Annotated in this window: 51 protein-coding genes (1 of these 51 cut by a window edge); 33 read left to right on the forward strand and 18 right to left on the reverse strand. The window is 59.2% G+C overall.

Annotation, left to right across the window (positions count from 1 at the left end; genetic code table 11):
- Together lysA and HBN68_RS02415 are read right to left on the reverse strand one after the other, a co-directional pair.
- Positions 1-1,060, reverse strand: partial view of a diaminopimelate decarboxylase gene (gene lysA, locus HBN68_RS02410; protein WP_094991857.1) — the 5' portion only. 188 nt of this gene lie to the left of the window's left edge; only the first 1,060 of its 1,248 coding nucleotides appear in the window; it begins with the start codon at positions 1,058-1,060; its stop codon lies off the left edge, out of view.
- A 12-nt stretch (positions 1,061-1,072) separates the two neighbouring features.
- Positions 1,073-1,219 carry a lipoprotein gene (locus HBN68_RS02415; protein ID WP_094991858.1) on the reverse strand — a complete coding sequence of 49 codons (147 nt, stop codon included), beginning with the start codon at positions 1,217-1,219 and terminating at the stop codon, positions 1,073-1,075.
- Between the two features lie 203 nt (positions 1,220-1,422).
- Here HBN68_RS02415 and cyaY point away from each other — a divergent pair, with 203 nt between their 5' ends.
- From cyaY to rnk, 3 genes are all read left to right on the forward strand, one after another.
- Positions 1,423-1,755: an iron donor protein CyaY gene (gene cyaY / locus HBN68_RS02420; RefSeq protein ID WP_094991859.1), complete on the forward strand. Its 333-nt coding sequence runs from the start codon at positions 1,423-1,425 to the stop codon at positions 1,753-1,755.
- A gap of 2 nt (positions 1,756-1,757) precedes the next feature.
- Positions 1,758-1,967: a DUF1289 domain-containing protein gene (locus HBN68_RS02425; protein WP_094991860.1), complete on the forward strand. Its 210-nt coding sequence runs from the start codon at positions 1,758-1,760 to the stop codon at positions 1,965-1,967.
- A gap of 159 nt (positions 1,968-2,126) precedes the next feature.
- Positions 2,127-2,546, forward strand: a complete 420-nt coding sequence (rnk, locus tag HBN68_RS02430) for a nucleoside diphosphate kinase regulator (protein WP_094991861.1) — start codon at positions 2,127-2,129, stop codon at positions 2,544-2,546.
- Positions 2,547-2,549: 3 nt separating this feature from the next.
- Here the strand turns inward: rnk and HBN68_RS02435 are convergent, their stop codons facing one another.
- Both HBN68_RS02435 and HBN68_RS02440 read right to left on the reverse strand, forming a co-directional pair.
- Positions 2,550-5,399 (reverse strand): class I adenylate cyclase, encoded by a 2,850-nt coding sequence (locus HBN68_RS02435; protein WP_169962421.1) that lies wholly within the window; start codon positions 5,397-5,399, stop codon positions 2,550-2,552.
- 185 nt (positions 5,400-5,584) lie between these two features.
- Entirely contained in the window at positions 5,585-5,854 is a 270-nt protein-coding gene (locus HBN68_RS02440) for a TIGR02647 family protein (protein ID WP_094991863.1), read from the reverse strand.
- 384 nt (positions 5,855-6,238) lie between these two features.
- Here HBN68_RS02440 and oscA point away from each other — a divergent pair, with 384 nt between their 5' ends.
- The 8 genes from oscA to HBN68_RS02480 all read left to right on the forward strand — a co-directional run bounded on the left by oscA (position 6,239) and on the right by HBN68_RS02480 (position 12,649).
- Positions 6,239-6,421 carry a sulfur starvation response protein OscA gene (oscA, locus tag HBN68_RS02445; RefSeq protein WP_047278876.1) on the forward strand — a complete coding sequence of 61 codons (183 nt, stop codon included), beginning with the start codon at positions 6,239-6,241 and terminating at the stop codon, positions 6,419-6,421.
- 68 nt (positions 6,422-6,489) lie between these two features.
- Positions 6,490-7,500, forward strand: coding sequence for a sulfate ABC transporter substrate-binding protein (locus HBN68_RS02450; protein ID WP_094991864.1), 1,011 nt, complete (start codon positions 6,490-6,492; stop codon positions 7,498-7,500).
- 91 nt (positions 7,501-7,591) lie between these two features.
- A complete protein-coding gene (gene cysT / locus HBN68_RS02455; RefSeq protein ID WP_094991865.1) occupies positions 7,592-8,410 on the forward strand; it encodes a sulfate ABC transporter permease subunit CysT in 819 nt (272 codons plus the stop codon).
- A gap of 13 nt (positions 8,411-8,423) precedes the next feature.
- Entirely contained in the window at positions 8,424-9,296 is an 873-nt protein-coding gene (cysW, locus tag HBN68_RS02460; RefSeq protein ID WP_094991866.1) for a sulfate ABC transporter permease subunit CysW, read from the forward strand.
- A 3-nt stretch (positions 9,297-9,299) separates the two neighbouring features.
- A complete protein-coding gene (locus HBN68_RS02465) occupies positions 9,300-10,289 on the forward strand; it encodes a sulfate ABC transporter ATP-binding protein (protein WP_094991867.1) in 990 nt (329 codons plus the stop codon).
- A gap of 200 nt (positions 10,290-10,489) precedes the next feature.
- Complete coding sequence (locus HBN68_RS02470) at positions 10,490-11,122, forward strand: CDP-alcohol phosphatidyltransferase family protein (protein WP_169962423.1); 633 nt, start codon at positions 10,490-10,492, stop codon at positions 11,120-11,122.
- On the forward strand, positions 11,109-11,708 hold the full coding sequence (locus HBN68_RS02475; RefSeq protein WP_169962426.1) for a lysophospholipid acyltransferase family protein: 600 nt from the start codon (positions 11,109-11,111) through the stop codon (positions 11,706-11,708). Before HBN68_RS02470 ends, HBN68_RS02475 begins: the two co-directional genes overlap by 14 nt.
- Entirely contained in the window at positions 11,705-12,649 is a 945-nt protein-coding gene (locus tag HBN68_RS02480; protein WP_094991870.1) for a phosphatidate cytidylyltransferase, read from the forward strand. The genes HBN68_RS02475 and HBN68_RS02480 overlap by 4 nt, the downstream gene beginning before the upstream one ends.
- Positions 12,650-12,704: 55 nt before the next feature.
- On the opposite strand, the gene HBN68_RS02485 is transcribed toward HBN68_RS02480, so the two are convergent.
- Positions 12,705-12,983 (reverse strand): YheV family putative zinc ribbon protein, encoded by a 279-nt coding sequence (locus tag HBN68_RS02485; RefSeq protein ID WP_094991871.1) that lies wholly within the window; start codon positions 12,981-12,983, stop codon positions 12,705-12,707.
- On the reverse strand, positions 12,980-15,031 hold the full coding sequence (gene prlC, locus HBN68_RS02490; protein ID WP_094991888.1) for an oligopeptidase A: 2,052 nt from the start codon (positions 15,029-15,031) through the stop codon (positions 12,980-12,982). Before prlC ends, HBN68_RS02485 begins: the two co-directional genes overlap by 4 nt.
- A 102-nt stretch (positions 15,032-15,133) precedes the next feature.
- On the opposite strand from prlC, the gene HBN68_RS02495 reads away from it, so the two are divergent.
- Together HBN68_RS02495 and HBN68_RS02500 are read left to right on the forward strand one after the other, a co-directional pair.
- Entirely contained in the window at positions 15,134-15,682 is a 549-nt protein-coding gene (locus HBN68_RS02495) for a gamma carbonic anhydrase family protein (protein WP_169962430.1), read from the forward strand.
- Positions 15,683-15,714: 32 nt separating this feature from the next.
- Positions 15,715-16,359: an HAD family hydrolase gene (locus tag HBN68_RS02500; RefSeq protein WP_169962433.1), complete on the forward strand. Its 645-nt coding sequence runs from the start codon at positions 15,715-15,717 to the stop codon at positions 16,357-16,359.
- Positions 16,360-16,419: 60 nt separating this feature from the next.
- Here HBN68_RS02500 and HBN68_RS02505 read toward each other — a convergent pair whose 3' ends face one another.
- Entirely contained in the window at positions 16,420-16,899 is a 480-nt protein-coding gene (locus HBN68_RS02505; protein WP_094991874.1) for an Mpo1-like protein, read from the reverse strand.
- Between the two features lie 236 nt (positions 16,900-17,135).
- Between HBN68_RS02505 and HBN68_RS02510 the strand changes: the two genes are divergently transcribed.
- The 7 genes from HBN68_RS02510 (at position 17,136) to HBN68_RS02540 (ending at position 26,294) form a co-directional block, all read left to right on the forward strand.
- Complete coding sequence (locus tag HBN68_RS02510) at positions 17,136-17,717, forward strand: alpha/beta hydrolase (RefSeq protein WP_169962435.1); 582 nt, start codon at positions 17,136-17,138, stop codon at positions 17,715-17,717.
- 50 nt (positions 17,718-17,767) lie between these two features.
- Positions 17,768-18,661, forward strand: a complete 894-nt coding sequence (locus tag HBN68_RS02515; protein ID WP_169962437.1) for a sigma 54-interacting transcriptional regulator — start codon at positions 17,768-17,770, stop codon at positions 18,659-18,661.
- A 142-nt stretch (positions 18,662-18,803) separates the two neighbouring features.
- Entirely contained in the window at positions 18,804-19,586 is a 783-nt protein-coding gene (locus tag HBN68_RS02520) for a MetQ/NlpA family ABC transporter substrate-binding protein (RefSeq protein WP_169962439.1), read from the forward strand.
- 111 nt (positions 19,587-19,697) lie between these two features.
- A complete protein-coding gene (locus tag HBN68_RS02525; RefSeq protein WP_169962563.1) occupies positions 19,698-20,843 on the forward strand; it encodes an RHS repeat-associated core domain-containing protein in 1,146 nt (381 codons plus the stop codon).
- A 236-nt stretch (positions 20,844-21,079) separates the two neighbouring features.
- Positions 21,080-22,171, forward strand: coding sequence for an efflux RND transporter periplasmic adaptor subunit (locus HBN68_RS02530; RefSeq protein ID WP_169962441.1), 1,092 nt, complete (start codon positions 21,080-21,082; stop codon positions 22,169-22,171).
- Positions 22,168-23,235 carry an efflux RND transporter periplasmic adaptor subunit gene (locus HBN68_RS02535; RefSeq protein ID WP_169962443.1) on the forward strand — a complete coding sequence of 356 codons (1,068 nt, stop codon included), beginning with the start codon at positions 22,168-22,170 and terminating at the stop codon, positions 23,233-23,235. Before HBN68_RS02530 ends, HBN68_RS02535 begins: the two co-directional genes overlap by 4 nt.
- Positions 23,232-26,294, forward strand: coding sequence for an efflux RND transporter permease subunit (locus HBN68_RS02540; RefSeq protein WP_169962445.1), 3,063 nt, complete (start codon positions 23,232-23,234; stop codon positions 26,292-26,294). The genes HBN68_RS02535 and HBN68_RS02540 overlap by 4 nt, the downstream gene beginning before the upstream one ends.
- Before the next feature lie 103 nt (positions 26,295-26,397).
- On the opposite strand, the gene HBN68_RS02545 is transcribed toward HBN68_RS02540, so the two are convergent.
- The 5 genes from HBN68_RS02545 to hemF form a co-directional block, all read right to left on the reverse strand.
- Positions 26,398-26,655 (reverse strand): hypothetical protein, encoded by a 258-nt coding sequence (locus HBN68_RS02545; protein WP_169962447.1) that lies wholly within the window; start codon positions 26,653-26,655, stop codon positions 26,398-26,400.
- 385 nt (positions 26,656-27,040) lie between these two features.
- Complete coding sequence (betT, locus tag HBN68_RS02550; RefSeq protein ID WP_094994927.1) at positions 27,041-29,041, reverse strand: choline transporter BetT; 2,001 nt, start codon at positions 29,039-29,041, stop codon at positions 27,041-27,043.
- A gap of 321 nt (positions 29,042-29,362) precedes the next feature.
- Positions 29,363-29,689 carry a DOPA 4,5-dioxygenase family protein gene (locus HBN68_RS02555; RefSeq protein WP_094994928.1) on the reverse strand — a complete coding sequence of 109 codons (327 nt, stop codon included), beginning with the start codon at positions 29,687-29,689 and terminating at the stop codon, positions 29,363-29,365.
- A gap of 38 nt (positions 29,690-29,727) precedes the next feature.
- The gene (aroE, locus tag HBN68_RS02560) at positions 29,728-30,549 is read right to left on the reverse strand and encodes a shikimate dehydrogenase (RefSeq protein ID WP_094994929.1); all 822 of its coding nucleotides are present in this window, start codon (positions 30,547-30,549) and stop codon (positions 29,728-29,730) included.
- 22 nt (positions 30,550-30,571) lie between these two features.
- The gene (gene hemF / locus HBN68_RS02565; RefSeq protein ID WP_169962449.1) at positions 30,572-31,486 is read right to left on the reverse strand and encodes an oxygen-dependent coproporphyrinogen oxidase; all 915 of its coding nucleotides are present in this window, start codon (positions 31,484-31,486) and stop codon (positions 30,572-30,574) included.
- Positions 31,487-31,647: 161 nt separating this feature from the next.
- Here hemF and HBN68_RS02570 point away from each other — a divergent pair, with 161 nt between their 5' ends.
- On the forward strand, positions 31,648-32,625 hold the full coding sequence (locus HBN68_RS02570; RefSeq protein ID WP_094994931.1) for an NADPH:quinone reductase: 978 nt from the start codon (positions 31,648-31,650) through the stop codon (positions 32,623-32,625).
- A gap of 63 nt (positions 32,626-32,688) precedes the next feature.
- Here the strand turns inward: HBN68_RS02570 and HBN68_RS02575 are convergent, their stop codons facing one another.
- Both HBN68_RS02575 and dprA read right to left on the reverse strand, forming a co-directional pair.
- Positions 32,689-33,246, reverse strand: coding sequence for a Sua5/YciO/YrdC/YwlC family protein (locus tag HBN68_RS02575; protein ID WP_094994932.1), 558 nt, complete (start codon positions 33,244-33,246; stop codon positions 32,689-32,691).
- A 36-nt stretch (positions 33,247-33,282) separates the two neighbouring features.
- Positions 33,283-34,389: a DNA-processing protein DprA gene (gene dprA, locus HBN68_RS02580; RefSeq protein ID WP_169962452.1), complete on the reverse strand. Its 1,107-nt coding sequence runs from the start codon at positions 34,387-34,389 to the stop codon at positions 33,283-33,285.
- Between the two features lie 567 nt (positions 34,390-34,956).
- Here dprA and def point away from each other — a divergent pair.
- From def to HBN68_RS02605, 5 genes are all read left to right on the forward strand, one after another.
- Positions 34,957-35,463 (forward strand): peptide deformylase, encoded by a 507-nt coding sequence (gene def / locus HBN68_RS02585; protein WP_094994934.1) that lies wholly within the window; start codon positions 34,957-34,959, stop codon positions 35,461-35,463.
- Between the two features lie 173 nt (positions 35,464-35,636).
- On the forward strand, positions 35,637-36,602 hold the full coding sequence (fmt, locus tag HBN68_RS02590; protein ID WP_169962454.1) for a methionyl-tRNA formyltransferase: 966 nt from the start codon (positions 35,637-35,639) through the stop codon (positions 36,600-36,602).
- Positions 36,599-37,909 carry a 16S rRNA (cytosine(967)-C(5))-methyltransferase RsmB gene (rsmB, locus tag HBN68_RS02595; protein ID WP_169962456.1) on the forward strand — a complete coding sequence of 437 codons (1,311 nt, stop codon included), beginning with the start codon at positions 36,599-36,601 and terminating at the stop codon, positions 37,907-37,909. Before fmt ends, rsmB begins: the two co-directional genes overlap by 4 nt.
- Positions 37,910-37,930: 21 nt before the next feature.
- Entirely contained in the window at positions 37,931-39,307 is a 1,377-nt protein-coding gene (gene trkA / locus HBN68_RS02600; RefSeq protein WP_047278959.1) for a Trk system potassium transporter TrkA, read from the forward strand.
- A gap of 12 nt (positions 39,308-39,319) precedes the next feature.
- Positions 39,320-39,625, forward strand: coding sequence for a tetratricopeptide repeat protein (locus tag HBN68_RS02605; RefSeq protein WP_094994937.1), 306 nt, complete (start codon positions 39,320-39,322; stop codon positions 39,623-39,625).
- A gap of 49 nt (positions 39,626-39,674) precedes the next feature.
- On the opposite strand, the gene HBN68_RS02610 is transcribed toward HBN68_RS02605, so the two are convergent.
- Together HBN68_RS02610 and HBN68_RS02615 are read right to left on the reverse strand one after the other, a co-directional pair.
- Complete coding sequence (locus HBN68_RS02610) at positions 39,675-40,562, reverse strand: lysophospholipid acyltransferase (RefSeq protein WP_094994938.1); 888 nt, start codon at positions 40,560-40,562, stop codon at positions 39,675-39,677.
- Positions 40,563-40,653: 91 nt separating this feature from the next.
- Positions 40,654-41,211 (reverse strand): DNA-3-methyladenine glycosylase I, encoded by a 558-nt coding sequence (locus tag HBN68_RS02615; protein ID WP_094994939.1) that lies wholly within the window; start codon positions 41,209-41,211, stop codon positions 40,654-40,656.
- An 81-nt stretch (positions 41,212-41,292) separates the two neighbouring features.
- Here HBN68_RS02615 and glyQ point away from each other — a divergent pair, with 81 nt between their 5' ends.
- The 4 genes from glyQ to HBN68_RS02635 all read left to right on the forward strand — a co-directional run bounded on the left by glyQ (position 41,293) and on the right by HBN68_RS02635 (position 45,689).
- Positions 41,293-42,246 (forward strand): glycine--tRNA ligase subunit alpha, encoded by a 954-nt coding sequence (gene glyQ, locus HBN68_RS02620; RefSeq protein ID WP_003437964.1) that lies wholly within the window; start codon positions 41,293-41,295, stop codon positions 42,244-42,246.
- Positions 42,243-44,297 carry a glycine--tRNA ligase subunit beta gene (gene glyS, locus HBN68_RS02625; protein ID WP_094994940.1) on the forward strand — a complete coding sequence of 685 codons (2,055 nt, stop codon included), beginning with the start codon at positions 42,243-42,245 and terminating at the stop codon, positions 44,295-44,297. Before glyQ ends, glyS begins: the two co-directional genes overlap by 4 nt.
- A 4-nt stretch (positions 44,298-44,301) precedes the next feature.
- A complete protein-coding gene (gmhB, locus tag HBN68_RS02630) occupies positions 44,302-44,841 on the forward strand; it encodes a D-glycero-beta-D-manno-heptose 1,7-bisphosphate 7-phosphatase (protein ID WP_169962565.1) in 540 nt (179 codons plus the stop codon).
- A gap of 77 nt (positions 44,842-44,918) precedes the next feature.
- Positions 44,919-45,689, forward strand: coding sequence for a lysophospholipid acyltransferase family protein (locus HBN68_RS02635; protein ID WP_169962458.1), 771 nt, complete (start codon positions 44,919-44,921; stop codon positions 45,687-45,689).
- 211 nt (positions 45,690-45,900) lie between these two features.
- On the opposite strand, the gene HBN68_RS02640 is transcribed toward HBN68_RS02635, so the two are convergent.
- Positions 45,901-47,523 (reverse strand): MFS transporter, encoded by a 1,623-nt coding sequence (locus tag HBN68_RS02640; protein WP_169962460.1) that lies wholly within the window; start codon positions 47,521-47,523, stop codon positions 45,901-45,903.
- 90 nt (positions 47,524-47,613) lie between these two features.
- Complete coding sequence (locus HBN68_RS02645) at positions 47,614-49,275, reverse strand: GMC family oxidoreductase N-terminal domain-containing protein (protein WP_169962462.1); 1,662 nt, start codon at positions 49,273-49,275, stop codon at positions 47,614-47,616.
- Positions 49,276-49,412: 137 nt separating this feature from the next.
- On the opposite strand from HBN68_RS02645, the gene HBN68_RS02650 reads away from it, so the two are divergent.
- From HBN68_RS02650 to HBN68_RS02660, 3 genes are all read left to right on the forward strand, one after another.
- Entirely contained in the window at positions 49,413-50,300 is an 888-nt protein-coding gene (locus HBN68_RS02650) for a LysR family transcriptional regulator (protein WP_169962464.1), read from the forward strand.
- Positions 50,301-50,468: 168 nt separating this feature from the next.
- Positions 50,469-53,438 (forward strand): autotransporter serine protease, encoded by a 2,970-nt coding sequence (locus tag HBN68_RS02655; protein ID WP_169962466.1) that lies wholly within the window; start codon positions 50,469-50,471, stop codon positions 53,436-53,438.
- A 143-nt stretch (positions 53,439-53,581) separates the two neighbouring features.
- Positions 53,582-56,617 (forward strand): autotransporter serine protease, encoded by a 3,036-nt coding sequence (locus HBN68_RS02660; RefSeq protein ID WP_262373404.1) that lies wholly within the window; start codon positions 53,582-53,584, stop codon positions 56,615-56,617.
- The last annotated feature ends 532 nt before the right edge of the window (positions 56,618-57,149 follow it).

Here is a 57,149-nt window from a genome sequence, read left to right on the forward strand (position 1 = left end):
ACTGGCGATCTTTGGCCAGGAAGTCACCGGTTTCACAGATCGGGCCCACGATGTCATAGGCGCGGGTTTCAGTGTCACGCGGGCGCACCGCAGTCACGTCCATCCAGGCCTGATACAGGGCAGGTCGGATCAAGTCGTTCATCGCCGCATCAACGATGGCGAAGTCTTTGTGCTCGGTGTGCTTGAGGTACTCGACCTGTGTCAGCAGCACCCCCGCGTTGGCCACAATGAAACGGCCCGGCTCGAACACCAGTGCCAGGTCACGGCCTTCGATACGCTCGCGCACCGCCTTGATGTAATCCGCCGCCAAGGGTGGCTCTTCATCGCGGTAACGCACGCCAAGGCCACCGCCGAGATCAATGTGGCGCAAATAAATGCCGCAGTCGCCCAAACGGTCAACCAGCCCCAGCAAACGGTCGAGCGCGTCGATAAACGGCTCAAGGGTGGTCAGTTGCGAACCGATGTGGCAATCAACGCCGACCACTTCGAGGTTCGGCAACTGCGCGGCGCGGATGTACACATCCTCTGCGTCCGCAATGGCGATACCGAACTTGTTCTCTTTAAGGCCCGTGGAAATGTACGGGTGAGTGCCTGCATCCACATCCGGGTTAACGCGCAGCGAGATCGGCGCACGCACGCCCATCTCGGCAGCCACGACTTGCAAGCGCTCCAGTTCGTCGGTGGACTCGACGTTGAAGCAATGCACACCCACTTCCAGTGCGCGGCGCATGTCATCGCGGGTCTTGCCGACACCGGAAAACACGATTTTGTCAGCCGAACCGCCTGCGGCCAGTACACGCTCCAACTCACCACGGGACACGATGTCAAAACCGGCGCCTATACGCGCCAGGACATTGAGTACACCCAGGTTGGAGTTGGCTTTAACCGCAAAACACACCAGATGCGGCATGCCGCTCAATGCGTCGGCAAACGCGTTGTATTGCGCTTCGATGTGGGCCCGGGAATACACATAGGTCGGCGTACCAAAACGCTCGGCAATGGCCGTCAGCGCAACACCTTCAGCGAATAACTCGCCGGCCCGGTAGTTAAAAGCGTCCATGGTGTTCCCTTATCAGTGCTTGTGCGATTGCGACGACTTCGCTTGGTCTTCAGGGGATTTGCTGTCATCGGGCAGATACAGCGGACCTTTTTGACCACAGGCAGAAACAAGGCAAGCGACCGCGACGAGCGCAGCAATGGAAGAGATCAGGCGCTTCATGGCGAAATCCTTTGAAAAGCATTAATTGCGCCCGAGTATACCGAGCACCTACCGGCTTGCCTATGCAGCAGAGCGGTCGCGCAAAAGCGCCTGTCTGAATAATCAGTAGTACGCAGGCGACGGGGCGGTTGGGGTTTGCAATCGGTCTGGAGCGCCCGTATCTTGCGAGCTCCGAGCATGACTAGACATTACGAGGTTCCACCATGAGTTTGACTGAAGCCCGTTTCCACGATCTGGTCGATGCAACCCAGCAAAACCTGGAAGACGTTTTTGACGAGAGCGGTCTGGACATGGACCTGGAGAATTCGGCCGGTGTACTGACAGCCAAGTTTGAAGGGGGCCAGCAGCTTATCTTCAGCCGCCAGGAGCCTTTGCGACAGCTTTGGCTCGCTGCACGGGAGGGCGGTTTCCACTTCGATTACGATGAGCAAGAGTCACGCTGGAAGTGCGACAGCTCTGACGAGTTACTGAGTGAAATGGTCCAGCGCCTGACGCAGGTATACACCGGCGCTGAGCTGGATTTTGACGAGATTTAACTGTGACTGCCCCTGCTAAACCTGCAAAACCGCTGTACAGCAACGTCAGCCCGGCCGTGCCATCGCCCTGCATCAGCACGTGCCGGCTGGATGAACACAAAGTGTGTCTGGGCTGCTTTCGGCATGTCGAAGACATCCGCGAGTGGCGTTCAGCAGACGACCAGCGGCGCCGGGTGATTTGCGAACAGGCACGTCTGCGGCGCGCCCTGTAATCACGGCCACAGGCTGCAACGGCATCGGCCGTTGGCTTGTGTATTTATTTTGCTGTGGTAGTGTCCGGGTTCGCCTCGCACTAACGAGGTTGGTCAAAACCCCGCCATTTTCTGGCGGGGTTTTGCTTTTTCGTGCAGAAAAAAGGAGTCTGCCAGGTCATGACCACTTCACCCCAACCCTCCATCATCCTCACCCGCCTGGACGTCCAGCGTCTGGAAGCATTGATTGATAACCTCGACGATTCGTTGCCAGGCGTCGTCGCGCTGCAAGAAGAACTTGATCGTGCCGAATCCGTTGTAGGCCATACCGAAGTGCCTGCAGGCGTTGTCACCATGAATTCGCGTGTGCACTGCCGCGAGCAGGGCAGCGGCAAGGATTACCACCTGACACTGGTTTACCCCAAAGACGCGAATGCAGACGAAGGTAAAATTTCGATCCTTGCACCCGTCGGCAGTGCCTTGCTGGGCCTGCAAGTCGGCCAGCACATCAACTGGCCAGCACCCGGCGGCAAAACCCTCAAGCTGGAGCTGCTGGAAGTTGAATACCAGCCTGAAGCCGCTGGCAATTACGACCTTTAAGCCTCAGACCTGCGCCAGCGCCTCGTTGAGCGCCTGCTCCAGATTCGCCTTGTAGCGCAGGCATAGATGGCTCGGGCTGTGGCTTTCGCCCAACAGCCCCGATAAATCCAGATCAGTGATGTAACAGCGGTAGCGCTCGGTTTCACGGCGCTGCCCGACAATTTCCCGTGCCACCGCTGCGTACAACTGATCGCCATGGTCCATCTGGCTGAACTCGCGCTGGTTGCAGAATAGCGTCACCCACTGCCCACCATGCGCGCCTTTGCCGATCACCGCTTGCACCTCGTAGTAAGGCGTCATCGCTGCGCTGACGGGAATGCGCCGCGCTTCGACGCTGCGCGCGCGCCCTTTGCCCGACGGCAATAGCTGGTAATACAACACGTCCAGTGGCGGGGCAGGGCTCTCGTCTTCCAACGGCTGGCACGCCTCACGCCGAAACAACGACGCCTGTAAAAAACGCTGCAAGGGCACCAGCAGACTCATTTCGTCATGAAACGCAACGGTCTGCTGCCACAGCACATTGCACTCGTCGAGCACACTGAGCTCGGCCTCACCGTCATTCAGTCGGTAGAAGACTTGAATCGCCCCCGGCTTGCCCTTGGGCAGTATCAACCCGAGGTCGTCCTCACCCAAGGCCATCGGGTCCAGGTGCACCGGCCGATACGTCGCCAGACGCTGGCTCAAATAGCCGGCCAATGCGTTGCGGTCGGCCAGCGCCACGTGGCGTACGTGTTCTTTGGCCAGTTCCAGCACATGTAAACGTTGCTCCACTTGCACCACATACCGCAGCGCTTGCCCGCTGGCACGTAGGGCCTGTGCCGTATTGAAAATCCCTTCCACCCGATTTGCGATGAACTGCGCCCTGTTGTGACACAAGCAGCGCACGCGCAACTGCGGGGCTGCACGCCCGGCCGGTTGTGCATTGAGGTAATCCGCCAGGCATTCAAACAGCGCGTGTTCGCCGTCGAAGCGGCTGACGATGACTTCGTTCCAACTGTTGAGCGTGACTTGGTCCAGGGTCAGCACAAGGTTTTCGCGCACCCCGGCATAACTCAGTGAATCCGTGCGCTCAGTGGTCATCAGGATATTCATTTCACGGTGATGCTTGAGCGGGTCAATCCCGACGTTGACCACAATCAGCACCTGCGACGGCACACTGGGTCGCAACAGTTGCGTTTCGTCCACCGCCCCCAGCGGCAAAGGGATCAGTTGTTGCAAACACCCCAGCAGGTTGAACAGTTCGTACTCGCTGACATCCGTACTGCCAGGGTTGAGGGCCAGACGGGTACCGCTGTCGATGACCCCGTTGCGATGGCACCACGCCAGCAACTCCAGCAGCGCAGGGCTGCGCTTGATGACCGGCGTATGCTCCCACTCGTGAACCGCGAGGTTGCCGCGATAGATCCCCCAATGAAACTCGCCGGGCTCTTTCTTGTTCGGGGAATGCACCAGTGTCAGCAGCTCTTGTGCCAGATTGGGCGCAATGCCAGGGTTGATGTGGTCGACTTTGCCGGCCTTGCGCTCAAACGCGGCGTACAGCCGTCGTCCCAGCACATTCAAGTCGCGTTTGTTGGTCAGCCCGGCGGCTTGCTCATCGCGGGCAAACTGGCTCAAAAAGCGGTAGCTGTAATTGAGCTCATGCACCAACGCCCGGCGTTCATGGACCGCCTGTTCGGCCTTCCATGCCGGGCGACTGTCGAGCCAGGCCAACTGCCGCTCATCCCAACCCCATTCCCGCGCCAGACGCTCCAGCAACTGGCGCTGCCATTGCGTGCCACGTTGCGCGAGGTTGCCAGTCAACTTGCGGTTAACTTTCAGGTACAAACTGCGGCGCACCAACTCCAGCCGCTCAACATCACCCCGCGCCTTGAGGTACTGCTCAATGCGCCGGTACACCACCACATACGGGTCGAGTTCATCAAGGTCCAACTGATGGGCATAGACCGCCTGCTTGAAGCGCAGGCTCAGGCACTGCACCTTTGGGTGCTCACTGGCATACACCTCGATCAACAGCAGTTTGAGCACCGACTTGTAGGGCGACTCAATCCCTTTGAATAACTGCCATAACCCGGCTCCCACGAACTCGCCGGGCGGGATATGTGCCAGATGCCCCAGGTCGATGGTTTCGTCAGCCCGAATGAAGCGCTTGGAAAGCAGCGTGTGGGTAAATTCGGCGTAGTTGGCTTCCTCATTGGCCGGCACCCACCACCACATCGGGGTACGGCCTGCGAGCCAAATGGCGGTGCGATAAAACTCATCCAGCAATAAGTAATGCTGCGTCGTACCACAATCGTCCGTGCTCAGCCGGGCATCGCGTTCGCCCAGGGCAAAGCGTTGCGCATCAATCAGAAAAAAATGTGCGTCGGCCCCTAAACCGGCCGCCCAGGTTTCCAGCACCTGACATTTCTTGCGCAGCTCTTCAAGGGCCGGTTCGCTCAGGTTCGGGGCATGGCAAATCCACACATCCATGTCGCTCTGATCCGTCTGGGCTAACGTTCCCAGGCTACCCATCAGAAACAAACCATGAATCGGCGACTGTGCGCCGGGCGTTCGCGTCTTATAAGAAAAGGAGCGCGTCAGGCGCTGGGCTTCGGTCAGGGCAGACGCGTCGGGCTCATACCCCGCGACGCCGGCTGGCGTACTCCCGGACACATAACCGGGTAATAACGGGTGATTCACATGAAAAAACAATGACAGCAGGCTCAGCACCGTTTGCTGACGCGGGGTCAAGCCCTCCATTGCCCGCAGCAGGCGCGCACGATTGACGTGAAGAAACCGCTCACGCAATTGTGTGAGTGTCTGTCGATCAATACCTTCATTCAGATCTATCTGAATGGCCTGGGTGCGCGTCATATCAAACTCAAACCGGCTCGCTAGGCGAGAAAGAGAAGGGAGGCAACGTAGGAGGGAGTCTACAGCGAGACCATGAAAAGGCTTAGGGCGAAAGCGCTTTTGACGTCAGATTTTTTGCGGGGAGAAGAAGGAGAGCCCGCGGAATCCCTTATTCAACCAAGAGATTCCGAGGGCGATCAGTGGCGTCAGGCAAGTTCTGCCAACTTCACAGCCACCAGGGGTTTGGTGGTCAAAATCGACAGTGTCGTTTGCACGTGCTCAACAGCATCACGGCCCAGGCTGGTGAGGTAGCCCCCGTCCGGTTGGGTGATGAGGTCTTTTTCATGGAGCCGCTTGGCGGCAGCGATAAGCTTTTTGTCAGCTTCTTGATGGACTTTAAGCCCTTCTTGAGTGCTGTTCAGATCGAACAGTGCAAGGACTTCCAGTTCGGCAACCAACTCAGGGGTAAACGACATAAGGACTCCAGACTATGCAGGAAAAGACGACAACGACCCTAAGGTGAGCCTGGTTGGCCTGACTGTCCAGTAACAGTTCTCGCCGGACCCGAGCCATTTGCCGCACCTGCCCCGCATGGTGCACGGGCGAGGCAGTTGGAGTGTAGACCGCGAATAACAAAGTGCAGGCCTGTATGGCCGGGCGGTCTGAAAACACCTGTTCACGCCAACTTCACGCGCCATCGCTCCCTGCATGGCAAGGCAGCGATGACCGCGCTCGTTGTAAATCGTATTTCAGTTATATAAACATTCTTAAATAGTATTTTTAAGAATAATCGCGCCTCACTACTATTGCCCCACGCCGACACGAACCCATCGGCACCTCATTTTTTCAGGAGCAACACCATGAGCGCATCTCTGCGTAGCGTTGACGGCCAGGACGAAGCCACCATTCTGCGGGAAATCCAGAGCGCGCTACGTGACCTGCGCTTCGGTGCCGTGGAAATCACTGTGCACAACGCCCAAGTGGTTCAGATCGAACGCAAAGAGAAGTTCCGCCTGCAGAACCCGGGCCAAAAAAATAGCTGAATACCCCACGCGCCCTGTCTGGGGCGCCTATAAAAATTAAAAATACACGCTGCTCTGGAGCCACACCTATGACCCTACGCCGTTACGCTTTGGCCGCGCTGGCCAGTGCCATTTTTGCTGGCTCCGCCGTGGCCAAAGACTACGAGTTGTTGAACGTTTCTTACGATCCAACCCGTGAGCTGTATCAGGATTACAACGCAGAGTTCACCCAGTTCTGGAAACAAAGCCACCCCGACGACAAGGTCAAAATTCAGCAGTCACACGGGGGCTCGGGCAAACAGGCGCGTGGTGTGATCGATGGCTTGCGCGCGGATGTCGTGACCCTGGCACTGGCCGGTGACATCGACGAAATCGCCAAGTTGGGTAAAACCCTCCCTGAAAACTGGCAAACCCGCCTTCCGGACGCCAGCACCCCGTACACCTCGACCATCGTGTTCCTGGTGCGCAAGGGCAACCCGAAAGGCATCAAGGACTGGAACGACCTGACCAAAGATGGCGTGTCGGTGATTACACCGAACCCGAAAACCAGCGGCGGCGCACGCTGGAACTTCCTCGCTGCCTACGCCTACGGCCTTAAGGCTAACGGCGGCGATGAAACCAAAGCCAAAGAGTACGTACAAAATCTGTTCAAGCACGTGCCTGTACTGGATACCGGCGCACGGGGCTCAACCATCACTTTCGTCAACAACGGTCAGGGAGACGTGCTGCTGGCGTGGGAAAACGAAGCGTTTTTGGCACTCAAAGAAGATGGCGGGGCGGACAAGTTCGACATCGTCGTACCTTCGCTCTCGATTCTGGCTGAGCCACCGGTTGCCGTAGTCGACAAAAATGCCGATAAAAAGGGCAACGCAGAGATCGCCAAAGCGTACCTCGAACACCTGTACAGCCCGGCCGGTCAGGAAATTGCGGCTAAGAATTTCTACCGTCCTCGGGATGAGAAAGTCGCAGCCAAATACGCACAGCAGTTTCCGAAGCTGGACCTTGTGACTATCGACAAAGACTTCGGCGGCTGGAAGACTGCCCAACCGAAATTCTTCAATGACGGTGGCGTGTTCGACCAGATCTACCAGGCGCAATAACCTGTGGGGCGTGCCTTTCAGGCATCGCTTAAAGCTAGAACATTAAGCCCGCAATCGGTTTGCGGGCTTCGTGCGTTAAACAAGGACTTTTATGTCGCGTCGTATCTCCCCCGTCATACCCGGCTTCGGGCTGACACTGGGCTACACCTTGGTGTATCTCAGCCTGATTGTGCTCATTCCTCTGGCCGCCATGTTCGTGCATGCCGCGCAACTGACCTGGGACCAGTTTTGGGCCATCGTCACCGCCCCTCGCGTATTGGCCGCGCTCAAATTGAGCTTCGGCACCGCTTTTGTTGCGGCACTGATCAACGGCATCATCGGCACCGTGCTGGCCTGGGTGCTGGTGCGCTACACCTTCCCGGGGCGCAAGGTCATCGATGCCATGATCGACCTGCCCTTTGCACTGCCGACGGCAGTCGCCGGTATCGCACTGACCGCGCTGTATGCCCCGAACGGCTGGATTGGCCAGTTCGCCACTGACATGGGCTTCAAAATCGCCTACACCCCGATGGGTATCACGCTGGCGCTGACCTTCGTCACGCTGCCATTTGTGGTGCGCACCGTACAGCCGGTGCTGGCCGATATTCCGCGTGAAATCGAAGAAGCCGCTGCCTGCCTGGGCGCCAAACCGCTGCAAGTGTTTCGCCATATTTTGGTGCCCGCGCTATTGCCCGCGTGGCTCACGGGTTTCGCGCTGGCCTTCGCCCGCGGCGTCGGCGAGTACGGCTCGGTGATTTTCATCGCCGGCAATATGCCGATGAAAACCGAAATTTTGCCGCTGTTGATCATGGTCAAACTCGACCAATACGACTACACCGGCGCCACGGCCATTGGCGTGATGATGCTGGTGGTTTCCTTCATTTTGCTGCTGCTGATCAACCTGATTCAGCGCCGCATCGAAACCCCTTGAAGGAGGCGTCACCATGTCCAACACACCTATGAACGCAGCCTCCGTCGCCAACGATGCTCGCCGTGGCAGCCCGCTCTCGCGCCGGGTACTGATTGCCTTTGGCTGGTTATTCTTCGTCGTATTCCTGCTGCTCCCGTTGCTGATTGTGGTCTCGCAGGGCCTGAAGCTCGGTTTCGGCGCGTTCTTCGATGCCATTCTTGAACCTGATGCCCTGTCGGCCCTGAAACTGACCATCATCGCCGTTGTAATCTCGGTGCCGCTCAACGTGGTCTTCGGCGTCAGCGCGGCATGGTGCGTGAGCAAATACAGCTTTCGCGGCAAAAGCATCCTCGTGACACTGATCGACCTGCCGTTCTCGGTATCGCCGGTGATCGCCGGTCTGGTCTACGTGCTGATGTTCGGCGCACAGGGCTTCTTCGGTGAGTGGCTGCAAGACCACGACATTCAGATCGTTTTCGCACTGCCGGGCATCGTGCTGGCGACCATCTTCGTCACCGTGCCCTTCGTGGCACGCGAGCTGATCCCGCTGATGCAAGAGCAGGGCACCCAGGAAGAAGAGGCCGCACGCCTGCTGGGGGCCAACGGCTGGCAAATGTTCTGGCACGTCACAGTGCCGAATATCAAATGGGGCCTGATCTACGGCGTGGTGCTGTGTACCGCGCGGGCGATGGGCGAATTCGGTGCAGTGTCCGTGGTATCCGGGCACATTCGCGGGGTGACCAACACCCTGCCGCTGCACGTCGAGATCCTCTACAACGAATACAACCACGTTGCCGCCTTCGCTGTGGCCACCCTGTTGCTGATCCTGGCGCTCTTCATCCTGCTGCTCAAGCAGTGGAGCGAATCCCGTATTAACCGCCTGCGCGCCAGCGCCGCAGAGGAATAAAGCATGTCGATCGAAGTTCGTAATGTCAGCAAAAACTTCAACGCCTTCAAGGCGCTGGATCGCATCAATCTGGACATCCAGAGTGGCGAGCTCGTGGCCTTGCTGGGGCCGTCGGGCTGCGGCAAAACCACGTTGCTGCGCATCATTGCAGGCCTGGAGACCCCGGACGAAGGCAACATCGTGTTCCACGGCGAAGACGTCTCGGGCCATGACGTGCGTGATCGCAACGTCGGGTTTGTGTTCCAGCATTACGCGCTGTTCCGCCACATGACGGTGTTTGACAACGTCGCGTTCGGCCTGCGCATGAAACCGAAAAAGGAACGCCCGAGCGAAAGCCGGATTGCCGAAAAAGTCCACGAGCTGCTGAACATGGTGCAACTGGACTGGTTATCGGACCGTTACCCGGAGCAACTGTCAGGCGGCCAGCGCCAGCGTATCGCCCTGGCCCGCGCACTGGCGGTCGAACCTAAAGTGCTGTTGCTGGACGAGCCTTTCGGCGCCCTCGATGCCAAGGTGCGTAAAGAGCTGCGCCGCTGGTTGGCGCGCTTGCACGAAGACATCAACTTGACGTCGGTGTTCGTGACCCACGACCAGGAAGAAGCGATGGAAGTCGCGGACCGCATTGTGGTCATGAACAAAGGCGTGATCGAACAGATCGGTTCCCCGGGCGAGGTATACGAAAACCCGGCCAGCGACTTCGTGTATCACTTCTTGGGCGACTCCAACCGCCTGCACATTGGCGAAGACCAGCACGTCTTGTTCCGCCCGCACGAAGTGTCGTTATCACGCCATGAAATTGAAGAACACCATGCCGCTCAGGTGCGCGATATCCGTCCGCTGGGCGCGACCACCCGCGTGACATTGAAGGTTGAGGGTCAAAGCGAGCTGATCGAGGTGGAAGTGGTCAAAGACCATGACAGCCTGACCGGTCTGGCCCGTGGCGAGACGTTGTTCTTCAAGCCGAAGGTGTGGCAGAAACACAGCAGCCTGTAACCGCCAAACGGTTCACCCAAAGCCTGACGTCTTTCGATGCTCAGGCTTTTTTTATGCCTGGGAACACACCCCTTCCGTACCTGAGCCCTACAAAACAAACGGCTACTTCACTCGTAAGTTACTGATCTGGTCGGACATAAAAATCCGTCTTATGCACATAGAGTCCGACTTTTCTCTCACGACAAGTTGCAAGGATTCGCATGAAGGAAAACCGCAGACCCATCAAGGCCCGCTCTTCCAGGTGGGCGACGGGCATCACCTATGCCTTGCTCAAAAGAACTATTTCCCCCAATCAGATTTCAGTGGCCAGTGTGGTCTTTGCGTTGGCCGGTGCCGGCATATTGATAGCGGACAATGGCGTCATTGGATCAATCATGTGCGCCTTCGCTATTCAACTGCGTCTGTTGTGCAATCTATTGGATGGCATGGTGGCAATAGAAGGCGGGAAAAAATCCGACCTTGGCAGTCTCTACAACGAATTTCCGGATCGCGTGGCCGATAGTCTGCTCATCGTTGGGCTTGGTTATGCGATTGGTTATCCGGACCTTGGATGGTTTGGCGCCTTGGCGGCAGCCCTGACCGCCTACGTAAGGGTTTTTGGCGGCTCGATTGGCCTCGTTCAGTGTTTTGCAGGCCCCATGGCCAAACAGCACCGAATGGCGCTGATGACAGTAGCCCTTTTGCTCAATGCGATTGAAACGCCAGCTTATGGCACTCACCACGCGTTATTGACCGCGCTGATCATCATCGTTGTCGGCTCGCTTATCACCTGTGGGACACGAACGCTCGCAATCGCCAGACAGCTCAAGGAAAACGCCCATGTGGATCAGTAATGCTCTGATTTCAGTGCTTCGGGTCCTGATCGGGGTAAACGCCCGCTGGCAGAGCCCTCCAGACCTTACCCGCCAGCGCATTTATTTCGCCAATCACACCAGCCATATGGACACACTCGCCATCATTGCGGCGCTTCCACGCGAGGCTCGCTTTAACGTGAAGCCCGTAGCAGCAGCCGACTACTGGGGCAAGAACGCATTTCTTTCGTATGTCTCAAAAAAAGGACTGAATGCGGTTTTGATCGAGCGTAAGCCAGGCGCGGATAAACCCGCACTGGAACCTATTTACGACGTACTGCGAGCGGGGCACTCCATCATTTTTTTCCCGGAGGGCACACGCGCCTGCCAGGCCCTGCCGGGCGACTTCAAATCGGGTCTGTTCCGGTTGAGCGAAGCATTCCCTGATGTCGACCTGGTGCCCATTTATTTGGAAAACCTTCATCGATCCATGCCTAAAGGCAAGCATTTCCCGCTGCCCATTATCTGCACGATCCGGATCGGCAATCCGCTGGAAAAAATCGCTGGCGAAGAGAAGCAGCCATTCCTTGAGCGGGCGCGCGAAGCCATCGTGAGGTTATCCAAATGACGTTTGAAACCAAGTTTCTGTGGTTCTTTGCCGGGCTTGCCAGTCTGCTGGCCATTGCCTCAATCATCAGTCATGTACTGGCCAAGCGAGCCACCACAGAAAGTGGCATCGCAACGATCGAAAACCTGAATCAACGTGTGAATGCGTGGTGGGGGATGGTGATCGTTTTCTTTACTTCATACCTGCTGGGCGGCAATGCAACCGTCATCCTTTTCGCCTTTATTTCTCTGTTTGCACTCAGAGAATTCATCACGCTGGCACCCACCAAAAGAGGCGACCATAACGCACTGTTTATCGCCTTTTTCATCCTTGTGCCGCTGCAATATGTGCTGATCGCGACCCACTGGTACTCGATGTTTACGCTGCTGATCCCTGTGTATGCCTTTCTACTCTTGCCCGCGATTGCGGTATTGAGTCAGGACACAGGGGGATTTCTGGAGCGCACGGCGAAAATCCAGTGGGGGGTGATGATCTGTATTTTCTGCATTAGCCACGCTCCCGCTCTGCTGATGCTGGAGCTGGAGGGATTCCAGGGACAGAACGCTCTGCTGCTGTTCTATATGGTCTTTGTTGTGCAGATGAGTGATGTCCTGCAGTACGTGTTTGGAAAGCTCTTCGGCAAACATAAAGTCGCCCCCCTGGTAAGCCCCTCAAAAACCGTTGAGGGCCTGGTGGGCGGCGGTCTGGCGGCGACCCTTATTGGCGGGGGGATGTTTTGGATGACGCCCTTCAGTTTCTGGCAATCACTGCTGATGGCGTTTGTGATCGTTGTGATGGGTTTTGTGGGAGGGCTGGTGATGTCAGCAATCAAGCGCAGCCTGAGTGCCAAAGATTGGGGCACGCTCATCAAAGGGCACGGCGGAATGCTCGACAGGATGGACTCGGTTTGCTTCGCGGCACCGATCTTCTTTCACCTGACGCGCTACTTCTTCACGGCCTAACAGCCGCCCTGTGGTCGCCCCGCATTAGCTTTTGGCGACCACAGGGCTTGGGGTGTTAAGGCTTTTTCAGCTTCGGATTGGGAAAGAACTGCACCGCCTGCACCTTGGGGTCAGGCGCTTTATTCAACGCCGATGTATTAACCCGCGTTCCCAGCTCCTTGGGTACCGACAGGCCCTGTTCATTCAATGTGTCCGAATAACCGCAGGCCACGCATTCACGGTGCGGCACGTCGTTTTCATTCCACATCATCAATTTGTCAGGCTCGCTGCACGCCGGGCATACAGCCCCGGCGATAAAGCGTTTTTTGGTTTTGATCACGGGTGCATCGCTCATGCTGCCGAGTCCTCGGTCAGGCCGCTGTGACGCAACAGCGCGTCAATCGATGGCTCACGGCCACGGAAATCCTTGAACAGCTCCATCGGCGCTTTGGAACCACCGCGGGCCAGAATCGCCTGACGGAACGCCTTGCCGGTGTGCGGGTTGAACACGCCTTCTTCTTCAAAACGCGAGAACGCGTCCGCCGACAGCACTTCCGCCCACTTGTAGCTGTAGTAACCCGCGGCATAACCGCCTGCGAAGATGTGTGCAAAGCTGTTCGGAAAGCGGTTGTACGCCGGTGGACGCATAACCGAGACCTCGTCACGGATGCCATCGAGCACTTGTGCCACGCTGCGGCCGTCACCGTGGGTGGCGTGCAATTCAAAGTCAAACAGCGAGAACTCCAGCTGGCGAACCATCATCAGCCCGGACTGGAAATTCTTGGCGGCGAGCATTTTCTGCAGCAGGTCTTGCGGCAAGGCTTCGCCGGTTTCGTAGTGGCCGGAAATCAGGGCCAGGCCCTCAGGCTCCCAGCACCAGTTTTCCATGAACTGACTGGGCAGCTCGACCGCATCCCATGCCACGCCATTGATACCGGACACGCCGGAGTGTTCGATCTCGGTCAGCATGTGGTGCAAACCGTGACCGAATTCATGGAAGAGGGTGGTCACTTCGTCGTGCGTCAGCAGGGCAGGCTTGCCCGCCACTGCCGGGGTGAAGTTGCACACCAGGTTCGCCACCGGGCTTTGCAATACACCTGCTGCCGTGCGACGACGGTCGCGGGCGCCGTCCATCCACGCACCACCACGCTTGTTGGCGCGGGCGTACAAGTCAAAGAAGAAACGTCCGACATGCTGGCCGTTTTCCTTGATTTCAAACAGCCGAACGTCCGGGTGCCAAGTGTCGAAGCCTTTGAGCTCAACGATCTCGATGCCGTACAGGGTATGCACGATGTCAAACAGGCCCTTGAGCACTTTGTCGATCGGGAAATACGCGCGCAAGGTTTCCTGGGACACGCTGTAGCGCTGCTCGCGCAGCTTCTCACCGAAGAACCCGGTGTCCCAGCTTTTCAATTGTGGGCAACCTTGCTCGGCGGCGTAGGCTTGCAGTTGCTCCAGGTCACGCGCGGCAAACGGCTTGCTGCGCTTGGCCAGATCACGCAGGAAGGTCAGTACCTGGTCCGGCGTCTCGGCCATTTTGGTGGCCAGGCTCAGCTCGGCAAAACTGCCGAAGCCCAACAACTGCGCCAGCTCCTGGCGCAGGTCGAGGATTTCTTCCATCACCGGGCCGTTATCGAACGTACCGGCATTCGGGCCTTGATCCGACGCACGGGTGCAGTACGCCGCGTAGACTTCTTCGCGCAGCGCGCGGTCTTCGGCGTACGTCATGATCGGGTAATAGCTCGGGAATTCGAGCGTAATCAGCCAGCCGTCCAGCCCTTTGGCTTGAGCAGCTGCGGCCATTTGCGCCTTGGCCGACTCGGTCAGGCCCGCCAGAGCGGCTTCGTCCGTGATGTGCTTGGTCCAGGCTTGCGTGGCGTCCAGCAGTTGGTTGGAGAATGTGCTGCCCAGCTCGGACAGCTTGCTCTGCACCTCCGCATAGCGCTTTTGCTTGTCGAGCGGCAGGTCGATACCCGACAGACGGAAGTCGCGCAGCGAATGCTCCAGAATGGTCAGTTGCGCCTGATCGAACGTTGCCACTTGCGGGCTATGCGCGAGGGCTTCGAACGCTTGGAACAGTGCGCGGTTCTGACCCATTTCAGTCGAATACGCACTCAAGGCTGGCAAGCATGCCTCGTAAGCAGCACGCAGCTCAGCGCTGTTGCACACGGCATTTAAATGGCTGACCGGGCTCCAGGCTGCGCCCAGTCGGTCGTTCAGCTCATCCATGGCCAGCACCAGACCTTCCCAAGTTGGGTTACGGCCCTGTTCTTGAAGAATTTTTTCGATGCCGGCGCGGTTGTCAGCGAGGATCTGCTCGATGGCCGGCTGCACGTGCTCAGGACGGATCGCCGAGAACGGCGGCAGGTCGTAGGGCTGCAATAGAGGGTTGTTCTCGCTCACGTTAAGCACCTTGGCTGGAAGAAACATTGGGCCATCTTAATTACAATCGCCGCAGACCGCAGCCCTGTGACGCCCTATTACTGCTAAAGAAGGAAGCTATTTGTGTCCATCCGTCCGTTCCAGCAGCACACCCCCGCATTGGGCGAACGCGCCTTCGTTGACCGTTCAGCCGTTGTGATCGGCGATGTCGAGATCGGCGCCGACAGCTCCGTCTGGCCATTGACCGTGATTCGCGGCGACATGCACCGCATCCGTATTGGCGCGCGCACCAGCGTGCAGGACGGTTGCGTGCTGCACATCACACACGCCGGGCCGTTCAACCCCGAGGGTTACCCGTTGCTGATCGGGGACGACGTAACCATCGCGCACAAAGTCATGCTGCATGGCTGTACCGTGGGCAGCCGCGTGTTAATCGGCATGGGCAGCATCGTGATGGACGGAGCTGTCATTGAAGACGATGTAATCGTTGGCGCAGGCAGCCTGGTGCCGCCCGGCAAGCGCCTGGCCAGCGGGTTCCTGTACGTTGGCAGCCCGGTCAGGCCAGTGCGCGCGCTGAACGACAAGGAAAAGGCCTTCTTCACATACAGCGCTGGCAACTACGTCAAACTCAAGGACCAACACTTGGCCGAAGGCTACCACCAGCCCGTTTGAGCCTCTCCACGATCACGGCTTAGGAGCCCTGCATGCATTACCAAAACGTATTGTTTGACCTCGACGGCACGTTGACCGACCCGCGTGAGGGTATTACGCGCTCGATTCAGTACGGCCTGAGCAAAATGGGCATCGACGAACCTGACGTGCGCACGCTGGAACACTTCATTGGCCCGCCCTTGCTGCAAGCGTTCATGGCCACGTATGGCTTTGACGAGGCCAAGGCCTGGGAAGCCATGGGTTATTACCGCGAGCGGTTTGCCGTGACCGGGCTGTACGAAAACCACGTATTCGAAGGGGTGACGCCGCTGCTTGAAGAGCTGGTCAGTCAAGGTCGACAGCTGTTTATCGCCACCTCCAAGCCACAGGTGTACGCCCGCGAAATCGCCCGGCACTTTGTCTTCGCCCGGCACTTCAAGGTGATTTACGGCAGCGAGCTGGACGGCACACGCACTAATAAAGTCGAGCTGATCCGCCACTTGATGAGCGAGCAAGGGCTCGACCCGGCGCAGACCTTGATGATCGGCGACCGCAAGCATGACCTGATCGGCGCCCGCGACAACGGCCTGGATGCCGCCGCGGTGGGGTATGGGTTCGGCAGTTTCGAAGAGCTGAGCGCGTTCGCGCCCACCTACCACTTTCAAACCCTGGCGCAACTGCATCAGGCGTTCAGATAAGCCCCGCAACGGGGTCGTCGCTGCCGTAAAGGCGCGGGTGCCAAACACCCGCTCAATGCGTCAGCGACTGCTTCGTTCGATCGCCTGCTGCAAATCCTTGCGCCAGCCCAGCAAAAAACCCAGCTCCACCACCACAAACAGCGGCCCGACGATCAGCCCGGTCACGTCATCGATGAACGCCGGTTTTCGACCTTCGTAGTAATGCCCCACAAACTGAATGACCCACCCCAGCACAAACAACCCGACGCCCCAGCCCAGCCACAGCCCCGTGCTCAGGGCCGCCAGCGCATACCCGAGCCACACGGCCAACCCCAGCAATAGCGTCATCAACAGCCCGAGCCGTAACTCAAGTCGCAGATAAAACACCGCGCTGGCCACCATCAACACCAACGCGGGCGAAATTGCGGCCCACTGCGGGCGTGACAACAGCGTCGCCACCGCAATCACGATCAGCGGAATACCGACGAAGTGGGTCAGGATATTTCGCGCATCGCGGTGATACGCCGCGTACTGGCTCAGGTGCTCGACGAGGGTTTTCATGGCGCAGCCTTTGGGATTAACGATGACCCCCAGTGTAGGCACCCCGTGACACCCACGCAGACGGCCAAAAGTACTTAATTACGGCCAGTGACGGGGTGAATTACGGCTCAGTGTCGCGAGTGAGGGCCCTTGTTAAGTTCTTTTAGTTATTAATAAATAGCTTCTTATTCCTTAGCGAATCTAAAAGCCATCCCTATACTGACCCGGTAACACACCCAAGCAGGAGGCGCACACCCATGGGCAACGAGTCGATTCGCTACTTGATAGTGCCGGGCTGGCAAGGTTCGGCCGACGATCATTGGCAAACCCACTGGCAGAACAGCCTGCCCAACGGTGCACGTGTGGAACAGGCTGATTGGCTGACGCCACGTCGCGAAGACTGGATCGCCGCACTGGCCGAAGCGATTGCCGCTGATAACACACCGGTGATTCTGATTGCTCACAGCCTGGGGTGCATCACCGTGGCGCATTGGGCCGAACGGGCACCTGCCAGTCTGTTAAGCCAAGTACGGGGCGCGCTGCTGGTGGCGCCGGCCGATGTCGAACGCCCTGCCTGTGCGCCCGCCCTGCGTAACTTTGCACCGATTCCGGCACAGCGTTTGCCGTTCCCGAGCCAGATCGTCAGTTCTGATAACGACCCGGCCGTGAGCGCCTCCAGGGCGATGGAGTTTGCCCGCCAATGGGGCGCGGAGATCGGAATCATCAGCGGCGCCGGACACATCAACGTCAAGTCCGGGCATCAGCGCTGGGAGCAAGGTTTCGCTTTTTTGTATCGCCTGCAAACCCGCATAGAGCACGACGCCCTGCGCCGCGCATGATTTTTCTGTAACGCCCGCGCCCACCCTCCGGCGGCGGGCGGGAGCCTGCCATGAGCCTGCATGAAACTTTCGGTCAGCCACTGCTGACGTTTCCTGACGCTGAAAAAAGCCCACTGAGCATTCGCGCCAAGGCGCTGGTGTTTGTCGACCCGCGCTCACGCCAATTGCGCAGCGACCTCGAACTGTTGGCGCCTCGTTCACTGCCAGTACTGATCCGTGGCGAGACCGGCACCGGCAAGGAACTGCTGGCCCGCCACATTCATCGCGCCAGCGACCGTACGGGGTTATTTGTGTCGGTAAACTGCGGCGCGATCAGCCCCACCTATGCCGACGCTGAGCTGTTTGGCTACGCAGCCGGAGCCCACAGCAGTTCTGCCAGCAGCCGGGCGGGGTGGTTCGGGTCGGCCAACGGCGGCACGTTGTACCTGGACGAGATCGGGGATTTGCCGCTGGCGATTCAAATCAAATTACTGGCCGCGCTGGAAAACCACGAAGTCACCCGCGTGGGTGCCCATCAGCCCAACCCGGTGGATGTGCGGCTGGTGGCGGCCACCAGCATTGACCTGGCGCAGGCGATCGCGGCGGGCAAGTTCCATGAACGGCTGTATCACTATTTGAGCGAAGGGCGACTGGACTTGCCGGCCTTGCGCGAACGCCCGGGGGATATTTTGTCGCTGGCTGAATACTTTTTGGGGGTCTACAGCCAGCGTCTGAGCCTGCCCGTGCCTTTTATCAGCGACAGCGCGCAACAGGTACTCGAACGCCACAGTTGGCCCGGCAACACCCGCGAGCTGGAGAACGTGATCCATTTTGCGTTGCTGGTGAGCACGGGCGATGAGATCCAGCCCGAGCATTTGAACCTGCCGGATGCGCTGAGTCAGATCGAATTGTTCATCAGAGGCGCGACCGAGCAAGAGCTGGCAGCGCTCAAAGCCTTGTTGTAGGGCCTGATAACGCCTTTAAATAACTAATAGGTATAAGCCAGCGATTAAAAATTATTATTAGGGAATAAAGAATCTCGGTATTGTCAGCTCCGTCATCCAAATCAAGCCGTCATTCGAACGGCCACGTACGTAGGGGCATTGCATGAAAAAGGTTCTGTTGTTTACCGCATTGGCGGCTGCTTTGACGGCAGGCCTGGCGCAGGCTGGCGAGAAACTGGTGGTCGCTGCGACCCCCGTTCCCCACGCCGAAATCCTTGAGCTGATCAAACCGGCCCTCGCCAAAGAAGGCGTGGACCTGGACATCAAAGTCTTCACCGACTACGTGCAACCCAACGTGCAGGTCGATCAAAAGCGTCTCGACGCCAACTATTTCCAGACCCTGCCGTACTTAGAGAGCTTCAACAAAGGCAAAGGCACTCACCTTGAAACCGTGATCGGCGTTCACGTTGAACCGTTTGGGGGTTACTCGAAGAAAGTTAAATCGCTGGCCGAACTCAAAGACGGTGCAACCATCGCGATCCCCAACGAAGGCAGCAACAGCGGCCGTGCGTTGATCCTGTTGCAGAAGGCCGGTTTGATCGAACTCAAAGACCCTACAAATGCCGTCTCGACACCCAAGGACATCGCCAAAAACCCGCACAATTTCAAGTTCAAAGAGCTTGAATCCGCCATGCTGCCCCGCGTGCTGGATCAGGTCGATCTGGACATGATCAACACCAACTACGCACTGGAAGCAGGCTTGAACCCGGCTAAAGATGCCTTGGTGATTGAAGGGGCTGACTCGCCCTACGTGAACTACCTGGTTGCCCGCCCGGACAACAAGAACAGCGAAGCTATCCAGAAACTGGCCAAAGCCCTGACCAGCCCTGAGGTCAAAGCGTTCATTGAGAAGAAATACAACGGTGCCGTGCTGCCAGCGTTTTAACCCGTGCAGCGTCACCCCAAACGCCGACGGCTTGCACAGCGTCGGCGTTTTTCATTGCGCGTTACATCACCTAGCAGAGTTGCTAGGTAGGCAGCGTACCGTTTGACGGTGATGCTTGCTGCAACTCAGGCAAAGAAGCGCTCGGTCATGCCCCGCACACACTACGGCTACGACCCGCTGGATCGCTTGACCACCCACCAACTTGACTCAGCGCCACCTGCGCAGCGCTTTTATAACCGTGAACGCTTGAGTACACAGCTGCAGGGCGATCAACGCCAGTCGGTCTTTCAGTTCCAGAACCAACTCCTGGCAACCCGCAGAGCTGCCGACGCACAGCTTCTGGTGACTGACCAGCAACGCAGCGTGTTACTCGAACTCAGTGCTGGCGAAAAGGGTGCTTTGGCGTATAGCCCTTATGGGCATCAGACGGCTCAACCTGGGCAGCAAAGCCTGTTGGCTTTTAACGGAGAACTTCCTGACCCTTCAACCGGACACTATCTGCTAGGCAATGGCCATCGGGCCTACAACACCGTGCTCATGCGCTTCAACAGTCCGGACCGGTTAAGCCCGTTTAGTGCAGGAGGGATCAACGCCTATGCCTATTGCAAAGGGGACCCGGTGAATCGGGTAGACCCCAGCGGGCGGTTAGCCCTGGACAATATTCTTTCTATCGCACTCTCAATACTCGGCGTGGCTAGCGGCATCAATGGGGCCATACCCGGTGTCGGGTTTTGGAGCGCACTCAAAAACCTGAAAAAAAATACAATCTCGGTCGCTGCCGTGGCGAGAGTCGTCGGAACAACAGTGGGAATAACAGCCAGTGTCGTCGGCGTGGGCCGGCAGGTGGCAGCATCCAAGGACGAGGGGGATGACGGTAACGCACTGCTTTGGTCAATGCTGGGCCTCTCGGCACTGGGTTTAGCAGGAGGCGTGGGTGCTAACGTGTTCGGCTGGAGAGCGATGCGCAAACAGGCCAGACAGGCGAGAGCCAATAGTGCGTTTATTGAAACCTACGACTTTTTTAGAAGCCTCCCACAGGGCTCAAGAACCCAATCGCCCGTGGCTAACCGCGCTACGCCTGCCTCGTCAGCAAGCGTCTCAAGATCGTCTTCATCGGCAGGGGCTCCTGAGCCTTCAGCACCGCCTCTAGAGGTTTCTCATGAATCCTTTAACAATCAGGCAAGACAAATTTATGTGCTGAAAGAGCTGACCAAAATCCAGGCGAAAGCCGGAGATATAAGACGAAGCTCCTTTTAATCTGCGCACAGCCCCAAGCCGTCCCGCCCCCCTTCGAACGACCCACCCCATCGCCTGCTCCCTTTGAGGGATAACGCGCTAATTGACCAACGCCTGTGGCTTTCATATGGGCGACTTCTTACAAAGAAACAGACATGATTACCTGTCGCCGCACATAGAGTCCGACAGACACTGAACCCTGTTCTACGCTGTCAGTCGTATCGTCAGCTAAATCAGCATCACGCAAAGGAGCCTGCATGGCTGGTCCTCGAAGTATGGGTATGTTGGGCGTCAGCCTGGTGGTATTGCTGACCGCGTGCGGTAAAGAAGCCCCCAAAGCGCCTCTGTCGCCACGGGTGTATGTACAGCAGGTGAGCACGCGCGAATTTGCGCCCCCGATTCAACTCAGCGGAGACATTCAGGCGCGGGTCGAGACCCAGCTTTCTTTCCGCGTGGGCGGCAAAATTATCGAGCGTAGCGTAGACGTCGGCGATCATATTAAGGCCCACCAAGTGCTGGCGCGCCTGGACCCCAAAGATTTGAAAATCCAGGTCGCCACGGCGCAGGCCAGCGTGAATGCCCAGCAGGCGCAAGTGGTGCAAACCCGCGCCGCGTTTATCCGTCAGCAAAAACTGCTGCCAAAGGGCTATACCAGCCAAAGCGAATACGATGCCGCCAACGCCGCACAACTCAGCGCGCAAAGTGCACTGACCGCTGCTCAGGCGCAGTTGGCCAACGCCCGCGAACAGTTGAGTTACAGCAACCTCGAAGCCGAAGCACCGGGTGTCATTACGGCGCGACAGGCCGAAGTGGGGCAGGTGGTGCAAGCCACCATGCCGATTTTCACATTGGCCCGCGACGGCGCCCGGGATGCAGTGTTCAACGTTTACGAGTCCCTGTTCATCGAACCGCCCAAGGACCCGACCGTTCAGGTCACGCTGCTCAGCAATCCGCAGATCAAGGTCAAAGGCCAGATTCGGGAAATCACCCCCACCGTGGCGGCGCAAAGCGGCACCCTGCAAATCAAGGTACAGCTCGATGAACTGCCCAAGGGCATGGATTTAGGCTCGATCGTCAGCGTCAACCTGACCCCGCCGCCCAGCCGCAGCATCGAACTGCCCTGGTCGGCACTGACCAAAGACGTCAGCGAACCCGCTGTGTGGCTGGTGGACGACAACAACAGCGTGCGCCTGCAACGGGTGAAAGTCGGGCGTTATCTGACCGGCAGCGTCATCATCAACGAAGGCCTCAAGGACGGAGAGAACGTCGTGGTCGCAGGCGGCCAATTGTTGCACCCCGGCATGCAGGTCGAGATTGCCCCCGTCCCGGCCGGAGGTATTGAGCTATGAAGCCCTTCTGGATCGTGCCATTGGCCGCCGCCCTGCTGGTCGGTTGCTCCGAAGAGAAAGCCCCGGAACCGGTTCGCCCTGCGCTGTACGTGGTGGCTGAGCCTCAGCTGACAGAACACTTCGGCCGCTTCGCCGGCAATATCGAAGCGCGTTACGAAAGCACCTTGGGCTTTCGCGTGCCGGGGCGCATTGTGCGGCGTTATTACGACGTCGGCGCCGTGGTGAAACAGGGCGATATTCTGGCCAACCTCGACCCGACCGATCAGCAAAACCAACTGCGCGCCGCGCAAGGCGATCTGGCCAAAGCGCGGGCGCAGCTCATCAACGCACAAGCCAATGCCCGTCGTCAGCAAGAGCTGTTCAACCGCGGTGTCGGCGCCCAGGCGCAACTTGATACTGCCCAGGCTGACCTGAAAACCACGGCGGCTTCGATGCAACAGGCCGTGGCGGCGGTCAACCAGGCGCAAGACCAGCTCAGTTATTGCAACCTGCGCGCCGACCATGACGCCGTCATCACCGACTGGAAAGCCGAAGCTGGCCAAGTGGTCAGCATCGGTGAAGAGGTCGTCACGCTGGCCCGCCCCGAAATCAAGGAAGCCGTGATTGACCTGCCGGGGCCATTGGCCGAGGCGTTGCCCAAAGGCATCGAATTCCAAGTGGCGGGGCAGCTTGATCCCAACGTGAAAACCACCGCCCATGTGCGGGAAATCGCCCCGCAGGCCGACAGCGCCACCCGCACCCGGCGTACCCGCCTGACGCTGGACCAGACGCCGCCCGCGTTTCGCCTGGGCAGCTCGGTCAGCGTGACCGTCAGCAGTCCGATTGCCGAGCATTTCGAGCTGCCCGTCACCGCCCTGCAAGAAACCGACGGCAAAACCCGCGTGTGGATCATCGACACGCCCTCGCACACTGTCAGCCCGCATGAAGTCACCGTGCTGCGCCGTAACGCGCACACGGCGCTGTTGAGCGGCGGCCTCAAGAGCGGCGACAAAGTGGTCATTGCCGGGGTGAACAGCCTCACGCCCGGACAGAACGTCAGACTGGATAAGGAAAGCTCGCAATGAATGGGAAGTTCAACCTGTCCGAGTGGGCCCTGAAGCATCAGTCGTTTGTCTGGTATTTGATGTTCGTCGCGGTCCTTGCCGGGATCTTTTCGTACATGAACCTGGGGCGCGCCGAAGACCCCAGCTTCGCCATCAAGACCATGGTGATTCAGACTCGCTGGCCGGGCGCCACGGTCGATGAAACCATGCTGCAGGTCACGGACCGGATCGAGAAAAAACTCGAGGAACTCGACTCGCTGGACTACGTGCAAAGCTACACCCGCCCCGGTGAGTCCACGGTGTTCGTGTTCCTCAAGGACACCACCGAGGCCAAGGCGATTCCGCAGATCTGGTACCAGGTGCGCAAGAAAATCGACGACATTCGCGGCGACTTCCCCCAAGGCATTCAAGGCCCGGGGTTCGACGACGAGTTCGGTGATGTGTACGGCACCATTTACGCCTTTACCGGCGACGGTTTCACCATGCGCCAACTGCGCGATTACGTGGAGCATGTGCGCACCGGGATTCGCGACGTGCCCAATCGCGGCAAGGTGATGACCATTGGCGAGCAGGATGAGACGTTTTACCTGAATTTCTCGACCCGCAAACTCGCTGCGCTGGGGCTGGATCAGCAGCAGGTGCTGCAAAGCCTGCAAGCACAAAACGCCGTGACCCCCGCCGGGGTGATCGAAGCGGGGCCGGAGCGCATGTCGGTGCGCACCTCCGGGCAATTCCACACCACTGAAGACCTCGAAGCCGTCAACCTGCGGGTCAATGACCGGTTCTATCGCCTGGCAGACATTGCCGAAATCACCCGGGGTTATGTTGACCCTGCTTCACCGATGTTCCACTACAACGGTAAACCGGCCATCGGCCTGGCCATCGCCATGAACGATGGCGGCAACATTCAGGCGTTCGGGCAGGAACTGCAACAACGCATCGACGACCTGACAGCCGAACTGCCGCTGGGGGTGGACGTGCACATGGTGTCGGACCAGGCCCAAGTGGTTGAAGTGGCCGTGGGCGGCTTCACCAGTGCGCTGTTCGAAGCGGTGATTATCGTGCTGGGGGTGAGTTTTATCAGCCTCGGCCTGCGCGCCGGACTGGTGGTGGCCATCTCGATCCCGCTGGTGCTGGCGCTGGTGTTTGTGTTCATGGAGTTCACCGGCATCGCCATGCAGCGGGTGTCGCTGGGTGCGCTGATCATCGCCCTCGGCCTGCTGGTGGATGACGCCATGATTACCGTGGAGGTCATGATTACGCGGCTCGAAATGGGGGAAAGCAAGGAGCAAGCGGCCACGTTTGCCTACCACTCCACGGCTTTCCCGATGCTCACCGGCACGTTGGTGACGGTCGCCGGTTTCGTGCCTATCGGGCTCAACAACAGCTCGGCCGGGGAGTACACCTTCACCCTGTTCGCGGTGATAGCCGTCGCGATGCTGGTCTCGTGGGTGGTGGCCGTGTTGTTCGCGCCGGTGCTGGGCGTGCATATCCTCAGCGCCAAGGTCAAACCCAAGCCCGAGAAGCCAGGGCGTCTGGCCCATGCGTTTGATACGGGCCTGCTGTGGTGCATGCGCCATCGGTGGCTCACCATTGGCGCGACTGTGCTGATGTTCGTGCTGTCGGTGTTCGGCCTGGGCCTGGTGCAAAACCAGTTCTTCCCGTCGTCAGACCGACCTGAAATTCTGGTGGACCTGAACCTGCCGCAAAACGCCTCCATCGCTGAAACCCTCAAGGTCACTCAGCGCTTTGAGGACACCCTCAAGGGCGACCCGGACATCGTGCGCTGGAGCAGTTACATCGGCGAGGGTGCGATCCGTTTCTACCTGCCGCTGGACCAGCAACTGCAAAACCCGTTTTTTGCCCAACTGGTGATCGTCAGCACCGGGCTTGAGAGCCGCGATGCGCTGATGGCTCGCCTGGAGAAACGCTTGCGCGACGACTTTGTGGGCGTCGGCACGTTCGTGCACACCCTTGAGCTGGGGCCGCCGGTGGGTCAGCCGCTGCAATACCGCGTCAGTGGCCCGAACATCGATCAGGTGCGCAAACACGCGATTGATCTGGCCACGGTGCTCGATGCCAACTCGAACGTTGGTGAAATCAACTTCAACTGGAACGAACCCGGCAAAGTCCTGCGCATCGACATTGCTCAGGACAAAGCCCGCCAGTACGGCCTCTCGTCCGAAGACGTGGCCCGCGTGATGAACAGCATCGTCAGCGGCGCGGCGGTCAGTCAGGTCAAAGACGACATTTACCTGATCAACATTGTCGGCCGGGCGGTGGGCACCGAGCGGGACTCCCCGGAAACCCTGCTCAACCTGCAAATCACCACCCCGAGCGGCACCTCCATTCCATTGCTGGCCTTTGCCTCCGTGCGGTATGAACTGGAGCAACCGCTGATCTGGAGCCGCGACCGCATCCCGACCCTGACCCTCAAGGCGTCGGTGCGCGGCAGCATGCAACCGACCGACCTGGTGGCGGACCTCAAGCCGGCTATCGACAAATTTGCGGCAGAGTTGCCCCGTGGCTACACGCTGCAAACCGGTGGCACAGTGGAGCAAAGCGCCAAGGCGCAAGGCCCGATCGCGCACGTGGTGCCGTTGATGCTGTTTTTGATGGCGACCTTTTTGATGATCCAGTTGCAGAGCGTGCAGAAGATGTTTCTGGTGGCCAGTGTCGCGCCACTGGGGCTGATCGGCGTGGTGCTGGCGCTGGTGCCGACCGGAACGCCTATGGGCTTTGTGGCGATCCTGGGGATTCTGGCGCTGGTGGGCATCATTATTCGTAACTCGGTGATTCTGGTGACGCAGATCGACCAGTTCGAGCGCGACGGCTACGACCCGTGGCACGCCGTGGTGCAAGCGACTGAACACCGTCGTCGGCCGATCTTGCTGACTGCTGCGGCCGCCAGCTTGGGCATGATCCCGATTGCCCGCGAAGTGTTCTGGGGGCCGATGGCCTACGCCATGATTGGCGGCATCATCTCTGCCACCTTGCTGACCTTGCTGTTCCTGCCCGCGCTGTACGTGGCCTGGTACAAAATCAAGGAGTCGAAGGAACCCAGCCCGGTCGCCAAATAATCGAGGCAGGGGGCGTATGCGGGAGGGCTAAAGAGAGGCCCGCCTGCAAAAGCCCCTCATCCCAACCCTCTCCCGCCGGGAGAGGGTGCGTGAGCGCGGGCTTTCAGTCCGACCGCAACACCACGACCCCCAGCACATCGCAGCCTTCCTGCAACAACAGTGCAGTCGCCTCACACACCGCGTTCAATTCCTGCTGGGCACTGCTGGCGGCGCTTAAGTGGGACAAACTGCGTAACAAATTCTTGGCCGCCTGAAAGCGCTGCTCGGCACAACAGAGCAGGGCAGACACAGAGGCGCGGGTATCAATCAGAAGAACGTCGGAGCCGACAGGGTTGTCGGTTTGCGGAAGGTAATGCGGCATTTTTCAAACTCCTGAAGAGAAGGAGCCACTTCAATCAGCTTGCACGCAGAAAGAGGGTGGCAGCTGTGCGCGGGTGTGCAAGACCGGTTACCTACCCACCCGGCAGACCCTGAGGTCTCCCGCGCACAACCGCCATAACGCAGGTGCAGGCGCGGAGCCTAGCAAGCGAAATGGAAAGTTGGAATCGGTAGGGACAGGCTTGCACACCTGATCGCTGAAAATTCAGCGACGGCGCGGACTATAGGCAGCCCGTAACGGCCATCACAATGGGGGCAAACACGAGCAAGCCTGATCCCACAACAGTCAGGGAAAGGTCCGTAGAACCGGCCGAGGTCAAGCGCGGCCCCAACCACAAGCCCGCCCATTGCGGGCGGGCTTGTCTCGATCAACGCACCAGGTGCAAGAACTGCATATGGCGCTCGTACTGGTCGAGGATGTCGTTGATGATTTGCTCTTTGGTGTAGCCGGTCAGGTCGTAGTCCTGACTGCCTTCACTCAAGTGCACTTCGGCCCGGTAGTAACGGCGGTTACGCAGCTCTTTGGGGCCCATGCCGCCACGGGCGAACGATGGGGTGAAGTAGCCGCGCATCTGCACCTGGTACACGAACGGGTGTTCGTCACCGTGGCCGATTTCCAGGCTCACGTTGTCGTTGGCCGGGTCAGGCTGGGTGACGACGTTAAGCCCTTTCTCAAGGAACACGGCGCTTACTTCTTCAATCGCTGGCCGCACCGTGGTGTCCATAAAGCGGTACACCTCGTCGCGTGACGGGAAGTGCACGGCCTGGCTCAAGCGCTGACGCCAGCCGCCACGCCCGCGGCGCGAAGCCGAGACCGGTGCCAGCGAGTGCATTTGCGCGATCTTCTTCTGCGACTCCAGATAGAACGCCTTGTGCAGGCCCCACATCATCAGCAACAGAATCAACGAGAACGGCAACGAGGTCAGCACCACTGCCGATTTCAGCGCATCGATGCTGCCGGAGAACAACAGCGCACTGGTGACCAGCGCGGTCATCGCCCCCCAGAACACGCGCAGCCATTTCGGGCCGTCTTCATCAGGGTTGCCGCCACGGGCCGAGAGGGTGGACAGCACCACCGTGCCGGAGTCGGCCGAGGTCACGAAGAACACAAAACTGATGAACACCGTCACGGCGATCACGGTTTTGCTCCACGGGTAGGTTTCCAGCAGCAGGTACAGGGTGCGCGACGGGTCGTCGATGGCCGACTGGCCAAGGGCAACCATGCCATGGTTGAGCACTTGGTCGATGGCGCTGTTGCCGAAGATCGACATCCAGGCCAGGGTGAAGCCCAGCGGGATCAGCAGCACGCCAAACACGAACTCACGGATGGTCCGGCCACGGGAGATACGCGCAATGAACAGGCCCACAAACGGCGACCATGCGATCCACCAGGCCCAATAGAAGACGGTCCAGCCACCCAGCCAGTCGCTTGGCTTGTCGTAGGCGTACACGTCGAAACTCTTGGTCGGCAGCGAGCCGAGGTAGTCACCGATGTTTTGCACCAGGGTGTTGAGCAAATGCTGGGTCGGCCCGGCAAATAGCACAAACAGCAGCAGCGCGCAGGCCAGCAGCATGTTGATATCGGACATCACCCGCACGCCTTTATCGACGCCGGCAATTGCCACCAAAATGGCAGCGCCCATCATCAGCGTGATCAGGCCCACCTGCACCCATTGGGTGTGCGGCATGCCGAACAGGTAGTCGAGGCCAGAATTGAGGTGCAACACCCCAAAGCCCATATCAGCGCCCAAACCGAACACCGTGGCGATGATGCCGAAACCATCCACGGCATACCCGATCGGGCCATTGATGCGCTTGCCGATCAGCGGGTAAAGCGCCGAGCGCAGCGCCAGCGGCAGGTTGTGGCGGTACGCAAAGTACGCCAGTGCCATACCGACAAAGGCAAACACACCCCAGCCGTGCAGGCCCCAGTGCAAGAACAGCAACTGCATACCCTGACGCGCCGCCTCGGCGTTACCGGCAGGGCCTTGCGGCGGGTTGAGCATGTGCGTCAGGGGTTCGGACACGCAGAAGAAAAATAGCGTGATGCTGATCCCGGCGGCAAAGAGCATGCCCGCCCAGGACAGGTAACTGAACTCAGGTTCGTCGTGGTCGGCACCGAGCTTGATCTTGCCGTAGCCGGACAAGGCGGTGACGACCACGAAGATCAGATACAGGGTCATCGCTAGCATGTAGTACCAGCCGACCGTATTGGCCGCCCAGTTTTGTGCTGCCAGCAGCCATTCACCGGCCGCTGCGGGCATGGCAATCACCACCACCCCAAAGATCAGAATAAAGATCGCCGCGAAGTAAAAAACCGGCGGGTTCATGCGAATGGAAGACGTCTCAGACGTCAGGGGTACACTCATTGGATGTGCACCTTATAGAGGTAAAACGAGAGCAAAAAGAGCGGATTCGGCAAAGGTAAGCCTCCTGTTGTGAGCGGGCAGCGGACCACCGTTTTAAGTTGAACACGTATTCAAGTTAAACATGGATGGCCTTTTAGAACTAATCGCTGCCCACGGCTTCACGTCTAATACGTTAGCGCATGGCAAGGTATGACACATGGCCATGATCAACGTTCAGCCGTTGTCACAAGGGGCTTTCAGCGCGAAGAGGGCACTGATGAAAAAGAGGGATTTTCAGCGATGAAAAAAATTCAGAAAAAATTCTTCCCCCCGCGCATTTGATCAAAAAACAGACAAATCCAGCGGCCGAATCGCCCCCATCCAGATCGCATGTTCGGTGTGGTCCAGCAGGTCGTCTCCCGTCTCAGGGTGCAGAAACACCACCAGCCCATTGCGATGCAGCGCCAGCCACGGCAAGACCACGCCGATCAACTCCGGGCCGAATGCCAACTGGCAGCTCCAGTCGGGGTGCGGGCCGACCGGTTTTTCGTGGACGCGGCCCATGTGCAGCTTGAAAAGACGCGTGGCTTCTTCGGCAAGTGCACGCGCCTGGTCGAGGGTCGTGGCGTCAAAATAGAGGTGGGCGTGGTAGCCCTTGATGCGTTGCATGAGTGCCTCTTGAAGACGATGCCAAGGGTGGGGGCGCTTTACAGCGCCAGCAACCTGCGCAATTGAGCCAGTGCGGGGGCGGTGTCGGGGCGCACGCCGCGCCATACAAAGAAGGCTTCTGCCGCCTGTTCGGCCAGCATCCCTAACCCGTCCATGACTTGGCCTGCACCCTGTTCGACGGCCCACGCGCAAAACGGCGTCGGCTCTTTGCCATACATCATGTCGTAGCACAGGGTGTTGCCCGGCTCGATCAGGCTGCTGGCAATGGGCGGGACTTCACCGGCCAGGCTGGCCGATGTCGCGTTGATGATCAAATCCACCGGTTCGCGCAACCAGTCAAACCCACTGGCCGCCACGGGGCCAAGGTCGCTGAACAGTTCGGCCAGCCCTTCGGCTTTCTCGACCGTGCGGTTGGCGATGGTCACTGAGGCCGGGCCTTGCGCCAGAATCGGCTCCAGTGCGCCACGCACCGCGCCACCGGCGCCGAGGATGAGGATGCGTTTGCCCTTGAGGCTGAAACCCGCATTGACCGTCAAATCACGCACCAGCCCGGCGCCGTCGGTGTTATCGCCCAGCAAACTGCCATCAGCCAGTTTGCTCAGGGTGTTCACCGCGCCGGCTCGTTGCGCACGGGCACTCAGTTGGCTGGCCAGTTGGTAAGCCTGCTCCTTGAAGGGCACGGTCACATTCGCCCCGCGACCTTCTTTGAAGAACGCGGTGGCGCAGCCCTGAAAATCATCCAGCGGCGCCAGCAGGGTGTCGTACTGCATGGCCTGCCCAGTTTGCTCGGCAAACAAGCGGTGCAACACCGGCGATTTGCTATGGGCAATCGGGTTACCAAAAACGACGTAACGGTCCATCAGGCAAATTCCTCAGGCAATGTCAGGCGTTGGCCAGCCAGTCTCGGTCTTGCAGGAAGTAGTCGGTCAGGCGCGCTTCTGGGCTGCCGGGCTCGGCTTTCCAGTCGTAGCCCCAGCGCACCTGCGGCGGCAATGACATCAGGATCGACTCGGTACGGCCACCGGACTGCAAGCCGAACAAGGTGCCACGATCGTAGACCAGATTGAACTCGACGTAGCGGCCACGGCGAAACTCTTGAAACTCGCGCTGCTGCGCTGTGTATTCATCCGCCTTGCGGCGCTGAACGATCGGCAGGTAGGCGTCGATGTACGCGTCGCCGATGGCACGAATGAAGGCGAAACAGGTGTCGAAATCCCATTCGTTCAGGTCATCAAAAAACAGACCGCCAATGCCACGCGGCTCGTTGCGGTGCTTGATGTGGAAATAGGTGTCGCACCAGGCTTTGTAACGCGGGTACACCTCAGCGCCAAACGGCGCGCAGGCCTGTTCGGCAATGCGGTGCCAGTGCACGCAGTCTTCTTCGACGGCGTAGTAGGGCGTGAGGTCGAAACCGCCACCAAACCACCACACCGGCTCTTCCCCTTCTTTTTCAGCGATGAAAAAGCGCACGTTGGCGTGGGAAGTCGGCACATGCGGGTTGTGCGGGTGGATCACCAGCGACACGCCCAGCGCCTCAAAACCGCGGCCCGCCAGTTCAGGGCGATGCGCGCTGGCGGACGGCGGCAAACCGCTGCCGAAGACGTGGGAAAAGTTGACGCCGCCTTTTTCGATCACGTGGCCGTTTTCGATCACGCGTGTACGACCGCCGCCACCTGCCGGACGCTGCCAGGCGTCTTCAACGAAGCGCGTGCCGCCGTCTTCGGTTTCCAGAGCGTTGCAAATACGGTCTTGAAGGTCGAGCAGATAGGCTTTCACAGCCTCGGTGCGGGTAGTCATGACATCACCTTGAATAGGTCAAAGCTACGCGGCACTTCGTCAGAGCGGGGCCGGCGGCAAAGGGCCGCTAGCATAACACCGCGTCCCGCCTCCTCGCAGTTGACGAAGATCACGCTTAAGCGTTGGATGTAGCCTTCGTGAACCCAGCGAGGACAGTGCAGATGGCTAAACGTATTCAGTTTCGGGCCCACGGCGGCCCTGAAGTGCTTGAGTTTGTTGACTACTCCCCCGCCGAGCCGGGCCCGCAGCAGGTGCGGGTGCGCAATGAGGCCATCGGTCTTAATTTCATCGACACCTATTACCGCGGCGGTTTGTACCCGCTGCCCGAGCTGCCATCCGGGCTGGGCAACGAAGGGGCAGGGGTGGTGGATGCCATCGGCAGCGACGTACGCAACGTTAACGTTGGCGACCGCGTAGCCTACGGCACCGGCCCGCTGGGGGCTTACAGCGAGTTGCACGTATTACCCGCCGCAAATGTGGTGAAGCTGCCCGACGACATTTCGTGCGAAGAGGCCGCCGCCGTAATGCTGAAAGGCCTGACGGTGCAGTACTTGTTGCGTCAGACCTATGAACTCAAGGGTGGCGAAACCATTCTGTTCCACGCGGCAGCCGGTGGCGTGGGTTCGATTGCCTGCCAATGGGCCAAGGCGCTGGGCGTACAGCTGATCGGCACGGTCAGTTCTCCGAAAAAAGCGGCATTGGCCAAAAAGCTGGGTGCGTGGGCAACCATCGACTACAGCCACGAAGATGTGGCCCAACGCGTGCTGGAACTGACCGACGGTAAGAAATGCCCCGTGGTCTATGACGGTGTCGGTAAAGATACCTGGCTGACGTCCCTGGACTGCCTGTCGCTGCGTGGCTTGATGGTCAGCTTCGGTAACGCGTCGGGTGCCGTGACGGGGGTGAATTTGGGGATTTTGTCGCAGAAGGGCTCGTTGTATGTGACCCGGCCAACACTGGCGTCCTACGCCAATACCCCTGAAAACCTGCAGAAAATGGCGGACGAGCTGTTCGACATGATCCGCAGCGACAATATTGTGGTGGACATCAGCCAGCGCTTTGCCTTGAAGGATGCCGCTCAGGCACAAACCGAACTCTCAGCGCGCCGCACAACCGGCTCGACCATTCTGGTGCCTTGAGTTCAAACAACCGATTGCCGCTGCCGAAGGCCTCGCAGCCTGCGACAGCGGCCCCGATTTGAATCAGGCCGGGCGAACCACGTTGCCGGTCGCCAGATCGCGAATCAGGCTCGGATTCTTACGCCCGCCCAGGTTGCCACCCAACACATGGTCAATTTGCCCACGGAAGTACTGCTCCACCTTCAGTCGCGTGCGCGCAGCCGGCAAACCCGCCGGGTTGGCTGACGTCGATACGACAGGCCCTACCAATGAACACAGTTCGCGCACCAGCGGGTGATCGCTCACGCGCAACGCCACGGTGTCGTGCACGCCAGTGATCCACTCGGGCAACAAGCCCTGATGCGGCACCAGCCAGGTGTTCGGCCCCGGCCAGGTGCTGGCCATGCGGTCGAGCCAGTCCTGTGGGAAGTCTTCAAACAGGAAGTCGAACTGATGAATATTGTCGGCAACCAAAATCAGGCCTTTATCCACAGGCCTCGACTTGATGGCCAGCAGCCGTTCTACCGCGTCCTCATCCCATGGGTCGCAACCCAAACCCCAGACAGCTTCGGTGGGATAGGCAATCACCGCGCCCGCGCGAATGGCGGTTGCGGCTTGCTGTACGCGCCAGGTGCTGATCATTGAATGTCTCCAGATATGTGCTGTGCGCAAGTGTACTTAGCTGGCGCGAGCAAACCAACGTCCACCCTCCAGGACGACGCGGCCTTCAAGCTCCAGTTCGGTCAGGGCGGCGAGCAGTGCAGGCAACGCCCAGCCGCTGGCACTGGCCAGTCCTTCGCTGGTGTAAGGCGAAGCCTGCAACAATTGCACAAGCGGATGACAACTTGGCGTAAACAATTCACCGGTTGGCACCGCCATTGAGCGCCAGCCGCGTAACCCTTCCAGAATGTGCTCGACGGTTTCCACCAGCGTAGCCCCGTCGCGGATCAATTGATGACAGCCCCGAGCGCCAGGATGGTGGATGGAACCGGGCATGGCGTACACCTCTCGTCCCTGCTCGGCGGCAAGACGCGCAGTAATCAGCGAGCCACTGGCCACACTGGCTTCAACGACCAATACGCCCAGGGATAGACCGCTGATAATGCGATTGCGCCGGGGGAAGTTGCTGGCGTGTGGCCCGGCGTCCAGCGGGAACTCTGAAACAACGGCACTGCCGCTCGCAATCATGGCGTCGGCCAGAGCACGATGGCGCTGTGGATAAAGTTTTTGCAACCCGGTGCCGAGCACCCCCACCGTCTGACCGCCGATGTCCAGCGCGGCTTGATGTGCGGCGCCATCAATCCCCAGCGCCAGACCACTGGTAATGACAAATCCGGCGCCTGCCAAGGCGCGCGAAAACGCGCTGGCGGTGTCCAGTCCCGGCCGCGAAGCGCGTCGGCTGCCGACCATTGCCAACTGGGGTTTTTCCAGAATCGACGGCTCACCTGCCACGAATAACAGGGGCGGCGCGTCGCTGAGTTCAGCCAGTAACGCCGGGTAATCGGGCTGGTCGTGGAGCAGCACGTGCTGGTTGCAGCCCTCAAGCCAGCGCAATGCAGCGCTTGCGCCGTCGCGCACCTCAACACTGCGCCGGGCTTGTGCGCAGACCGACGGCAAGCCCAACGCCCGCCACGCACTGGCAGGCGCACTCAGCGCCGAGCTGGCTGAGCCAAAGGCATTGAACAGGGTGTAATAACGACGAGGTCCTACTTCGGGCAAGCGATGCAGGCGCAAACGCGCTTCCAGCTCGGCCGGGGAAATACGCGAACATTCAGACAGCGACATAGGATCATCCTTGATCTGTTTCAGCAGCGTTACGAAGTCAACAACCTGTGGATAACTCTGTTAACAAGTTGTTTGGGAAATTCACCCACCGGGGTGGCGGGGTGTGTCGATACCCTTGAAATACAGGGCGCATCCCCCACCTTAGTAGAACGATTCAGCCAGACACCGAAGAGGCAAAAGGCCACTTTGCAGAATCGCATTAGAAGTGGGCAATACACCTCAGGCCCTGCAAGCATCCGACTCACAATCAACGCAGGCGGGGCCTGAGTTTCAGGACCAGAAGGCAGCTGTAAAACCAGGCCACGGGTGTCATATCCGCTGACAAACGAGCCCTCACCAGTCGGTTTCAAAGTGCTACAAGCGCCAGACCGCAAGGCGTACGTACCCTGCAGCCCGGCAGCTAGTCGTTTCATCCGCGGGTGAATCCCTTTATTATGTGCGCTCGCGTGAAACGCCTGAGCCCGAGCGGGTTCTCTCTGAAAGAGACGTTTTGCACAGGTTGCCCGAGTCCTCAGGACCCACCTGACAACCGTTATTAATCTTTCATACAGTGCAGCAATTACGCCTATGGCCATCTTGAACATCCTCGAATTCCCAGACTCGCGACTACGCACCATCGCCAAGCCCGTGGAGGTTGTGGACGACGAAGTGCGTCAGTTGATCGACGACATGTTTGAAACCATGTACGAAGCGCCCGGCATCGGCCTGGCAGCGACCCAGGTCAACGTCCACAAGCGCATCGTGGTCATGGACCTGAGCGAAGACCGCAGCGCACCGATGGTCTTCATCAACCCGGCGTTCGAAACCCTGACTGACGAGATGGACCAGTACCAGGAAGGTTGCCTGTCAGTGCCGGGTTTCTATGAAAACGTAGATCGCCCGCAACGCGTCAAAATCAACGCGCTGGACCGTGATGGCAAACCGTTCGAAATGATTGCCGAGGGTTTGCTGGCCGTGTGCATCCAGCACGAGTGCGATCACCTCAACGGCAAGCTGTTCGTCGATTACCTGTCTAATCTCAAGCGTGACCGGATCAAGAAGAAGCTGGAAAAACTGCACCGCCAGAACGCTTGACCGGCCCTGCGGCTGCCGCCCACGCACGCGCCTGAGATCCCGCGCGAGGCGGCTGTGTTCCGAGGCAACACCGGTATGCCTGAAGCCCCCGCCGCCGGGGGCTGGCACGGCAGCGGATACCGGTAGTTCCCGGGATTATTCCCGCGCATTCCCCCATTCCAAGTGAGTAATCCATGACTGAGCCACTGCGCATCGTCTTTGCTGGCACCCCAGAATTCGCCGCTGAACACCTCAAGGCACTGCTCGACAGCCCTTACGAGATCGTTGCGGTTTACACCCAACCGGACCGTCCGGCCGGGCGCGGGCAAAAGCTGATGCCAAGCCCGGTCAAGCAACTCGCGCAGGAACACTCTATTGCTGTCATGCAGCCGCCCACTTTGCGTGCGCCTGACGCCCAGGCTGAACTGGCTGCGCTCAAGCCGGACTTGATGGTCGTAGTGGCCTATGGCCTGATCCTGCCGCAAGCCGTGCTGGATATTCCGCGTCTGGGCTGTATCAACAGTCACGCCTCGCTGCTGCCACGCTGGCGCGGTGCGGCGCCGATCCAGCGGGCCATTGAAGCGGGCGACAGCAAAAGCGGCGTGACCGTAATGCACATGGAGGCGGGTCTAGACACCGGCCCCATGCTGCTAACGGCCGTTACCCCTATCACGCGTGAAGACACCGGCGGCAGCCTGCATGATCGTCTGGCCGAGCTGGGCCCGCCTGCGGTGATCGAAGCCATTGCCGGCCTGGCCGCCGGCACGTTGGTGGGCGAAGTGCAGGACGACAGCCTCGCAACCTACGCCCACAAGCTGAACAAAGACGAAGCACGCATCGACTGGAATCGTCCGGCAAGTGAGCTTGAGCGACAGATTCGCGCGTTCAACCCATGGCCGATTTGCCACACCACGTTGAATGGCGAAACCATGAAGGTGCTCGCGGCAAATGTGCCTTATCTGAACCATGAGCAAGCACCGGGAACCATTTTAGGCGCATCCAAAGAAGGCCTTCTGGTGAGCTGCGGGAAGGGCGCGTTGCGCCTGACACGCCTGCAATTACCCGGTGGCAAAGCGCTGAACTTCAGCGACTTTTTCAACAGCCGCCGTGAGAAATTCGCTATCGGCACCACCCTCGGTGAAACGGAAAAAGCCCAATGAACCCGCGTCTGGCCGCCGCCAAGGCACTGACTGCTGTTCTGAACGGCAAAGCCTCGCTTAACAGCTCATTGCCGTTACAACTGGATAAAGTCGAAGTCCGCGACCGCGGCCTGACCCAAGACCTCGCATTCGGCACGGCACGCTGGCAGCCACGCCTGTCCGCGCTGGCCAACAAGCTGCTGCAAAAGCCGTTCAAAGCAGCAGACGCCGACGTCGAGGCTTTGCTACTTGTCGGCCTGTATCAACTGCTCTACACCCGCATTCCCGCGCACGCCGCCATCGGTGAAACCGTGGGTTGCGCCGACAAGCTGAAAAAACCGTGGGCCAAAGGCCTGCTGAACGCCGTGTTGCGTAACGCCCAGCGCGAAAGCGAGGCATTGTTGGCCGAGCTGGAACACGATCCGGTGGTGCGCACGGCGCACCCGCGCTGGTTGCAAAAATCCCTGAAAGCATTCTGGCCTGAGCAATGGGAAGCCATTTGCGCAGCCAATAACGCGCATCCCCCTATGATTCTGCGGGTCAATCGTCGCCATCATCGCCGTGATGCCTACCTGCAATTGCTGGTGGACGCCGGTGTCGAGGCGACGCCGTGTGTATTCAGTCAGGACGGCATCGTGCTGGCTGAAGCCTGTGACGTGCGGAACCTGCCAGGCTTCGCCGAAGGCTGGATCAGCGTGCAGGACGAAGCCGCGCAACTGGCCGCCGACTTGCTCGATCTGGCCCCCGGCCAGCGCGTGCTCGACGCCTGCTGCGCACCGGGTGGCAAAACCTGTCACATCCTTGAAGTTGAACCCACGCTGGCAGGGGTTGTGGCTGTGGATCTGGAAGCCAAGCGTCTGGTGCGTGTGCGCGAGAACCTTGAGCGCCTGGGCTTGAGTGCCGAACTGATCGCTGCTGACGGCCGCGACACCGCCACGTGGTGGGACGGCAAGCCCTTCCAGCGCATTTTGCTGGATGCGCCTTGCTCGGCGACAGGCGTGATCCGACGTCACCCGGACATCAAGCTGACACGCCAACCAGACGACATCGCCGCCCTCGCGACCCTGCAAGGCGAGTTGCTGGACGCAATGTGGCCGACGCTCGACGTCGGTGGCATTCTGCTCTACGCCACGTGCTCGACGCTGCCGACCGAGAACACCGAGGTGATTGAAGCGTTCCTTGCCCGCACACCGGGTGCGCGTGAGCTGGACATCGCCGGTGATTTCGGCCTCAAGCAACCGCACGGGCGCCAGCTGCTGGCCCAGGAAGGCGGGCATGATGGCTTCTACTACGCCAAATTGATCAAGATCGCAGCTGCTCGCGGCTAATCGAGAACAGGAAATGACGGCATGAAAATCATCATCCTCGGCGCAGGCCAGGTCGGCGGCACCCTGGCAGAGCATCTGGCCAGTGAAGCCAACGACATCACAGTGGTCGATACCGACGGCGAACGCCTGCGCGACCTCGGTGACCGCCTCGACATCCGCACCATTCAGGGCCGCGCCTCGTTGCCCAATGTGCTGCGTCAGGCAGGCGCCGACGATGCCGACATGCTGGTGGCGGTGACCAACAGCGACGAGACCAACATGGTCGCCTGCCAGGTGGCGTACTCGCTGTTCCACACCCCGACCAAAATTGCCCGGGTGCGCGAATCGGCCTACCTGAGCCGCGGTGAAGAGCTGTTCGACAACGACGCGATTCCGGTCGATGTGCTAATCAGCCCCGAGCAGGTCGTGACCAATTACATCAAACGCCTGATCGAACACCCCGGCGCCTTGCAAGTGATCGACTTTGCTGAAGGCAAAGCACAACTGGTGGCGGTGAAGGCGTACTACGGCGGCCCGCTGATTGGTCAGCAATTGCGCCAATTGCGCGAACATATGCCGAACGTGGATACACGCGTGGCGGCTATTTTCCGACGTGATCGTCCGATTACCCCCCGTGGCGATACCGTGATCGAGGCAGACGACGAAGTCTTTTTCATCGCAGCCCGCGCCAACATTCGCGCTGTGATGAGCGAAATGCGCCGCCTGGACGAGAGCTACAAGCGCATCGTGATTGCCGGTGGTGGACAGATCGGTGAGCGGCTGGCCGAGGCTATTGAAAGCCGTTATCAGGTCAAGATCATCGAAATGAGCGCTGCACGCTGCCGCTATCTGTCGGACACGCTCGACAGCACGGTGGTGCTGCAAGGCAGCGCCTCGGACCGCGACCTGATGCTCGAGGAAAACATCGCCGACGCCGACCTGTTCCTGGCACTGACCAACGATGACGAAGCCAACATCATGTCGTCGCTGCTGGCCAAGCGTCTGGGGGCCAAGAAGGTCATGACCATCATCAACAACCCCGCGTATGTGGACCTGATTCAGGGCGGCGAAATCGACATCGCCATCAGCCCTCAATTGGCCACCATCGGCACCTTGCTGGCCCACGTGCGCCGCGGCGATATCGTCAGCGTGCACTCTCTGCGGCGCGGTGCGGCCGAGGCTATCGAAGCCATCGCCCACGGTGACTCGAAGTCGAGCAAGGTAATCGGACGGCGCATCGGTGAGATCCACTTGCCACCGGGCACCACCATTGGCGCGATTATTCGTGATGAAGAAGTGCTGATTGCCCACGACGCCACCGTCATCAATGCGGGTGACCACGTGATTTTGTTCCTTGTGGATAAAAAGCATATTCGCGACGTCGAGAAGCTGTTCCACGTAGGACTGAGCTTTTTCTAAGGAGCCAGACGGATGTTGGATTCACTCGAAAAGATGCTGGCCAAGGGTGTGGATAACGCATTGCTGCGTTTTGGACTGGGCAAGGGTTATCTCGACCTTGGGGATAACCTCAAGGCGGCAGAGCATCTGCAACGCTGCGTGACATTCGACCCCAAGTATTCCGCTGCGTGGAAGTTGTTGGGCAAAGCGTACGTGGCGGCAGGGGATCGGGATGCGGCGCGCTCGGCGTGGGAGCAGGGGCTTGCGGCAGCGCAGGCCCACGGCGACAAACAGGCCGAAAAAGAAATGACCGTGTTTTTGAAGAAGCTCGACAAGTAGTCACTGCCGTAACCTGCGCCAGCAACTACAAGGTCTATGGGAGGGCGCTTCAGTACCAGCGCGCTTCGCCCGGCGGACGCTTTTTGAAGCGCTTCATGCTCCACATGTACTGGCTCGGGTAAGCCCGCACATATTTCTCCACCACTTGGCTCATCGCTTTGCACGACGTCTCTGTGTCGGTGCTGTACATGGCTTCGGGCGCCGCCTCAAGAATCACTTTGAAGCCCGAGCCGTCAGGCAGGCGCAAGGCGTGCAGGAACACCCCCACGGCTTTGCCGCCCGCCAGCATGTTGGGCACAAACTTGCTGGTCAGGGCCATGGTGCCGAGGAACGGTACGAAGATACCCGCCGATTCCGCGGGCTCCGGGTCTGCCGGGATGCCGACCTGACCGCCTTTGCGCACTTCTTTGATGACACTCAGGATGCCTTCTTTAGTCGACGCCGCCACGCGGTTGCCCAATTGCACGCGCTGTTTGCGCAGCAGTTCGTCCACGGCCTTGAGCTTGGGCGGGCGGTAGAAAATGATCGGCTTGCACTGGCTGCAATAGAAGTGATTGAGCACTTCCCAGTTACCCAGGTGGCTCGTGATCCCGACCACACCCTTGCCGGAGGCCAGAGCGTCCTTGAGCACGTCCAGCCCTTCAACTTCACGCACCAGGTCGATGGAACGCTGGGCAGGCCAGATCCACGCGCAGGCGCTTTCCGTCAGGCTTTTGCCGATGTCCTTAAGGCTTTGGCCCACCAGTTGCTCACGGGCAACCGGGTCCATTTCCGGGAAGCATTTCGCGAGGTTGATCCGCACCACTTCCCGCGAACGGTTGGGCAGTTTCCACATCAGCCAGCCGATGGCCGAGCCCACACGCTGCACTGCACCCCACGGGAGCATGGCAAACACGCGCAACGCCCCGACCAACAAGGCACCTTTAAACTTTTCCACAGGGGGGTTCCCATTCAATACAAAAAACAGCGTTTGTAGTCGCGGCCGAGGCAAGCGGCTGCGACCACGGGGTTCAAGAGTGGCCAGCATTCTAACCGCCGTTTGCCAGCTCCGCGTAGCGGTAGCAGGTGGTGGCGTGGTCCATGACCATGCCACTGGCTTGCATGAAGGCGTAGCAAATGGTCGGGCCGACGAACGTGAACCCGGCTTTTTTCAAGCCTTTGCTCATGGCTTCAGCCTCGGGCGTAACCGCCGGAAACTCATGCCGTTCGGTGAAGTGATTGATCTTGGGCGTCCCTCCCACAAACGACCACAAGAACGCCACCGGGTTGTCCAACGCCAGCCAGGCCTGGGCATTGCGCCGGGCACCCGCCACTTTCAGGCGGTTGCGAATGATCCCCGGATCTTGCAGCAACCTCTCTATTTCGGCGTCGCTCATGACCGCCAGGCGCTCGGCATCAAAGCCGAACATGACCTTGCGATAGTGCTCGCGTTTCTTCAGAACCGTGATCCATGACAGGCCCGCCTGGAACCCTTCGAGCAATAACAACTCGAACAACCCGTGCGCATCGCGCAACGGCACGCCCCACTCAAGATCGTGATAGGCCATGTACAGAGGGTCATCCGAACACCAGAAACAACGTGCCATAAAGGCTCCAAGAGGTGGAGGCGCGACCGAATCGGGTATACTCCCGCTCTTTAAATCGCAGCCCAAGAAACAGGTGAATTTGTGAGCCAGCCTACGCCAGCAGTGCGTACCTTCCAAGACTTGATCCTCGCCCTCCAGCAATACTGGGCCGAGCAAGGTTGTGTGGTGCTTCAGCCCTACGATATGGAAGTGGGCGCCGGCACATTCCATACCGCCACTTTTTTGCGCTCCCTGGGCCCAGAAACGTGGAACGCCGCTTATGTGCAGCCCAGTCGTCGTCCGACTGACGGCCGCTACGGCGAAAACCCGAACCGTTTGCAGCACTACTACCAGTTCCAGGTGGTATTGAAGCCAAACCCGCCTAATTTCCAGGAACTGTACCTGGGCTCGCTGAAACACATCGGCCTCGACCCGCTGGTGCACGACATCCGTTTCGTTGAAGACAACTGGGAATCGCCAACACTGGGCGCCTGGGGTCTGGGCTGGGAAATCTGGCTCAACGGCATGGAGGTCACCCAGTTCACCTACTTCCAGCAAGTAGGCGGCATTGAGTGCTACCCGGTAACCGGCGAAATCACCTACGGTCTTGAGCGACTGGCGATGTACCTGCAAGGCGTGGATTCCGTCTACGACCTGGTCTGGACTGACGGCCCGTTCGGCAAAGTGACCTACGGCGACGTGTTCCACCAGAACGAAGTCGAGCAGTCGACTTACAACTTCGAACACGCCAACGTCGACAAACTGTTTGAACTGTTCGATTTCTACGAAAGCGAAGCCAAGCGCCTGATCGAACTCGACCAGCCGCTGCCGTTGCCAAGCTACGAAATGGTGCTCAAGGCGTCGCACACCTTCAACTTGCTGGATGCGCGCCGGGCCATTTCCGTGACGGCTCGTCAGCAGTACATCCTGCGTGTGCGTACCCTGGCGCGTTCGGTGGCTCAGGCGTACCTCGAAGCTCGCGCCAAGTTGGGCTTCCCGATGGCACCCCCTGATTTGCGTGATGAAGTGTTGGCTAAGTTGGAGGCTGCACAATGAGTGCTCAAGATTTTCTGGTTGAACTGGGCACTGAAGAACTGCCACCAAAAGCCCTCAACACACTGGCCGAAGCCTTTCTCGCCGGGATTGAAAAGGGCCTGCAAAACGCTGGCCTGAACTTCTCCGCGAAAAAAGTCTACGCGGCGCCGCGTCGTCTGGCCGTGCTGTTGACGCAGCTCGACACTCAGCAGCCGGACCGCAGCATCAACATCGACGGCCCGCCACGTCAGGCCGCATTCGATGCTGAAGGCAACCCGACTCAGGCAGCCTTGGGTTTTGCCAAAAAATGCGGCGTTGAACTGAGCGAAATCGATCAAAGCGGTCCGAAACTGCGTTTCAGCCAGGTGATTGTCGGCAAGCCGACCGCCAGCCTGCTGCCGACCATCGTTGAAGATTCATTGAATGACTTGCCGATTCCAAAGCGCATGCGCTGGGGCGCGCGCAAGGAAGAATTCGTACGTCCGACCCAGTGGCTGGTCATGCTGCTGGGCGATGAAGTGGTCGACTGCACGATCCTTGCGCAGAAAGCCGGTCGCGACTCCCGTGGTCACCGCTTCCACCACCCTGAAAGCGTGCGTATCACCTCGCCCGCCAACTACCTTGAAGACCTGCGCAAAGCCTACGTACTGGCGGACTTCAACGAGCGCCGTGAGCTGATTGCCAAACGCGTGGCCGAGTTGGCGACGCTGCAGGAAGGCACCGCCATCGTGCCGCCAAGCCTGCTCGACGAAGTGACTGCGCTGGTCGAATGGCCTGTGCCGCTGGTGTGCTCGTTCGAAGAACGCTTCCTTGATGTACCGCAAGAAGCGCTGATCACCACCATGCAGGACAACCAGAAGTATTTCTGCCTGCTGGACGTGGATGGCAAGTTGCTGCCGCGCTTTATCACCGTGGCCAATATTGAGAGCAAAGACCCGCAGCAGATCATCTCGGGTAACGAGAAAGTCGTGCGCCCACGCCTGACGGACGCCGAGTTCTTCTTCAAGCAAGACAAGAAGCAGACGCTCGAAGACTTCAACCTGCGCCTGCAAAACGTGGTGTTCCAGGCGCAGTTGGGCAGCGTGTTCGACAAAGCCGAGCGCGTGTCCAAATTGGCCGCATTCATCGCGCCGCGCATTGGCGGCGACGCCCAGCGTGCTGCTCGTGCAGGCTTGTTGTCCAAGTGCGACCTGGCCACTGAAATGGTTGGCGAGTTCCCGGAAATGCAAGGCATTGCCGGTTATTACTACGCCCTCAATGACGGCGAGCCGGAAGACGTTGCACTGGCGCTCAACGAGCAGTACATGCCACGTGGCGCAGGCGCTGAACTGCCGGGCACCCTGACCGGTGCAGCAGTGGCCATCGCTGACAAGCTCGACACCCTGGTCGGCATCTTCGGTATTGGCATGTTGCCAACCGGCAGCAAAGACCCGTATGCCTTACGCCGTGCTGCGCTGGGAATCTTGCGCATCCTGATCGAGAAAAAGCTCGACCTCGACCTGACTGAAGCCGTGAATTTCGCGGTTACAGCGTTCGGCGCCAAGATCAAGTCGGCGGGGCTGGCGGATCAAGTGCTGGAGTTCATCTTCGACCGCCTGCGTGCGCGCTATGAAGACGAAGGCGTGGACGTGGCAACTTACCTCTCGGTACGTGCCCTGCAACCGACCTCGGCGCTGGACTTCGATCAGCGCGTGCAAGCCGTTCAGGCGTTCCGTCAATTGCCGGAAGCCGCAGCACTGGCTGCCGTGAACAAGCGCGTTTCGAACCTGTTGAGCAAAGTGGACGGCAAGGTGTCGACCCACGTTGAAGCCAAGTTCTTCGACAACGCCAGCGAGTTCTCGCTGTACTCGGCCATTCAAAAGGCCGATGAAGCGGTACAGCCGATGGCCGCCGCCCGTCAGTACAACGAAGCGTTGACCCGTCTGGCCGCTCTGCGCGAGCCGGTGGATGCATTCTTCGAAGCCGTGATGATCAACGCCGACGACGCCAATGTGCGGGCTAACCGCTACGCATTGCTGGCGCGCCTGCGCGGTCTGTTCCTCGGCGTTGCCGACATCTCGCTGCTGGGCTAAGGGGCTGCTGTTGAAACTGGTGATTCTCGATCGGGACGGCGTGATCAATTACGACTCCGACGCTTACATCAAGTCTGTCGAGGAGTGGATCCCGCTCCCCGGCGCGATCGAGGCTATCGCGCAGTTGAGCAAGGCCGGCTGGACGGTGTCCATCGCCACCAACCAGTCCGGCATTGCACGCGGTTACTACGACCTCGCCACCCTGAACGCCATGCACGCCCGTCTCCGGGCGCTAGTGGCGGAGCAGGGCGGCGAAGTTGGCTTGATTGTTTTTTGCCCGCATGGGCCCGATGAGGGTTGTGCCTGTCGCAAGCCAAAACCCGGCATGTTGCGCACGATTGCCGAGCATTACGGCGTTGATTTACATGAATGTTGGTTTGTGGGCGACAGTTTGGGTGACTTGCAAGCTGCAGAAGCCGTCGGTTCACAGCCTGTTTTGGTAAAAACCGGAAAAGGCGAAAAAACGTTCGAAAAAAATCTGCCGGCTACTACCCTGATTTTTGACGATCTGGCGGCAGTTGCCGCAGAACTTATCCACACATAAGGCATTTTTGAACACCGGCTGACGTCCGTTGCCCAGGTCTGTTCACAAATGCGTTATCCGCAACGGTAAAAGCCTCTATGTCAATCCTGCAGGCCATCAGAACTTTTTTCTTTTACCTGCTGTTGGGCACCAGCTCGCTGCTGTGGTGCTCGCTGAGTTTTTTTGTCGCCCCCTTTCTGCCGTTCCGTGCGCGTTATCGTTTTATCAACGTGTACTGGTGCCGCTGTGCACTGTGGCTGACACGGGTGTTCCTGAACATTCACGTTGAGGTCAAGGGCGCAGAAAATGTCCCGCAGCGCCCGTGCGTGATTCTGGCCAACCACCAAAGTACCTGGGAGACGTTTTTTCTCTCGGCTTACTTTCAACCGCTGAGCCAGGTGCTCAAACGGGAGCTGTTGTATGTGCCGTTCTTTGGTTGGGCCATGGCCATGCTGCGCCCCATCGCCATCGACCGTGAAAACCCGAAGGCGGCACTCAAACACATTGCTAAAAAGGGCGACGAGCTGCTCAAGGACAACATTTGGGTGCTGATTTTCCCGGAGGGCACGCGGGTTCCCTACGGCACGGTGGGCAAGTTCTCACGGGGCGGTACGGCACTGGCGGTCAACGCAGAATTGCCTGTCTTGCCGATTGCGCATAACGCGGGCAAGTACTGGCCCAAAGAGGGCTGGGCGAAAAAACCCGGCACTATTGAAGTGGTCATTGGCGAACCGATGTACGCCAACGGCACTGGCCCACGGGCAATTGCCGAACTCAATGACCGGGTTCAAGCCTGGAACGAGCAAGCCCAGCGCGACATGGGTTCCCTCCCGCCCGTGGCGGCACCGGCAGATGCATCGCTAAGCTGAGGCAAATTGTGGATAACGTGTGCACAAGTTTTGGATTTCTTTCTAAAAACGCCTGTAACTCGATGATTTAATTACTTATTTCTCGGTATGACTTTTTAGCTAAAAACGTGCATAAGTTTTTCTAAGGCACAAAAAAACCGGCGCTTTGGCCGGTTTTTTTGTGCGCTTCGTACACCGTTTTACTGTGGCCTGGGCCGGTTCACACCGCGCCCTAAACCTTATCGATGTTCACGTTTTTAGTTTCCTTGAGGCACAGCATCCCCACCACCAGACTGACCCCGGTAATCAGCACCGGGTACCACAGCCCGTAAAAGATATCGCCGGTGTACACCACCAGCGCGAACGAGACGGTGGGCAAGAAGCCACCAAACCAGCCATTGCCGATGTGGTACGGCAGCGACATCGAGGTGTAGCGGATGCGGGTCGGGAACAGTTCCACCATCACGGCTGCCAACGGGCCGTAGGTCATGGTCGCAATCAACGTCAGCATGACCATCACCAGCACCACCATCGGCTGGTTGACGGCACTCGGGTCAGCTTTCGCCGGGTAGCCCGCTGCCGAAATGGCGGCGCGCATGGCAGCTTCGTCGAAGCCCTTGATCTGCTGATCACCTACCGACACCTGCACGTCAGTGCCCGGCGCCGCCGCTTCAGAGGTGTACGGCAATCCCTGCTTCACCAGAAAGGTTTTAACCTTGTCGCACGGGCTATCGAAGCGCGCCTTACCCACAGGGTCAAACTGGAACGTGCAGGTCGAAGGGTCGGCCATCACCACAATCGGTGACTGGCGGCTTGCCGCATCAATTTGCGGATTGGCGTAGTGGCTGAGCGCTTTGAACAGCGGGAAGTACAGCACAGTTGCCAACAACAACCCCATCATCAAAATCGGCTTGCGCCCTACGCGGTCCGACAGCCAGCCAAAGAAGATGAAGAACGGCGCGCCGATCACCACACTGATAATCAGCAGCGTATTGGCCTGCGCCGGGTCCATCTTGAGCATCTGCGTGAGGAAGAACAGCACGTAGAACTGCGCCGTATAGAAGGTGACGGCCTGCCCGGCATTGATGCCGAACAACGCAATCAGCACGATCTTGAGGTTTTCCCACTTGCCGAAGGACTCGCGGATCGGTGATTTGCTGCTTTTACCTTCGGCCTTCATTTTCACGAACGCGGGCGACTCATGCATGCTCATGCGGATCCAGGTTGAAATGCACAGCAGCACGATCGACAGCAGGAACGGCAGGCGCCAGCCCCACACTTCAAACTCGTCGCCCGTCAGGTAGCGACAGCCCAGCACCACGACCAGCGACAGCAGCAGACCCAGGGTAGCGGTGGATTGAATCCAGCTGGTATTGAAGCCACGCTTACCGGGTGGTGCGTGCTCAGCCACATAGGTCGCAGCACCGCCGTATTCGCCACCGAGCGCCAGCCCTTGAAGCATGCGCAGCAGCACCAGCATGATCGGGGCCGCAATACCGATGCTGGCATAGGTGGGTAACAGGCCGACGGCAAAGGTAGAAAGGCCCATCAGAACGATGGTCATGAGAAAGGTATATTTTCGCCCGATCATGTCGCCCAAGCGGCCGAACACCAGTGCCCCGAACGGCCGCACCAAGAAACCGGCAGCAAAGGCCATCAGCGCAAAAATGAACGCAGTGGTGTCGTTCACCCCGGCAAAAAACTGCTTGCTGAGGACCGTCGCCAAGGCGCCATACAAGAAAAAGTCATACCACTCGAAAACCGTCCCGAGGGATGACGCAAAAATGATTTTCCGTTCTTCTCGGCCTGTCGGCGCTTTCGCGACGCTGGCCGTTTGTGCGATGGAGTCTGACATGTTCAATGTCCTCGGCCCTTGGGGCCACAGTGATTATTGTTGTTGTCCACTGTCGGTTCCGGATGACTGCGACCGAAACCACGATCGCCTTCAGGCGACCGGTGTTGCTACTGCGCGAGCGGTATCCAACGTTTTTTCCGCCAGATTGACGGGTGTTTCAAGAATCAATTGCGCAGCTTTTTCGCCAATCATCAGCGTAGGCGAACAGGTATTGCCCGACACGATATCGGGCATGATCGACGCATCGGCCACCCTTAATCCGACGACGCCGTGCACCCGCAATTGAGCATCCACCACGGCCTGCGGATCCTGCCCCATGCGGCAGGTGCCAACGGGATGGAAAATCGTCGTACCGATTCGGGCGGCCGCTTCATGCAACTGTTGCTCGGTTTGCAGTTCAGGGCCAGGCAGATATTCCTCGGGGCTGAAGCCTTGTAGAGCAGGGCTGGCGACGATGTTGCGCGTCAACCGGATGGCATCCGCCGCCACGTTTAAATCGTCGGGATGACTGAGGTAGTTGGGATCGATCAGCGGCGCATCGTCCGGGTCGGCAGAACGGATATCCACCCGGCCGCGGCTTTTCGGGCGCAGGTTGCACACTGACGCGGTAAAAGCCGGGAAGGTGTGCAACGGTTCGCCAAAGCGCTCCAGCGACAATGGCTGCACGTGGTACTGCAAATTCGCTGAAGGCTGTGCGGGGTCTGACTTCACAAACGCTCCCAACTGGCTAGGCGCCATGGCCAGCGGGCCGCTGCGATCGTAGGCGTACCGCAGACCCATGCCCAGTTTGCCCCACAGGCTATTGGCCACCTGATTAAGGGTGCGCGCCTTGCTCAGTTTGAAGATCAGGCGCAGTTGCAGGTGATCTTGCAAGTTGCCACCGACACCGGGTAGCTCATGCTCGAGCTTGATGCCCAGGCTTTCGAGCAAAGGGCGCGGGCCAATCCCCGAGCGCTGCAAAATCCCCGGTGACCCTATCGCGCCAGCACACAGAATAATTTCACGCTGTGCTTTGAAGTCGTGTTCAGCGCCTTGCCAGCGAGCGCGCACATGGGTAGCACGGCCTTCGTCTAACAGCACTTTATTGACCTGAACGTCGGTCCGCACGGTCAGGTTCGGCCGTTTGAGGATCGGGCGCAAAAAAGCCTTAGATGCATTCCAGCGTACGCCTGCGCGCTGATTGACCTGAAAGTAGCCGCAGCCCTGATTGTCGCCGGTGTTGAAATCATCCACGGTCGGGATGCCGCTTTGGGCAGCAGCGTCGCGGAAAGCATCGAGGATGGGCCACGAATAACGCTGTTGTTCAACGCGCCATTCGCCGTCACTGCTGTGCATATCTGCGTTGCCGCCGTAGTGCTTTTCGCTGCGTTTGAACAGCGGCAGCACGTCTTTCCAGGCCCAGCCCGGGTTGCCCTGTTCGGCCCAACGGTCGTAATCACTCGCCTGCCCGCGCATGTAGATCATGCCGTTGATCGACGAACAACCGCCCAGTACCTTGCCCCGTGGATAACTCAGGCTGCGGCCTTGCAGCCCCGCCTGCACCTCGGTTTTAAAGCACCAGTCGGTGCGCGGGTTACCTATGCAATAGAGGTAGCCCACGGGAATATGAATCCACGGGTAGTTGTCGCGGCCACCGGCTTCGAGCAACAGCACTGAGTGGGCCGGGTTGGCCGACAACCGGTTGGCCAGCACAGAACCGGCAGGGCCTGCGCCCACGATGATGTAGTCATAGACCTGAGTCGCTGATGGCATGAAGCACCTCGCGCCTGTATTTATTTTTATTGTCCTGCCCCATCGTATTGATTAATTTCGAGATGAAAACGCGCGATTTCGCCCATGGCCTGTGCGTTTTTGCACAACACCTCTGACAGCTGCGCCCGAGGACTCTCATGTTCGACTGGAATGACTTGCGGTATTTTCTGGAGTTGCAGCGCAGCGGCCGCTTATTGACCGCCGCCAAACGCCTCAACACCACCCACAGCACGGTGGCGCGGCACATTGAGACCATCGAACAGCATCTTGGGACGGCGCTGTTCGTGCAGCACGCGCAAGGGTACGAACTGACCCCGGCCGGGCAAGCGCTGCTCAAACACGCCGAAGCGATGGAAAACGTCGCACTCCTGGCTCAGGAAGAAATCACCCAGGCCATGGCGCCGCTGGGCAAGATCCGTCTGGGCGTCACCGAAGGCATCGGCATCATGTTTATCACAGCGCGTCTACGTGGCCTGTTTGAGCGCTATCCGGGTCTGGAGGTGGAACTGGTGGCGGTGCCGCGCTTTGTCAGCATTCTTAACCGTGAGGCCGAAATCAGCATCCATCTGGAACGGCCTAACGCCGACCTGTTGATTACCCGCAAACTCACGGATTACACCCTCGGGCTTTATGCCAGCCCCCTGTATCTGGAGAGGGCACCCGCGCTAAAGGATCGCGATGACCTGACCCATCACTATTGGATTGGTTATGTCGACGACCTGTTGTTCAGCCAGGAACTGCTGTTTCTCAATACGTTCTGCCGCACCCCGACCGTGACGTTTCGCAGTACCAGCGTGATCGCACAGCAACAGGCGGCCCGTGCGGGGTTGGGCATTGCCGTACTGCCCAACTACATGGCCCGCCACGACCCTGAGCTGGTGCGGGTCTTGCCACAGGAGTCGGTACAACGCAGCTACTGGATCAGCACCCGTCGCGAATTGCACAAATCTGTGCGGTTGCGCGTGGTGTGGGATTTTTTACTGGAGTTATGCACAGCCGAACAGCACACCCTGCTGGCGCCCTGATCGGGACGACGCCGTGTTGGGGCTGTGGATATCTTCCAAAAACGCGAAACAGCCCACAGCTCGGGGTTAAATCCGGCAGAGGCCAGCACCCTGTTCTAGAGTCACGCCCTTAAACAGGGACTTCGCGATAGAAGCCTGCGCTCTAATAACGATAAGAAGTGAGCTTTTATGAACAGGGACGTTCGTCGTGGCAGCGCCGCGCCTATGCTATGTGCCAGCCTGCTGGTGATTCTTTCTACCCCGGCCCGGGGGATGTACCAGGAACAGGGCACACTGGGCGATGCGGCGAGCTGGCGCTCTGCCGAGTACTTGCAAGACTGGGGGCTTAAGCGACTTTCGGCCGATGCGGCGTACGCGGCGGGTGTTACCGGGGCAGGGGTCAACATCGGCGTCATGGACTCGGGATTTGATCCGGGGCATCCCGAAGCTACCCGCTTCCATCCCGTGATAGCCAGTGGTCAGTCCGCAGACGGCACGCCGTTTGCTGTCAGCGGTGTGCTCAACCCGCGTAACGATTCCCACGGCACCCACGTCACCGGCACCATCGCTGCCGCTCGGGACGGTGTCGGCATGCACGGTGTGGCCTTCAATGCCGATCTGTATGTGGCCAATACCAATCAGAACGACAGTTTTCTATTCGGCCCCCACCCGGATGCGCTGTATTTCAAGGCCGCCTATAACGCGCTGGCGGACGCAGGCGTGCGGGCGATCAACAACAGTTGGGGCAGCCAGCCCAAAGATGTGAACTATCAAACCCTCGATGGCCTGCATGCAGCTTATGCACAGCACTACAACCAGAGCACCTGGCTGGATGCCGCTGCAGATGTGTCGCGTCGGGGAGTGATTAATGTATTCAGCGCCGGTAACAGCGGGGTGGCCAACGCGAGCGTGCGGTCGGCGTTGCCGTACTTTCAACCCGATCTTGAAGGACATTGGCTGGCAGTCTCCGGGCTGGATAAAAATAACCAGCAAAAGTACAACCAGTGCGGCATCGCCAAGTATTGGTGTATCGCCACCCCCGGCGCATTGATCAACAGCACCATCCCGGGGGATGGCTACGGGGTGAAATCCGGGACGTCAATGTCGGCACCGCACGCCACGGGCGCTCTGGCGCTGGTGATGGAGCGCTATCCGTACCTGAACAACAGACAAGCCCTCGACGTCTTGCTGACGACCTCCACCCAACTGGACGGCTCGCTCACTCAGACGCCGAATGAGCGGGTAGGTTGGGGCGTGCCGGATCTGGACCGGGCCATGAAAGGGCCGGGGCAGTTGCTCGGGACGTTTGATGTGCAATTGGCCAACGGCCAACACGACGTGTGGAGCAATAACCTGACTGATACCGCGCTCGCCTCCCGTCAGCAAGAAGACGCGGCCGAGCATCAAGCGTGGCAACAAACCCTGATCGACAAGGGCTGGACCCAAGGCCTTGCGAGCAGCGCCAGCCAGCAAGATCAAACCGATTACGCGATAGGCACAGCCCGCGATGCCGCCGCCGCACAACGCGAATACCAGGGCAGCCTGATCAAGTCCGGGGCGGGCAGCCTCACGCTGACCGGCGCCAATACGTACCGTGGCGCCACCACCGTCAATGACGGCCGACTCAACGTTAATGGCTCAATCACATCGCCTGTGACCATCAACGGCAGCGGCTCGTTGGGTGGATCGGGCAGCGTTGGCAGTTTAATCGCCAACACGGGCGCGACTGTGGCCCCGGGCAACTCGATTGGCGCGCTCAGCGTCGCGGGTGACGTGACCTTTAAGTCCGGCTCGACGTACGCCGTTGAGTTATCCCCAACCCAAAGCGACCGCCTTGTCGCGGGCGGTAAAGCCACATTGGAGGGTGGCACTGTGACACTGGCGCTGGAAAACACCCCAGGCCTGCTCACCCAGCCGCAAGCACGCAGCCTGTTGGGCCGCCCGTATCAAATCCTGCAAGCCGCGGGCGGTATTGAAGGGCAGTTCGCCAGTGTCATGCCCAACTTCCTGTTTATCGGGGCGAACCTCAACTACTCGGCCACCGCCGTGCAGATGGACATTGAGCGCAATGCGACCTCGTTTGCCGCAGTTGGCGCTACACCGAACCAGCGCGCTGTGGCCGCCGCCAGTGAACAACTGGGCGCCGGCAATGCGGTGTATGAAAGCGTTTTAAGCGCACCGTCGATCGCGATGGCTCAAAGCGCGTTTCAGCAGTTGTCAGGGGAAATCCATCCGGCATTGGGCACGACGCTGATCAACGACAGCCGCCATTTACGGGAGGCAGTGGGTGAACGCCTCAACCCGGCAGACGCCTACAACGCGTCGCACGCCGCGCCTGAGGTGTGGTTTAAAGCGCTGGGTGCGTGGGGCAAGACCGATTCACGTCATGACACGGCGGATTACACCACCTCACTAGGTGGGGCAGTGGCAGGCGTGGACGGCGCATTAAATGACGAAACCCGGCTCGGCCTGCTGGGCGGTTACAGCGACAGCTCGCTGAACATGGGCGCAGGCACGCACTCGCGAGCGGCGGTGGACAGCTATCACATTGGCGCCTACATCGGGCATGCTCTGGGCGACGTACGCCTGAGCGGCGGCGCAACGTACAGCTGGCACCGTGCCGATGTGAAACGCGACGTGCAGTACAACAACAGCACCGCCAAACAAAAAACCAAACGTGACGCGCAAACCGTGCAGGTGTTTACCGAAGCGGCCTATCGCGTGGACTTGCCTGCGGTGGGATTAGAACCGTTCGCCAATCTGGCGTATATCCACCTGAACAGTGAGGGGTTCACCGAAAAAGGGGATGCCACCGCACTCAAAGGCAGCCGCGATCAACGCGACGCCGTCCTTAGCACGTTAGGTCTGCGGGCATTGAAAACGGTGCATATCGCGCAGCAGCCGCTGGATCTGGCGGGCAGCTTGGGCTGGCAGCACAACCTCAGCGCAGTCGATTCCGACACCCATTTGCGCTTCGCCTCGGGCGGGCCGCGCTTCACCGTTGAAAGTTCGCCGCTGGTACGGGACGCCGCACTCATCGGCGCGCACGCCAGCCTCGCGATCAACCGCGACCTGCGCATCAACCTGGATTACAGCGGCCAATTGGCGAATCGGGAAAAGACCCACGGCGTGGGCCTGAGCCTGAATTGGCAGTTCTGATTTCACCCCTTTCGTCACCACCCTGTGCCTAGAGGCACAGGGCTCATCTGCACTTCACCAAGGAAGGTCATTAAATGGACGTAACACGTGGGCAGCTTTTGCCTGTAGGAAAAGTAAGTACGCTGCCGTTTAAAAAACGGGCCATGTCATTGGCATTGGGCATGGCGTATGTGGGCATGATCGGGCAGGTGCAGGCTGCCCCTTATGTGGAGGCCGGGCGGGCAGGGCAGCCCGATAGCTGGCGCAGCCCGGAATTCAAGGCGGACTGGGGCTTGGGCGCGATCAATGCGCAGGATGCCTACGCAGGGGGCTACAGCGGCAAGGGCGTCAAACTCGGGATTTTCGATCAGCCGGTCTACGCACAGCATCCCGAGTTCAACAGCCCGAACAAAGTCATCACCCTGACGACCACCGGTATTCGCGAATACACCGACCCCTACATTCCAGTCAAAGCCGGTGACGCGTTCATTTACGACGGCAGCCCTTCTGCCGGATCGGATGGCAAATTGGGCTCCCACGGCACCCACGTCGGCGGCATTGCGGGGGGTAACCGCGATGGCGGCCCGATGCATGGCGTAGCCTATGACGCGCAAATCATCATGGCCGACAACGGCGACCCCGGCCCGGAAGACGGCATTATTCGCGGTAACGACGGCGCCGTTTACAAAGCCGGTTGGGATGCGCTGGCCGCCAGCGGGGCGCGGATCATCAACAACAGTTGGGGCATTGGCATCACCGATACGTTTCGTCTGGGCGGGCGCGATCCGGCCTATCCACACTTCACCGTGGCCGACGCGCAGAAGCAGTTCGATCAAATCGTGCCGCTGCTGGACACCAAGGCAGGTGGCGCTTACAGCGGTGCCATCGAATCGGCGCGCAGTGGCATCGTGACCATTTTCGCCGCCGGTAATGACTACAACCTCAATAACCCGGACGCCATTGCCGGGCTGGCGCATTTCGTCCCGGACATCGCACCTAACTGGATCACAGTGGCCAGCTTGCAGAAAAACCCGGACACCGCCAGCGCCATCCCTTACACCCTAAGTACGTTCTCATCGCGCTGCGGGTATGCGGCAAGTTTCTGCGTGTCCGCACCGGGCACGGGGATCTACAGCGCCGTGATTGGCGGCACAACCCTGGACAACATGACGGTCGGTTACGGCAATAAAAGCGGAACCTCAATGGCGGCGCCTCATGTAGCAGGCAGCGCAGCGGTATTAATGGAGCGCTTCCCCTACATGACCGGTGCGCAAGTGGCAGGCGTGCTCAAATCCACGGCAACCGACCTGGGCGCGGCGGGTGTGGACGAGCTGTACGGCTGGGGCATGATCAACCTGCACAAAGCCATCGATGGGCCCGGCATGTTCATCGCCGATGCCGATATCCCACAAACGTTGCGGGTAGAGGGGTCGTACGGCGACGGCCAGTTTGTGGCAGACCTGCCGGGCGTGGGCGCGATGATTGATGCCGGAAAACCCACAGAGCGACGCTGCACCGATGTCAGCTGCGGCCTGGATGTCTGGCGTAACGATATTGGCGGCCATGGCGGGCTGACCAAGCAAGGCATCGGTACATTGGTGCTGGCTGGCGCCAATACCTACAGTGGGCCGACGGCAATCAATCAGGGCTTGCTGGCGGTGAACGGTTCGCTCAGCTCCGCCGTGACGGTCAACCAAAACGGCGTACTGGGTGGCAGTGGCCAGGTTGGCGCGCTTACTGCCAACGCGGGCGGTACTGTCGCGCCGGGCAATTCTATCGGCACGCTCAACGTGGCGGGTAACGTAACCTTCGAGCCCGGCTCAACCTACGCCGTCGAGTTATCCCCAACCCAAAGCGACCGACTCGTGGCGGGCGGTAAAGCCACATTGAATGGCGGCACAGTGACCCTGGCACTGGAAAACAATCCTGCGCTTTTGAGTCGCCAGGAAGCCGGCAGCCTGTTGGGTCAGCAGTTCGACATTCTGCAGGCCGCGGGTGGGGTAGAGGGGCAGTTCGCAAGCGTCTTGCCGAACTACCTCTTCATCGGCGGGCAACTGGATTATTCAGCCACTGCAGTGCAACTGGGCATCGAGCGCACTGCCGCGTCGTTCGCCAGTGTCGCACTCACACCTAACCAACGTGCAGTGGCTGGCGCAGCGGAAGGACTGAACGCTGGCAATGCGGTGTATGAAGGGATTTTGCTGTCCCCATCTGTCACCAGCGCACGTCAGGCATATCAGCAATTAAGTGGTGAGATACACCCGGCCATTGCTACACAACTGATCAATGACAGTCGTCACTTACGGGATGCCGTGGGTGATCGGTTGCGCCAGCATGATCTCTACACAGCCAGTGCGCAGGCATCCGGGCAAAACAGTGTATGGGTCAAGGCGCTCGGCGCGTGGGGTAAAACTGACGCGGGTTCATCCAACGCGCAATACACCACCTCATTGGGCGGCATGTTAATCGGGGCGGATGGGCTGATTAGCGAAGCCACACGCCTGGGCGTGTTCACCGGCTATAGCCACAGCGGCCTGAACATGGGAGAGGGAACGCACGCCAACGCGTCGACCGACAGCTACCACCTTGGCGCCTACGTGGGGCATGAAATCGATGCCCTGCGCCTGAGTGCGGGCGGATCCTATAGCTGGAACCGCATCGACGTGAAACGTGATGTGCAATTTGCAGACATCGATACCAAACAAAAAACCAAACGCGATGCGGAAACGGCGCAAGTATTCACCGAAGCGGCTTACCGCATCGAACTGCCAGCGTTGGCGCTCGAACCCTTCGCCAACCTGGCGTATGTACACGTGCGCAGTGACAGCTTCCATGAAAAGGGTGGAGCCGCTGCCCTTAAGGGAAGCCGAGATAATCGCGAAGCCGTGTTGTCGACGCTGGGCATGCGAGCTGCAAAAACCTTCATCCTCAATAGCGATCAGCACATGGAGGTAGCCGGCAGTTTGGGGTGGCAGCACAACCTCAACGCCGTGGGCTCGGATCAGGATCTGAGCTTCGTGGCAGGCAGCACACCGTTCAGCGTGCACAGTGTTTCACTGGCCCGCGATGCCGCAGTAATCGGTGCTCAAGTAGGCGTGGCGTTGGGTAAAAGCACACGTCTGGAGCTGGACTACAACGGGCAATTGAGCAACAAGGACAAAACGCACGGGGTAGGGCTGAACCTGAGCTGGCAGTTCTGATAAACAACTTTTCGCACGCATAAAAAAGGCCAACGCAAGCGTTGGCCTTTTTTTCCTGCATTACAGCCGCTGTAGGTTCACAAAATAGATGATTCGGGAGACCCAGCAAACGCAGGGAAAATATCATTTTTTCTGTGACCGCCAAGGACGGGAATCACAGAAAAGATGAGAAAAGCCTACTGGATTCACAAAATAGATGCGCTCTCGGCCCAGACAGAGGTTTCAGAGAGCGGCGGTTCTTCAACGCAGTTTGTGCGTTTAAAGAAGACCCCATACACCTCACTTGTGGAGCGCGCATGCCGGTGATGCCGTAAGGTGATGGACCCATGCCGCCAATCTTTCGAGATTGCTCTCGCCAATACCATGGCGGGATAGGGTCGCGTAGACCTAAAAGGCCCGGCCTATTCTTCAAATCAGACAAAAGTGCCCGGCTAGCATAGTTAGGTATTTGAGCTGTATCTTGGCAATGGCGAGGACTACTCGGTAATCAGTTCGCGCCACCGGCCAAGTATCAACGACAAACAGCTTTTGA

This window comes from Pseudomonas sp. WS 5078 (assembly GCF_012985745.1).
Lineage (GTDB): Bacteria > Pseudomonadota > Gammaproteobacteria > Pseudomonadales > Pseudomonadaceae > Aquipseudomonas > Aquipseudomonas lundensis_A.

What these genes read in the sequence shown, in the direction of transcription:
- HBN68_RS02415 (WP_094991858.1), bottom strand. Translation starts at nt 1,219, where the DNA reads ATGAAGCGCCTGATCTCTTCCATTGCTGCGCTCGTCGCGGTCGCTTGC.
- cyaY (WP_094991859.1), top strand. Translation starts at nt 1,423, where the DNA reads ATGAGTTTGACTGAAGCCCGTTTCCACGATCTGGTCGATGCAACCCAG.
- rnk (WP_094991861.1), top strand. Translation starts at nt 2,127, where the DNA reads ATGACCACTTCACCCCAACCCTCCATCATCCTCACCCGCCTGGACGTC.
- HBN68_RS02435 (WP_169962421.1), bottom strand. Translation starts at nt 5,399, where the DNA reads ATGACGCGCACCCAGGCCATTCAGATAGATCTGAATGAAGGTATTGAT.
- HBN68_RS02440 (WP_094991863.1), bottom strand. Translation starts at nt 5,854, where the DNA reads ATGTCGTTTACCCCTGAGTTGGTTGCCGAACTGGAAGTCCTTGCACTG.
- oscA (WP_047278876.1), top strand. Translation starts at nt 6,239, where the DNA reads ATGAGCGCATCTCTGCGTAGCGTTGACGGCCAGGACGAAGCCACCATT.
- HBN68_RS02450 (WP_094991864.1), top strand. Translation starts at nt 6,490, where the DNA reads ATGACCCTACGCCGTTACGCTTTGGCCGCGCTGGCCAGTGCCATTTTT.
- cysT (WP_094991865.1), top strand. Translation starts at nt 7,592, where the DNA reads ATGTCGCGTCGTATCTCCCCCGTCATACCCGGCTTCGGGCTGACACTG.
- cysW (WP_094991866.1), top strand. Translation starts at nt 8,424, where the DNA reads ATGTCCAACACACCTATGAACGCAGCCTCCGTCGCCAACGATGCTCGC.
- HBN68_RS02465 (WP_094991867.1), top strand. Translation starts at nt 9,300, where the DNA reads ATGTCGATCGAAGTTCGTAATGTCAGCAAAAACTTCAACGCCTTCAAG.
- HBN68_RS02470 (WP_169962423.1), top strand. Translation starts at nt 10,490, where the DNA reads ATGAAGGAAAACCGCAGACCCATCAAGGCCCGCTCTTCCAGGTGGGCG.
- HBN68_RS02475 (WP_169962426.1), top strand. Translation starts at nt 11,109, where the DNA reads ATGTGGATCAGTAATGCTCTGATTTCAGTGCTTCGGGTCCTGATCGGG.
- HBN68_RS02480 (WP_094991870.1), top strand. Translation starts at nt 11,705, where the DNA reads ATGACGTTTGAAACCAAGTTTCTGTGGTTCTTTGCCGGGCTTGCCAGT.
- HBN68_RS02485 (WP_094991871.1), bottom strand. Translation starts at nt 12,983, where the DNA reads ATGAGCGATGCACCCGTGATCAAAACCAAAAAACGCTTTATCGCCGGG.
- HBN68_RS02500 (WP_169962433.1), top strand. Translation starts at nt 15,715, where the DNA reads ATGCATTACCAAAACGTATTGTTTGACCTCGACGGCACGTTGACCGAC.
- HBN68_RS02505 (WP_094991874.1), bottom strand. Translation starts at nt 16,899, where the DNA reads ATGAAAACCCTCGTCGAGCACCTGAGCCAGTACGCGGCGTATCACCGC.
- HBN68_RS02510 (WP_169962435.1), top strand. Translation starts at nt 17,136, where the DNA reads ATGGGCAACGAGTCGATTCGCTACTTGATAGTGCCGGGCTGGCAAGGT.
- HBN68_RS02515 (WP_169962437.1), top strand. Translation starts at nt 17,768, where the DNA reads ATGAGCCTGCATGAAACTTTCGGTCAGCCACTGCTGACGTTTCCTGAC.
- HBN68_RS02520 (WP_169962439.1), top strand. Translation starts at nt 18,804, where the DNA reads ATGAAAAAGGTTCTGTTGTTTACCGCATTGGCGGCTGCTTTGACGGCA.
- HBN68_RS02525 (WP_169962563.1), top strand. Translation starts at nt 19,698, where the DNA reads ATGCTTGCTGCAACTCAGGCAAAGAAGCGCTCGGTCATGCCCCGCACA.
- HBN68_RS02530 (WP_169962441.1), top strand. Translation starts at nt 21,080, where the DNA reads ATGGCTGGTCCTCGAAGTATGGGTATGTTGGGCGTCAGCCTGGTGGTA.
- HBN68_RS02535 (WP_169962443.1), top strand. Translation starts at nt 22,168, where the DNA reads ATGAAGCCCTTCTGGATCGTGCCATTGGCCGCCGCCCTGCTGGTCGGT.
- HBN68_RS02540 (WP_169962445.1), top strand. Translation starts at nt 23,232, where the DNA reads ATGAATGGGAAGTTCAACCTGTCCGAGTGGGCCCTGAAGCATCAGTCG.
- HBN68_RS02545 (WP_169962447.1), bottom strand. Translation starts at nt 26,655, where the DNA reads ATGCCGCATTACCTTCCGCAAACCGACAACCCTGTCGGCTCCGACGTT.
- betT (WP_094994927.1), bottom strand. Translation starts at nt 29,041, where the DNA reads ATGAGTGTACCCCTGACGTCTGAGACGTCTTCCATTCGCATGAACCCG.
- HBN68_RS02555 (WP_094994928.1), bottom strand. Translation starts at nt 29,689, where the DNA reads ATGCAACGCATCAAGGGCTACCACGCCCACCTCTATTTTGACGCCACG.
- aroE (WP_094994929.1), bottom strand. Translation starts at nt 30,549, where the DNA reads ATGGACCGTTACGTCGTTTTTGGTAACCCGATTGCCCATAGCAAATCG.
- hemF (WP_169962449.1), bottom strand. Translation starts at nt 31,486, where the DNA reads ATGACTACCCGCACCGAGGCTGTGAAAGCCTATCTGCTCGACCTTCAA.
- HBN68_RS02570 (WP_094994931.1), top strand. Translation starts at nt 31,648, where the DNA reads ATGGCTAAACGTATTCAGTTTCGGGCCCACGGCGGCCCTGAAGTGCTT.
- HBN68_RS02575 (WP_094994932.1), bottom strand. Translation starts at nt 33,246, where the DNA reads ATGATCAGCACCTGGCGCGTACAGCAAGCCGCAACCGCCATTCGCGCG.
- dprA (WP_169962452.1), bottom strand. Translation starts at nt 34,389, where the DNA reads ATGTCGCTGTCTGAATGTTCGCGTATTTCCCCGGCCGAGCTGGAAGCG.
- def (WP_094994934.1), top strand. Translation starts at nt 34,957, where the DNA reads ATGGCCATCTTGAACATCCTCGAATTCCCAGACTCGCGACTACGCACC.
- fmt (WP_169962454.1), top strand. Translation starts at nt 35,637, where the DNA reads ATGACTGAGCCACTGCGCATCGTCTTTGCTGGCACCCCAGAATTCGCC.
- rsmB (WP_169962456.1), top strand. Translation starts at nt 36,599, where the DNA reads ATGAACCCGCGTCTGGCCGCCGCCAAGGCACTGACTGCTGTTCTGAAC.
- trkA (WP_047278959.1), top strand. Translation starts at nt 37,931, where the DNA reads ATGAAAATCATCATCCTCGGCGCAGGCCAGGTCGGCGGCACCCTGGCA.
- HBN68_RS02605 (WP_094994937.1), top strand. Translation starts at nt 39,320, where the DNA reads ATGTTGGATTCACTCGAAAAGATGCTGGCCAAGGGTGTGGATAACGCA.
- HBN68_RS02615 (WP_094994939.1), bottom strand. Translation starts at nt 41,211, where the DNA reads ATGGCACGTTGTTTCTGGTGTTCGGATGACCCTCTGTACATGGCCTAT.
- glyS (WP_094994940.1), top strand. Translation starts at nt 42,243, where the DNA reads ATGAGTGCTCAAGATTTTCTGGTTGAACTGGGCACTGAAGAACTGCCA.
- HBN68_RS02635 (WP_169962458.1), top strand. Translation starts at nt 44,919, where the DNA reads ATGTCAATCCTGCAGGCCATCAGAACTTTTTTCTTTTACCTGCTGTTG.
- HBN68_RS02640 (WP_169962460.1), bottom strand. Translation starts at nt 47,523, where the DNA reads ATGTCAGACTCCATCGCACAAACGGCCAGCGTCGCGAAAGCGCCGACA.
- HBN68_RS02645 (WP_169962462.1), bottom strand. Translation starts at nt 49,275, where the DNA reads ATGCCATCAGCGACTCAGGTCTATGACTACATCATCGTGGGCGCAGGC.
- HBN68_RS02650 (WP_169962464.1), top strand. Translation starts at nt 49,413, where the DNA reads ATGTTCGACTGGAATGACTTGCGGTATTTTCTGGAGTTGCAGCGCAGC.
- HBN68_RS02655 (WP_169962466.1), top strand. Translation starts at nt 50,469, where the DNA reads ATGAACAGGGACGTTCGTCGTGGCAGCGCCGCGCCTATGCTATGTGCC.
- HBN68_RS02660 (WP_262373404.1), top strand. Translation starts at nt 53,582, where the DNA reads ATGTCATTGGCATTGGGCATGGCGTATGTGGGCATGATCGGGCAGGTG.